Source organism: Marisediminitalea alba, assembly GCF_002993365.1.
Lineage (GTDB): Bacteria > Pseudomonadota > Gammaproteobacteria > Enterobacterales > Alteromonadaceae > Alteromonas > Alteromonas alba.
In genome coordinates, this window is the sequence record NZ_PVNP01000207.1 from 70,584 (window position 1) to 111,739 (window position 41,156).

The 41,156-nt window shown below is 50.0% G+C and carries 33 protein-coding genes and 2 pseudogenes; 12 read left to right on the forward strand and 23 right to left on the reverse strand.

Features of this window, described 5'->3' with window-relative positions:
• Positions 1 to 714: 714 nt before the first annotated feature.
• Entirely contained in the window at positions 715 to 1,623 is a 909-nt protein-coding gene (gene puuE, locus C6Y40_RS22525; protein WP_105936640.1) for an allantoinase PuuE, read from the reverse strand.
• Positions 1,620 to 2,273: a TetR family transcriptional regulator C-terminal domain-containing protein gene (locus tag C6Y40_RS22530; protein ID WP_105936641.1), complete on the reverse strand. Its 654-nt coding sequence runs from the start codon at positions 2,271 to 2,273 to the stop codon at positions 1,620 to 1,622. Before C6Y40_RS22530 ends, puuE begins: the two co-directional genes overlap by 4 nt.
• Positions 2,274 to 2,680: 407 nt before the next feature.
• Here C6Y40_RS22530 and xdhA point away from each other — a divergent pair, with 407 nt between their 5' ends.
• From xdhA to C6Y40_RS22565, 7 genes are read left to right on the forward strand one after another with little or no spacing between them, the layout of a single operon-like run.
• Positions 2,681 to 4,123 carry a xanthine dehydrogenase small subunit gene (gene xdhA, locus C6Y40_RS22535; protein WP_105936642.1) on the forward strand — a complete coding sequence of 481 codons (1,443 nt, stop codon included), beginning with the start codon at positions 2,681 to 2,683 and terminating at the stop codon, positions 4,121 to 4,123.
• Positions 4,116 to 6,452 (forward strand): xanthine dehydrogenase molybdopterin binding subunit, encoded by a 2,337-nt coding sequence (gene xdhB / locus C6Y40_RS22540; protein ID WP_105936643.1) that lies wholly within the window; start codon positions 4,116 to 4,118, stop codon positions 6,450 to 6,452. The genes xdhA and xdhB overlap by 8 nt, the downstream gene beginning before the upstream one ends.
• Position 6,453: 1 nt before the next feature.
• Positions 6,454 to 7,317 carry a xanthine dehydrogenase accessory protein XdhC gene (gene xdhC / locus C6Y40_RS22545; protein WP_164464628.1) on the forward strand — a complete coding sequence of 288 codons (864 nt, stop codon included), beginning with the start codon at positions 6,454 to 6,456 and terminating at the stop codon, positions 7,315 to 7,317.
• Positions 7,304 to 7,828, forward strand: a complete 525-nt coding sequence (gene uraD, locus C6Y40_RS22550; protein ID WP_105936645.1) for a 2-oxo-4-hydroxy-4-carboxy-5-ureidoimidazoline decarboxylase — start codon at positions 7,304 to 7,306, stop codon at positions 7,826 to 7,828. Before xdhC ends, uraD begins: the two co-directional genes overlap by 14 nt.
• Positions 7,828 to 8,151, forward strand: coding sequence for a hydroxyisourate hydrolase (uraH, locus tag C6Y40_RS22555; RefSeq protein WP_105936646.1), 324 nt, complete (start codon positions 7,828 to 7,830; stop codon positions 8,149 to 8,151). The genes uraD and uraH overlap by 1 nt, the downstream gene beginning before the upstream one ends.
• Positions 8,151 to 9,452: a guanine deaminase gene (guaD, locus tag C6Y40_RS22560; protein ID WP_105936647.1), complete on the forward strand. Its 1,302-nt coding sequence runs from the start codon at positions 8,151 to 8,153 to the stop codon at positions 9,450 to 9,452. Before uraH ends, guaD begins: the two co-directional genes overlap by 1 nt.
• A gap of 2 nt (positions 9,453 to 9,454) precedes the next feature.
• Positions 9,455 to 10,675, forward strand: coding sequence for a urate hydroxylase PuuD (locus C6Y40_RS22565; protein ID WP_105936648.1), 1,221 nt, complete (start codon positions 9,455 to 9,457; stop codon positions 10,673 to 10,675).
• A 108-nt stretch (positions 10,676 to 10,783) separates the two neighbouring features.
• Here the strand turns inward: C6Y40_RS22565 and C6Y40_RS22570 are convergent, their stop codons facing one another.
• From C6Y40_RS22570 to C6Y40_RS22580, 3 genes are all read right to left on the reverse strand, one after another.
• Complete coding sequence (locus tag C6Y40_RS22570; RefSeq protein WP_105936649.1) at positions 10,784 to 12,067, reverse strand: diguanylate cyclase; 1,284 nt, start codon at positions 12,065 to 12,067, stop codon at positions 10,784 to 10,786.
• Between the two features lie 65 nt (positions 12,068 to 12,132).
• The gene (locus C6Y40_RS22575) at positions 12,133 to 13,485 is read right to left on the reverse strand and encodes an ATP-binding protein (RefSeq protein ID WP_105936650.1); all 1,353 of its coding nucleotides are present in this window, start codon (positions 13,483 to 13,485) and stop codon (positions 12,133 to 12,135) included.
• Positions 13,486 to 13,493: 8 nt separating this feature from the next.
• Complete coding sequence (locus C6Y40_RS22580; RefSeq protein WP_105936651.1) at positions 13,494 to 14,672, reverse strand: FIST signal transduction protein; 1,179 nt, start codon at positions 14,670 to 14,672, stop codon at positions 13,494 to 13,496.
• Between the two features lie 204 nt (positions 14,673 to 14,876).
• Between C6Y40_RS22580 and C6Y40_RS22585 the strand changes: the two genes are divergently transcribed.
• The gene (locus C6Y40_RS22585; RefSeq protein ID WP_170308562.1) at positions 14,877 to 16,034 is read left to right on the forward strand and encodes an HDOD domain-containing protein; all 1,158 of its coding nucleotides are present in this window, start codon (positions 14,877 to 14,879) and stop codon (positions 16,032 to 16,034) included.
• Here C6Y40_RS22585 and mobA read toward each other — a convergent pair.
• The 14 genes and pseudogenes from mobA to C6Y40_RS22645 form a co-directional block, all read right to left on the reverse strand.
• The gene (gene mobA, locus C6Y40_RS22590; protein ID WP_105936653.1) at positions 16,023 to 16,616 is read right to left on the reverse strand and encodes a molybdenum cofactor guanylyltransferase; all 594 of its coding nucleotides are present in this window, start codon (positions 16,614 to 16,616) and stop codon (positions 16,023 to 16,025) included. The two genes, C6Y40_RS22585 and mobA, sit on opposite strands and share 12 nt — an antisense overlap.
• Before the next feature lie 7 nt (positions 16,617 to 16,623).
• A complete protein-coding gene (locus C6Y40_RS22595; RefSeq protein ID WP_105936654.1) occupies positions 16,624 to 17,838 on the reverse strand; it encodes an alginate export family protein in 1,215 nt (404 codons plus the stop codon).
• Positions 17,839 to 17,919: 81 nt separating this feature from the next.
• The gene (locus C6Y40_RS22600) at positions 17,920 to 18,768 is read right to left on the reverse strand and encodes an ABC transporter ATP-binding protein (RefSeq protein WP_105936655.1); all 849 of its coding nucleotides are present in this window, start codon (positions 18,766 to 18,768) and stop codon (positions 17,920 to 17,922) included.
• A 28-nt stretch (positions 18,769 to 18,796) separates the two neighbouring features.
• On the reverse strand, positions 18,797 to 19,720 hold the full coding sequence (locus tag C6Y40_RS22605; protein ID WP_240622061.1) for an ABC transporter permease: 924 nt from the start codon (positions 19,718 to 19,720) through the stop codon (positions 18,797 to 18,799).
• 108 nt (positions 19,721 to 19,828) lie between these two features.
• Positions 19,829 to 21,220 carry a CmpA/NrtA family ABC transporter substrate-binding protein gene (locus C6Y40_RS22610; RefSeq protein WP_105936657.1) on the reverse strand — a complete coding sequence of 464 codons (1,392 nt, stop codon included), beginning with the start codon at positions 21,218 to 21,220 and terminating at the stop codon, positions 19,829 to 19,831.
• Positions 21,221 to 21,486: 266 nt separating this feature from the next.
• The gene (locus C6Y40_RS22615) at positions 21,487 to 22,485 is read right to left on the reverse strand and encodes a glycosyl transferase family protein (RefSeq protein ID WP_105936658.1); all 999 of its coding nucleotides are present in this window, start codon (positions 22,483 to 22,485) and stop codon (positions 21,487 to 21,489) included.
• Positions 22,466 to 23,362, reverse strand: a complete 897-nt coding sequence (gene cobA / locus C6Y40_RS22620) for a uroporphyrinogen-III C-methyltransferase (RefSeq protein ID WP_105936659.1) — start codon at positions 23,360 to 23,362, stop codon at positions 22,466 to 22,468. The genes C6Y40_RS22615 and cobA overlap by 20 nt, the downstream gene beginning before the upstream one ends.
• On the reverse strand, positions 23,346 to 23,936 hold the full coding sequence (locus tag C6Y40_RS25625; RefSeq protein ID WP_420836952.1) for a (2Fe-2S)-binding protein: 591 nt from the start codon (positions 23,934 to 23,936) through the stop codon (positions 23,346 to 23,348). Before C6Y40_RS25625 ends, cobA begins: the two co-directional genes overlap by 17 nt.
• Positions 23,937 to 23,975: 39 nt before the next feature.
• Positions 23,976 to 24,614, reverse strand: a pseudogene (locus tag C6Y40_RS25630) (molybdopterin oxidoreductase family protein); the annotation flags it as partial.
• Positions 24,615 to 24,620: 6 nt separating this feature from the next.
• Positions 24,621 to 26,096, reverse strand: a pseudogene (locus C6Y40_RS25635) (molybdopterin-dependent oxidoreductase); the annotation flags it as partial.
• Between the two features lie 14 nt (positions 26,097 to 26,110).
• On the reverse strand, positions 26,111 to 26,464 hold the full coding sequence (nirD, locus tag C6Y40_RS22630; protein WP_105936660.1) for a nitrite reductase small subunit NirD: 354 nt from the start codon (positions 26,462 to 26,464) through the stop codon (positions 26,111 to 26,113).
• Between the two features lie 10 nt (positions 26,465 to 26,474).
• Positions 26,475 to 29,021 (reverse strand): nitrite reductase large subunit NirB, encoded by a 2,547-nt coding sequence (gene nirB / locus C6Y40_RS22635; protein ID WP_105936675.1) that lies wholly within the window; start codon positions 29,019 to 29,021, stop codon positions 26,475 to 26,477.
• A gap of 322 nt (positions 29,022 to 29,343) precedes the next feature.
• On the reverse strand, positions 29,344 to 31,062 hold the full coding sequence (locus tag C6Y40_RS22640) for a bifunctional protein-serine/threonine kinase/phosphatase (protein ID WP_105936661.1): 1,719 nt from the start codon (positions 31,060 to 31,062) through the stop codon (positions 29,344 to 29,346).
• Positions 31,063 to 31,068: 6 nt separating this feature from the next.
• A complete protein-coding gene (locus tag C6Y40_RS22645; protein ID WP_105936662.1) occupies positions 31,069 to 31,932 on the reverse strand; it encodes a formate/nitrite transporter family protein in 864 nt (287 codons plus the stop codon).
• Positions 31,933 to 32,412: 480 nt separating this feature from the next.
• On the opposite strand from C6Y40_RS22645, the gene C6Y40_RS22650 reads away from it, so the two are divergent.
• The 3 genes from C6Y40_RS22650 (at position 32,413) to C6Y40_RS22660 (ending at position 35,214) form a co-directional block, all read left to right on the forward strand.
• Positions 32,413 to 33,696: a nitrate- and nitrite sensing domain-containing protein gene (locus tag C6Y40_RS22650; RefSeq protein WP_105936663.1), complete on the forward strand. Its 1,284-nt coding sequence runs from the start codon at positions 32,413 to 32,415 to the stop codon at positions 33,694 to 33,696.
• Between the two features lie 62 nt (positions 33,697 to 33,758).
• Positions 33,759 to 34,208, forward strand: a complete 450-nt coding sequence (locus C6Y40_RS22655; RefSeq protein WP_105936664.1) for an energy transducer TonB — start codon at positions 33,759 to 33,761, stop codon at positions 34,206 to 34,208.
• A 58-nt stretch (positions 34,209 to 34,266) separates the two neighbouring features.
• Positions 34,267 to 35,214 carry a septation protein IspZ gene (locus tag C6Y40_RS22660; RefSeq protein ID WP_105936665.1) on the forward strand — a complete coding sequence of 316 codons (948 nt, stop codon included), beginning with the start codon at positions 34,267 to 34,269 and terminating at the stop codon, positions 35,212 to 35,214.
• Here C6Y40_RS22660 and C6Y40_RS22665 read toward each other — a convergent pair.
• The 4 genes from C6Y40_RS22665 to C6Y40_RS22680 form a co-directional block, all read right to left on the reverse strand.
• A complete protein-coding gene (locus tag C6Y40_RS22665) occupies positions 35,201 to 36,268 on the reverse strand; it encodes a lipocalin-like domain-containing protein (RefSeq protein WP_105936666.1) in 1,068 nt (355 codons plus the stop codon). The two genes, C6Y40_RS22660 and C6Y40_RS22665, sit on opposite strands and share 14 nt — an antisense overlap.
• On the reverse strand, positions 36,265 to 38,550 hold the full coding sequence (locus tag C6Y40_RS22670; RefSeq protein WP_146129632.1) for an ABC transporter permease: 2,286 nt from the start codon (positions 38,548 to 38,550) through the stop codon (positions 36,265 to 36,267). The genes C6Y40_RS22665 and C6Y40_RS22670 overlap by 4 nt, the downstream gene beginning before the upstream one ends.
• 11 nt (positions 38,551 to 38,561) lie before the next feature.
• The gene (locus C6Y40_RS22675) at positions 38,562 to 39,215 is read right to left on the reverse strand and encodes an ABC transporter ATP-binding protein (RefSeq protein WP_105936668.1); all 654 of its coding nucleotides are present in this window, start codon (positions 39,213 to 39,215) and stop codon (positions 38,562 to 38,564) included.
• Positions 39,216 to 39,347: 132 nt separating this feature from the next.
• The gene (locus C6Y40_RS22680) at positions 39,348 to 40,169 is read right to left on the reverse strand and encodes an acyl-CoA thioesterase (protein ID WP_105936669.1); all 822 of its coding nucleotides are present in this window, start codon (positions 40,167 to 40,169) and stop codon (positions 39,348 to 39,350) included.
• A 191-nt stretch (positions 40,170 to 40,360) separates the two neighbouring features.
• Between C6Y40_RS22680 and C6Y40_RS22685 the strand changes: the two genes are divergently transcribed.
• Positions 40,361 to 41,122 (forward strand): IS5 family transposase, encoded by a 762-nt coding sequence (locus C6Y40_RS22685; RefSeq protein ID WP_105932999.1) that lies wholly within the window; start codon positions 40,361 to 40,363, stop codon positions 41,120 to 41,122.
• Positions 41,123 to 41,156: the final 34 nt, after the last annotated feature.

Below are 41,156 nucleotides of genomic sequence, written 5' to 3' on the forward strand. Positions count from 1 at the left end.
TTCAGCCGGTGCGACGAAAAAGACACCGTCATGCCGGAAGCTGCCCTGGCAGCTATCCGGTATCTCCTGAAAAGTTTTGCTCAGTCAACAAGAGTGATATCAACATCTTCGGTAATCTCCACATCCTGTCGGGGTGCCGACTGCACCCAAAGGGGAGATGGCTCCCCTTTGGAAACCTTCCAGTTCTTTAATCGCGAAGGTGCATACTGTCACCGGGCAGGTAAAACCTATCGGTCAGAGAGGGCGTCCTGCCCTCCTGACCGGAGCCATCATCCATGATGCCTCTTCGCTTTTACTTGATCTGCCCGGTGACAGTATTTCGCGATACAAAGAACCAAATAAAAAGCAAAAACACGCTAACGCGCCGAACTCACCTCTACTCGTCATACCGGAAGCGGCTTTAGCCGCTATCCGGTATCTCCAGAAAAGTTTTGCTCACCCAAAAAATACTGTTTCAGGTAGTCAAACTGTTTAAAAGATACCGGCTCGCAGGCCGGTATGACAGATTTATTTGGGCGGTATTACAGTGATTTTTAAGGCTACAATACGATGTTAAGACACCGGCTTTTACCCGTTCGGTTATTGCGAACTATTGGGCCGGTATGACAGTTTTTTCAGCCGGTGCGACGAAAAAGACACCGTCATGCCGGAAGCTGCCCTGGCAGCTATCCGGTATGACGGTGAAGTTTATAATAACTACTCAATGTACAACGGTTATTTTTCGCCGTAAGGAAAGTGCTCGGCCCAGTGCTGAGCGATTTGCTCTCTGGTACAACACCATACCTGATCATGACTCTGCACATACTCAACAAAGCGCTTTAACGCAGCAAACCGGGCCGGACGGCCAATGATACGATTATGCAAACCTATGGATAACATTTTGGGGGCGTCCTGCCCTTCTTCATACAACACATCGAAAGCATCTTTCAGATAAGTGAAAAACTGTTCACCACTGTTAAAGCCCTGTGGTGTGGCAAACCGCATATCATTGGTATCCAAAGTATAAGGTATCATCAGCAACGGCTTACTGTAATGCGTATCATAGTAAGGTAAATCGTCGGCATAGGAGTCGGCGCAATATAGAATATCGTCACGCTCAGCGATTAATGCCAAAGTATTCGGACTGGTGCGGCCGGTATACCAACCTGCGGGGACTTTACCCGTGAGCGCTTTATGGCGCATCACAGACTCTTCAATCTGGGCCCGTTCTTCGTTGATATCCATGTCCTGAAAATGGATCCAGCGTAGTGCATGACTGGCGATTTCCCAGTCGGCATCGAGCATGGCTTTAACCACTTCAGGGTGACGCTCAAGTGCCATGGTCACGCCAAACACTGTGAGCGGAATGTTAGCCTGAGTGAACAGGCGGTGCAGACGCCAGAAGCCAGCACGGGAACCATATTCATAGATTGATTCCATGCTCAGGTGCCGGTCCGGATAGGCTTGTGCACCAATAATCTCGGACAGAAAGATCTCAGAGTGGCTGTCACCGTGCAGCACACAATTTTCACCGCCTTCTTCGTAATTCAGCACAAACTGTACCGCCACTCTGGCATTGCCCGGCCAGCGTGGATGCGGTGGGTTGGCACCGTAGCCAATCAGATCTCTTGGATAATCACTCATTTCGCTGACTCCGCGTATTTTTCAGGCACGGTAAGACCACAGCCTGACAATATCAATTGCACCAGCTGGCGGGTAGCTTCATCAAAGTCTGCCCGTTTCATGGTCTTGCCTCGCAAACTGGTAATTTGTGCCGAAAAATCGGCATAGTGCTGGGTGCAGGCCCAGATGTGAAATAACAGATACAGCGGATCAACGGCGGTCATCCGCCCCTGGGCTATCCAGCTATTCAAAATAGCAACCCGCCCTTCCATCCAGGCCACGTGCTCGTTGCTGAAAAACTTATTGAGATAAGGTGCGCCATTGAGCACTTCCATGGCGAAAATTTTAGACGCCTGGGGATGGGTCCGCGACATGGTCATTTTATCGGCGATATAATCAGCCAGCGACTCTGCCGGATCGTCGTCTTCGGTCACTTGATCGAAGCGTGAATTCCACAGCGACATAATGTCCTGCAACATTGCCACATACAGGCCCTGCTTGGATTTAAAGTAATACAGAATATTGGTTTTCGGTAACTCCGCCTCGTCAGCAATTTGCTGTACCGAAGTGCCCTTAAAACCATAAGTTGCGAAAGCCTTTTCAGCCGCGGCCAGAATTTTCTGTTTGTTCTTAGCCCCGATACTACCGTCCATTTTCGATTTACTCGCCATTAATACTGCGTTCCTTGTTTTTCACTGAAATTGACTGAGCACCTGAATGTCATCAGGCATCGCCCTGTGATAGCGGGCGGATGTCCATTCATGCTACATCTTGTCACTTTCTCGTTGCTTTGTCTCAGTACAGAGTCTGTTTTACAGCAATTTCCTGACCACTTAGTCATTTTTTTGCCGACCAAGTGGTCAGTCCATGTAATTGTCGTTGCAGTAACCTACGCTACACTTTACAGAAAGCAGGCAGAAGCCTGACAAGCCTCCTGTCTGATAACGCCTTGTTAGCATACCGGTTAGGCTGCAGCGCTATTTAAGCACAAAAAACTGACCACTTGGTCTACTTTTTGAATAGTATTTCCGGTATGGTATGCGCTTATTAGCCCGCCATCTCAGGCCCGGAGCACAGGATGATAAAATTTTTACTTAATAATGAATTGGTTACGTTAGAAAATGAGGCTGCAGAAGTGTCTGTACAGCAATACTTGCGTGACCAGAAAGCGCTGACAGGCAGCAAGGAAGGCTGTGCAGCGGGCGATTGTGGTGCATGCACGGTCGTTCTTGGTGAAATTGCCCCTTCCCAAACAGGTATTTATTACCGCAGTGTCAACAGCTGTATTACGCTGATGGCAGCTCTGCATGGTAAACAGCTGATCACAGTGGAACACCTTAGTGACGGCAACACTCTCCACCCGGTACAACAAGCCATGGTCGAACACCATGGCAGCCAGTGTGGTTTTTGTACGCCGGGTTTTGTGATGTCGATGTTTGCACTTTATCATACCGATCACCCCGCCACGCGCGAAACCGTTAACACCGCGCTGTCCGGCAACCTGTGCCGCTGTACCGGTTACCGGCCTATTATTGAGGCCACGCTGGACGCCTGTGCGCACCGCAAAGCCGATAAGTTTACCGGGCAGGAGGGCGAGGTACTGAAACAGTTAGAGGCCATTGCCGCCGAGACATCGACGCCGGTGATGAACAAGGTCTATTTGCCTTCGAGCCGTGAAGCCATGGCAGCCTTACTGCAGGCGCATCCGGATGCCCGTTTTGTCGCCGGTAGCACTGATTTGTCGCTTGAATATACCCAGCAGTTAAAAACACTTCCAACCTTGGTAAGCACTACCCGGGTTAAAGAGTGCCGTGAGCTGGAAGTAGACGAACAGGCTGTTACCGTTGGCGCAGCGTTGCCGCTCAGCGACATAGCACCGGTGCTGCACGAGCATTTTCCGCAGCTTCATGAACTGATTGACCGCTTTGCCTCCCTGCCAATAAGAAATCAGGCCACACTTGGCGGCAATGTGGCCAATGCATCCCCTATCGGCGATATGCCACCGGTACTGCTGGCCCTCAATGCCACTGTCATTCTAGATAACGGCAGCGACTACCGCGAGGTCCCGGCCGATAAATTCTTCACCGGCTATCGCCAAACCGTTTTAGCCGATAAAGAGTGGATAAGCGCTATTCGCTTTAACCGTATGGATGAGCAGACGCAGTTAAGAGCCTACAAAGTCTCCAAACGCCACGAAGATGATATTTCTGCGGTCTGTGCCATTTTCACGGTAACGCTGGAAGACGGCATCGTCAGCGCTATCAGCTCCGGCTTTGGCGGCGTGGCAGCAACCCCGGTTAGCTGCGAAGAGCTGGAACAGCGTTTGCTGGGTAAAAACTGGCGTGAGCAAAGCACCCGCCAACTGGGCATGGAAATCCTGGCTGAGGCGTTTTCCCCGATTGATGATGTGCGGGCCAGTGCCAGTTATCGTAAACAAATTCTCGCCAATTTATGGCAGCGCTTCTGGTTTGAAACACAATCTGAACTATTAGCCACAACCCGGGTGACAGCTTATGCGTAAACTTGTCGATCAACCTTCACATAAGGCCGAACATTCACCGCTGCTGCGCTCTGAAAAACACGAAAGTGCCATCCGCCAGGTCTCGGGCAGCGCAAGGTATGTCGACGATATCCCCGCGCCAGCATCGTTATGCTATGCCAGCGTTGGAGTGACCAATGTCGCCAGTGGCACTTTGACTTCACTGGATCTCAGCGCCGTAAAACACTCTCCCGGTGTTATCGACATCATTACTATCAGTGATATTCCCGGCCATACCGATATAGGCCCGGTGTTTGGTGGCGACCCCATTCTGCTTGATAACGAAGTCAAATTTCATGGCCAGCCGGTCTTCGCCGTACTGGCAGAAACCCAGGAACAAGCGCGGGTTGCCGCCACTAAAGCCACCATGACCTTTGCCGAGGCAGAGGCTATTCTCACCACTCATGAAGCGCTGGCTGCCGATGCCAAGGTGCGCCCTACCCATGAATTTGGTCGTGGTGATGTCAGTAACACCCTGCAAACCGCACCACTTACCGCATCTGGTCATTTATCAGTGGGCGGTCAGGAACATATGTATCTGGAAGGTCAGGTGAGCCTGGCGATCCCTGAAGAAGAAGATCGCATGAGCATTTTTACCTCCAGTCAGCATCCCAGTGAGGTGCAAAAACTGGTGGCCGAAGTGCTGGATGTCAAATTGCACCGCGTGGCAGTGGACATGCGCCGTATGGGTGGTGGTTTTGGTGGTAAAGAATCCCAGGCGGCCCAGTGGGCCTGTCTGGCTGCGGTTTTTGCACTGCGTACCCGGCGCGCGGTAAAAATGCGCCTGCCGCGCATGCTCGATATGCAAGCCACCGGCAAACGTCACCCTTTTGAAAACGACTATGAAATTGCCTTTAATGAAACCGGCAAAATGCTGGGTGCCAAAGTCACCGTATCGGGCAACTGTGGCCACTCACCGGATTTATCAGACGCCATTGTCGACCGCGCCATGTTTCACGTTGATAACGCCTATCAGTTAGGCGATACCCATATCACCGGCCACCGCCTTAAAACCAACATTGTGTCACATACGGCATTCCGGGGGTTTGGCGGCCCACAAGGGCTTATTATGGCCGAGCTGATGATGGACGTGGTAGCCCGAAAAACCGGGCTGGACCCGTTAAGCGTGCGTAAGCTCAACCTTTATGGTGAAGAGAATGGTACGGTTACCCCATACGGGATGCCACTGGAGCAGGATATTCTGGCCGACCTGATTGGCAAACTGGAGGCCAACAGCAATTACTGGCAGCGCCGCGAAGAAGTAAAAGCGTTTAACGCTGCCAGCCCGATAATCAAAAAAGGTCTGGCCCTGACGCCGGTAAAATTTGGTATTTCATTTACCGCCAAACACCTTAATCAGGCTGGTGCACTGCTGCATATCTACACCGATGGCAGTATTCAGGTTAATCACGGTGGTACCGAAATGGGCCAGGGTCTGCACACTAAAATCGGCCAGATTGTGGCCCATGAATTTGGCGTAACGCTGGATAATATCGAGGTAACCGCCACGCGCACTGATAAAGTGCCTAATACCTCGCCCACAGCGGCATCAAGTGGTACCGACCTTAACGGTAAAGCCGCACAAAATGCCTGTATTACTATTAAAGAGCGCCTGGCCGCTTTCTTTGCCGAACAATTTAACGTGCCGGCAGAAGATGTGATCTTTGCGGCGGGTCAGGTAAGCGCCGGCGGTCATCACCTGCCCTTTACCCAGTTAATTCAGAATGCCTACATGGCGCGTATTTCGTTATCGGCTACCGGCTACTACCGCACGCCCAAAATATACTACGATCGCGAAACCGGCTCTGGCCGGCCGTTCTTTTACTTTGCCAACGGCGCGGCTGTTTCTGAAGTCAGTGTGGATACCCTGACCGGCGAATATACCCTCGATAAAGTGGATATCCTCCATGACGTAGGTACCAGCCTTAACCCCGCCATTGACCGCGGCCAGATTGAAGGTGGCTTTATTCAGGGCATGGGCTGGCTCACCACCGAAGATTTACGCTGGGATGACAGCGGCCGGTTAATATCTAATAACATGGCCACCTATAAAATACCGGCAATTGGCGATACGCCTGCACACTTTAACGTCGCGCTGTTTGATCGGCCCAACGCCGAAGACAGTATTTATCACTCCAAAGCCGTAGGGGAGCCACCCTTTATGCTGGCCATCTCCGTGTGGTGCGCAATTAAAGACGCCATTGCCAGTCTGGCCGATTATAAGGTGGATCCTGATCTGCCTGCCCCGGCCACACCAGAAAAAGTCCTGATGGCCATTAACGCCATACAGAATGCCGGTGGAGAGCAGTAATATGCAAAACGAAAAATGGCAGGTACGACGCTGGTTCGAGGCTATTCACTATTGCGAACAACACGCCGAGGGTTATGCGCTTATCACGGTACTTACCACGGCTGGCTCCACGCCCCGTGAACAAGGCACCAAAATGGTCGTCACTGCTGACCGCCAGTTTGACACCATTGGTGGCGGTCACCTGGAGTTTAAAGCCATAGAGCTGGCCCGGCAGGCTCTGGCAGACAGTGTCAACCAGCGCCAGAACCAACAGGCGGTCCACCCTTTTCCGCTGGCCAGTAAACTGGGCCAGTGCTGTGGCGGCGCAGTAAAATTGCTGATAGAAACCCACGTTAGTCACCGCCAGGTACTGGCGCTGTTTGGCGCGGGTCATGTGGCCCAGGCACTGGTGCCTGTCCTCGCGCAGCTACCACTGTCTGTACGCTGGATTGATAACCGCGAGTCACTTACGCCCACCGGCCCCCTGCCGGCGAATGTGGACTATCTGTGTGACGATGAGCCGGTTGGCGAAATTCCATTGTTACCCGGTGGCAGCTGGGTGGTAATTATGACCCACGATCATCAACTGGATTTTGAGCTGGCCGAAAAAGCCCTCAAACACCCGGATTTACCTTACGTAGGTATGATTGGCTCTCAGACCAAAGCGAAACGGTTTGTCCACCGTTTACAAAGTAAAGGGATCAGCGAACAGCAACTCGCGCACTTCGTGACCCCCATTGGCCTTAGTGAAATACCGGGCAAACTGCCCGTGGAAGTGGCTGTATCGGTAAGCGCACAAATTATTCAGCGCTTGCATGGGGTTACTGGCTCAGCAGCATCCGGCACTGTCAACACGAAAAAGGAAGTACTTCATGACACTCAATGAATTAAATCAACTGGACGATAATGCCGCTTACGACTGGTTTGAAGCCAGCTGCGCGGCTGAGCGCTGGGTTAATGCCATGGTCACAGGCCGGCCGTATAAAAGCGCTGCTGATGTATACAGCTACGCGGTAGAAGTGTGGGAATCGCTCACCGAAAGCGATTACCGCCAGGCCTTTGAAGCGCACCCGATGATTGGTGATGTAAACAGTCTCAGGGCCAAATTCGCCAACACCAAAGACACCGCAGCATCAGAACAGCAAGGCACTGCGGTAGCCAGCGAAGAAACACTGCAGGTGCTGCATACGCTTAATCATGAGTACCTTAACAAACACGGCTTTATCTTTATTATCTGTGCCACCGGGCTTAGCGCCGATACCATGCTTCAAGCGCTGCAAAAACGCTTGCCCAACGATACGGTCAGCGAGCTCGAAAACGCCGCTGCCGAACAAATCAAAATCACCCTGCTACGCCTGACCAAAGGGTTAAGCGCACCAACACAGGAAGCTTCATAATGATCAGTTTATCCAGCCATGTGCTAGATACCACTTCAGGTAAACCGGTTGCCGATATGCCGGTCACACTTACCGGCCCGGACGGCAGTCAGGTAACCGCCGTTACCAACAGCGATGGACGTTGTATGGATTGGCCCGATATGACTTTCAGCGCCGGTATTTATGCCATTCGTTTTGAGTGCAAAGACTACCTGATTGCTAACCATGGTCAGTCATTTTATCCCTTCGTTGATATCCATTTTGAGATGACCGAAGACGGTGGCCACTACCATGTGCCACTGCTTATCTCGCCGTTTGGTTTTAGCAGTTACCGGGGTAGCTAGTGGCAACGACACAACTCATTCGCGGTACGCTTTATCATTACCCGCGCTCAACAACACAGTATCACAGCGATCTGCAGAGCTTTAAAGATGGTGCAATGCTGATAAAAGACGGCAAAATTGCCGATCTTGGCGACTTTTCAGCGCTGAAAGCACGCTATGCCGATGTAGACGTTATCGATTACTCAGGCCGGGTTATTATTCCGGGACTTATTGATACCCACCTGCATTTTCCGCAAACCGAGATAATAGCCAGTTACGGTGAACAATTGCTGACCTGGCTGGATAACTTTACCTTTCCGGCGGAGCGACAGTTTGAAGATGCCGACTTTGCCAACACCATGGCCGACGCCTTTTTAACCGAATGCCTGAAAAACGGCACCACTACCGGGCTGGTTTATTCAAGCGTGCATAAGGTCGCTACCGAGGCGCTGTTTGAGGCGGCCAGCCAGCGCAATATGCTCACCGTGGCCGGTAAAGTGTGCATGGACAGGCACTGCCCGGACTGGCTACAGGATACGCCCGAATCAGCTCAGCGCGATAGTGCCGACTTAATCGACCGCTATCATGGCAAGGGGCGCAATTACTATGCCCTCACTCCGCGCTTTGCACCTACCAGCAGTAGCGCACAAATGGCTGCACTGGGAGAGCTCGCGCAGCAATATGAAGACGTTTTTATCCAGACCCACCTATCAGAAAATCACGATGAGATCGCCTGGGTTAAAACGCTGTACCCCGAGTGCGAAGATTACCTGGCGGTGTACGAGAAATACCATATGGTGCGTCCCAGAGCGGTTTATGGCCACTGTATTCATCTGTCTGACAGTGAGTGGCAGCGCATGGCTGACAGCGGCGCCATTGCGGCTTTCTGCCCGACATCTAACTTATTTTTAGGCAGCGGCTTATTTGAACTGAGCAAAGCCGAAAAATTCGGCGTACCGGTCACACTGGCTACCGATGTAGGCGGCGGCACCAGTTTTAACCTGCTCAGAACCCTTGGCGAGGCTTATAAGATTTGCCAGTTACGCAATTACAGCCTGTCGTCGCTACAAGGCTTTTATATGCTCACCCAGGGGGCTGCCGATAGTCTGGGGTTAAGCAATCAAATTGGTAACCTCAATCCGGGCAGTGATGCCGATTTTGTGGTGCTTAATCCCCGCTTTGATGCCCTTACTCAGCTACGCATCGATACAGAAAGTACCTGCGAAGACACCCTTTTTGCCCTGACCATGCTCGGCGACGATCGCGCCACTGTGGCCACCTATGTGGCAGGTCAACCACAATATCAACAACAGGAGCTCTAACCATGGTGTGGCTTGATTGGCTTTCATTATTTGTACGCTGGTTTCACGTAATCGCCGGCATTGCGTGGATTGGTGCCTCGTTTTATTTTATCTGGCTGGATAACAGCCTGGAAACACCGCCGGACTGGAAAAAACAAAAAGGCATTAAAGGCGATTTATGGGCTGTGCACGGCGGCGGTTTTTATGAGGTCGGCAAATATGCTTATGGCCCTGAAGTCATGCCAAAAACCCTGCACTGGTTTAAGTGGGAAGCCTACTCCACCTGGCTAAGCGGCTTCGCGTTGCTGATCATCGTGTATTACTTTGCCGCATCGGCGTATCTTATCGACCCGTCGGTGATGGCGCTTAGCGAAGGTGAAGCAATTGCCCGCGGACTCGGTTTACTGGCCAGCGGTGTTTTGCTTTATGAGCTGGCCTGTCGTTCACCGCTTGCCAACTACCCTAAAGTGTTCGCCATTGCCCTTACCGCGTTGTTAGTTGTGGCCAGTTATCTGGCGACCCATTGGTTCAGTGGCCGCGGCGCTTATATTCACGTAGGCGCCCTAATTGGTTCGATTATGGTCGCCAATGTGTGGCTCAATATTATGCCGGCGCAGCGTAAAATGGTGGATGCTGTCGCCGCAAAACAAGCCGTCGACCCGGCCTGGGGCGCTGGCGCTAAATTACGCTCGGTGCATAACAACTACCTGACGTTACCCATCCTGTTCATCATGATTAGTAATCATTATCCGATGACTTATCAGCACCCGCAAAACTGGTTAGTATTAGTAGCGATCATGGCACTATCTGCGTGGATCAGGCACTTTTTTAATTTGCGTCATGTGGGTAAGTTCAGTCCGGCTGTGTTGGTAAGTGGTATGCTGGGTTTACTTGCAGTAGCGCTGTGGGTGTCCTGGCCAAAACCGCCGCCTGAGGTAAGCGTTGCCCCCACAGCGGCAGTGAGTGAAGGGCAAACCGCTTCGCTGTCGGCGCTGGATAAGCAAGTGCTGGAACTGGTAGAAACCCACTGTGTAGGCTGTCACTCAGCGACCCCTACCGACGACATCTTCAAGGTTGCGCCGCTGGGAGTGAAACTCGATAACTGGGCCGACATTGAGCGTCAGGGCCGTCAGCTGGTGAATCGCACCACCGTTACCCGGGATATGCCGTTTTTAAATAAAACCAATATGACCGATGAGGAAAGAGCCACAATTGCCGCCTGGGGCAAAGAGCAAGGCTATTAGTCTTACACCGGCCCAGCTAACCTTACCTGATTGTGCAACATACACATGAGGGTAAGGCAGCTGTGCGGCCGGACTGGCAAAGATAATTGTTAACTATTAAAAAGGTAGCTAGGATGCCTTATTCCCTTTTACGTGATACATCTGTCTGTCAGCTTCCTCAATCCATTGCTGAACGTTTTCCAGCTCCTGATGCCACTGGGACATGCCAATTGAGCACTGAATCAGGATCTCCTGTGAACGCTCACTCCTGACTATCAAAGGCTCAGCAAAGATACGGTCAATCAGATGCTGGGCTTCATAGTCCCGGGTATCTCTTAACAACAGCAAAAATTCATCGCCCCCATAGCGCCCCACCAGGTCATTTGAGCGCATGGTGGATTTTATCCGTTCGGTGAGGAGCACCAGTGCCTTATCGCCTTTCTGATGACCATACTGGTCGTTGATCTGCTTAAACTTATCAAGATCTAAGAATGCCAGAGTGGACGTGGTACGTTCGCCAATTCGCCGCAGGCGTTTAAATTCGGCATCCAATGCAGCTAAACATTCGCGGCGATTATCTATCCCGGTCAGGCCATCGGTTCTGGACAACACATTTAGCTTTTCATTGGCAGACTTTAATGCTTCATGCATTTGTTTATCGTGAGTAATGTCATCTGCAGTAATCACCAGACTTATCACTTCACCACAGGAAGCGCGGATCACTTCGCCACGTTCTCGAATGTATCGAAGCTCGCCATCATCGCGCATAATACGATATTCAAAGGTCCAGGGGTTAGTAATGGTGTGCCGGTAAAAATCCATTACCCGGGGCCTGTCTGCCACATGGATGTGACCGATAAAGCTTCTTGGATTATCGTAGAGTTCCTTGGCACTGCGCCCCCAGATACGCTGATAACCCTCATTAATGTAAACTAAAGACGTCAGGTCGGGGCTGACGACGCTCACTGCCATGCGATCAGATAACGAACTGATAATAGAACGAAGGGTTTCCTGGGACTCAAAATAATCCTGTTCTATACGTTTCTTCTCATCAATATCCTCCACCACAGAGATGAAAAAAGCCGGCGTCTCATCTTCATTTCGCACCAGCGTAACGGTAAGGTTACCCCACACCATCTTGCCATTTTTATGGATATAGAGTTTTTCCATCTGATAGGAATCGTAGAATCCATCCAGTAACTCCGCCACGCGCTGTAGGTCTTTGTCGAGGTAGTCAGGATGGGTAATATCCTGAAAGTCCAGCTTTACCAGCTCTTCTTTACTGTAGCCAAGAAAGCTACTGAGCGCGGCATTGACGCGAATAAATCCCCCTTCAGGGCTAACATGGGCCAGGCCTATGCCACACTGTTCGAAGGTCGATTCAAATACTTTCGGTGTTGTCTCATTAGCCATTGATTCCTCCACTCTGAACCGGCTGTAAACGTCCTTTTAATTACCCTGCGCTATGCGTGCATCGATTATTTACTGACCCGTGGTAATCGGATCAAAAAGCAGGTGCCTTTAGCACTGCTCGACTCAAGATGTAACTCGCCACCGTACTTTTCAACAATGGCTTTTGAAATGGATAATCCCAGTCCGGTTCCCATTCCCACGGTTTTGGTGGTGAAGAAGGGATCAAAAATTTTAGCCGCCACCGCAGCCGGAATACCCGGCCCGTTATCTGCTATGCGGCAATCCACGCTATTGTTTCCCGCCTGAATAGTGATCGCGATCCTACCTGCTTTATCGGTTATCGCCTGGATTGCATTAGTCACAATGTTGATAAAGACCTGGGCAAGCTGATTAGCGTTAACGTGAATGACAGGCTTTTCTTCGCAACGGGTAAAATCGATATCCACTACCGTTTTTGCCTGGGTTTTGATTATTGTCAGCGCCAGCTCAATAACAGCGTTTAAATCCAGATCAACCCGGGTTTTTTCATCCGGGTGCGAGAAAGACTTAAGATTGGCAATAATATCGCTGGCACGCCGAATGCCTTGCAGCGACTCATCAATCAAATCGTCCGTATCTGTTAAAATATAGTCTATATCCATCTTTTTGTGCAGCGCTTTCATCGCCTCAGACGATTCTGTTGCCTTACTGACAAACTCACTGATATCGCCAATGTAATCCTGCAAACTGGACAAGTTGCTGTTAATAAAACCCAGCGGATTATTCAGTTCGTGGGCAACACCGGCAGCCAATTGTCCCAGCGCGGCCATTTTGTCCTGGTGCATCATCGATTTTTCAATACGGTCGCGTTCCTCAAGCAGGGTTTCGCGCTCGCGGATAAGACTACGTTGTTCAAAATGAGACAAGGTATTCGCGACAAACGCACTAAAAGATACGAAGATATCTTCGTACTGCTTAGAAAATGCACCAATATTTTTATCGGATATCAGCCAGATATATTTTGCCTGGGAGGTACTGATTGGGTGAATGAGCACCGAGTTCGCATCCGGTAACCAATCACCCAGATGGGCTTTCCACCCCGGGATCAAAGCCACATTAAATACGTTCATGGTTTCTTCAAAAACGTTGGTTAAATCGGTGTAGCGCAAGGGTTTAAAGGTTTTCCCTTCTATACTGCTGCAAACCGGAATCACCGTACTTTGCTCTTCATTATGATGGGCAATGAGAATTTGATCGCAAGGCAATATCTCACCAATTACCTCAAATAAACGTGCGAACACCTCACTTCGGTGAGTGGATGTCATGATCGCATCCAGACTATGCAGCATTAACTGATTAATCTGTTTAAAGCGTTGCAACTGGCCGTTTTCGTAACGTAACTTTTGAATTGTTTCGTGGAGTGTTTCTACATCGGTCACGAATTATTTCACCCTATCGCCGTTGCAGAAATCATTAAATTACCGTGACGGCTGATGCCATCTGAGAAACAGCCCTGTTCGCCAAAAGTAAATCCCACAATAAATGGTACATCCTGAGCCAGTACCAATAGCGAACGCTGGATCTCATCAAGATGGTCCTTAACAGCCAGCATACAGCCGCCACAAAAAACAATAATTATTGCCCTGGGACGACATTCATAATTCAGCTCATGGGTTTGCAACACTACTTCTGTCACTTCGGTAGCTCGCCGGATTAGATTATCCGGTTGCCCGCTCATCAGCGTAATCTGTTCGCCGACTTCCAGGCTGGCAAACAGCTCAATGCTGCCATCGTCATTCAGTCGTGCCGGATGACTAAGCAGCGGCACACCGAGGCTCATTGCGCCCTGGTTGCGACTAATCGGAAAATAGGTACTAGCCTGCAATATGTTGCCAGGTTGCAGTGGCGCTTGCTCGAGCAGATTCAGCCAGCGATTGTAGACCGTGCCGGCCGGTTCGCCGTCGAGGGTATAAATTTTTCGACCTTCTCCCGCTGTGACCTGGGCAGACAATTCTGTCGGCTCATAGCCAGAACTAAAATAACAGGACACCGGCTCACTCATATAAAGTACCGCGACCACGATACCGTTATGGTGCAGCTCTTTTCCATCAAACTGCACCCATTTACCTTCGATACTGTTATCGGCACTGCTGCCGCCAAATATCGGCACACTGTCACCAAGCACGCCATGCAGGCCATTGAGCACTTCTTCTTCATTGCCCGGCGCCACAATCAACCAGACCAGCGACGGCATTTCACCCAGCTTGCCCGCGTCCTGCATCGCATTCACCAGTGTCGCCTCGGCGATAGCTCTCTCCTTACCGGGCGCCAGTTCTGCTGAGGCCACGCCCGCACCGCCATCAATATCAGCCACAGAAAGCACATGCAGATAGCTTTCGCCTTTATCAGTGCCTAAATGGCTCATAGCCCCCAGACAACTGGAAGAAGCAATCCATCGCGCACCGTTTCGTTTATTATCAGCCTTATTAGAGCCTGCCAGAGCGGTTACCGCTGCGACATCACCGAAAGCAATATTGATGTCCGCTTTGTCCAGTTCAGATATCACGCACGTTTCGCCAAATGATCCATTCGCATCCAGGGGGAAGCGATTGACACCGATATGCATAGCCAAAACCCTTTAATTGTCACAAATGTCGCAATTTACACAATAATGACTTTGTATTTTAATTTTTACATTGATTTATATAGGTTATGAACAGTAAACTTGCAAAAAAATATCGTATAAATAAGCATAACCACTAATGCCCTATATTTCCATTTAGCCATGTGAAGCAACTCTCGCGGCTATAGGTACAAGATGGCGGGCAGAATGACTTTTGCTATTGAGGCTGGCAGTAAAGCAACGATGACCAATAACTACTATGCAGTGTTTATCGACGACGATGAACTGATGCTCAAGGCAATCAGGCGTACTTCACGGCGCCTGATCCCAAACTGGGATGCCACTTTCATCAATCAGCCGTTAACATGGCAAGAGTCATTGCGAGAGAAAGCCTATCCGGATATTGTATTTTGCGATTACCGAATGCCGGGGATCAACGGCGCAGAGTTACTCCAGCAAGTCGCCCACAAATATCCTTTGTCTATTCGCGTACTGATGACCGGCGATACCCGGGACGAAATCTTGCTTGGCAATAGCGGCAATGCCCACAGCCTGCTCAATAAACCTTTTAGCGACGAACATCTCGGTGAACTGTTAAGCCACGTAGAGAAGCTAAAAGCCCTGCCGGTCACCCACTCCCAACAACAATGCCTGGGTCAGTTAAGCCAGTTGCCGGTATTGCCCGAAATTATCGAAAAGTTACGTACCGCGCTAAATGATGAAAACACAAACGCCAGTCAGATTGCCGATATTATTCTTGAAGAACCGTTGATCGGCGCGCGTATTATGCAGGTTGCCAATTCGGCCTACCTGGGTTTCCAGCGCACCACCGATACCCTGGAAGAAGCCATTAGCAGACTTGGTACACAGTTACTTTACGCCCTGACCATCAGTTTTGTACTGGAGACTGAAACCGCGCATCTCATGCCCGCCGCGCTCCACCAGCAAGTCTGTGAAAGCACCAGTCAAATGGCGGCCTGTGGCAAAGCCCTGGCGGTTGCACTGAATTGTCCGGCCAAATGCAAGGAAAAGGTATTTACCGCAGCGGTATTAAATGGCACTGGCCGACTGGTACTGGCAATGGTCAATGAGAACTCACCGCAACTGGCTGCCCAGCTAAACAAAGTGAGCACGCATCCGGATATTCTTATTACGGTATTTTTACTTACCCTGTGGTGTTTCCCGGAAGAGTTAATCGCGCCGCTACTGGATATTCAGGATGCGCCGCTTGAAGAAGATAAAGCCTGGATCAACATACTCTACTACGCCCACCAATACATTACGGTAAAAGATAAGAGTCAGGATCTGGCAGACTATACCAGTACGTTGCCCGAGGACGTAAAGGAAGCCCTGTTAAAAACTTAACCCGGCCAGTTCTTCAGGGCGATTAATATTTACCAGCTCACCCGCTTTGCCACTAAATGCCACGGGCTGGGCATTCAGGCAGGCCAGTAATTTACGTACCGAAGGTGACGAGTCAGCGGCAATCAACTTCTGCGCAGACGCCTGAGATTGCATGTTGACAGGTATAACCAAGGGTAAATAGTGCGCACTGTAATAAGCGGTTTGTTGGCTACGCCTGGCGTACTCAAGTAAGGTATTGATGCTGAAAACAGAAAGACGGGGCATATCAACCGGCATAAACAAAGCCAGACGCTGACTCCCCTCTGCTGCAGAAAAACGCGCCAGCACATCACAAATAGCACTGGCAGGCCCCTGCCCTGACTGTTGTTCGACTAAATCAGCTAGAGCACCGCCCACCACAAAATGCTGATTCACCGCTGCCGCGCGAAGCACATCAGCCGCGATATCCAGCATGGTTTGCTGACCCACTTTGAGTTGCGCTTTGTCACTCCCCATTCGTCTGGAGCTGCCTCCGGCCAGGATGAATCCCAGGCTGTGATACGGAGGCTGCTGGATCAGCTTATCTATCGCGGCTGCTGTCATGGTCTGATTAAAACTTAGTGGCTATCCATACCCATAGTTTATCAGTATCTACCTTAATGTCGCCTGCTGAATAATTGGCATATTTAGCGCCGAAGCTAAATTTTTCAGCAATTTTGGTGGTGTACTGGATATTGATCTCACTACCCAGGTCGTCAACCGTGCTGCTCGCTTCATCTGCACTGAAGTCATGATACACAAACAACCATTTACCACCGGCAAACTTGGTTGCGGCACTCACGTAGACATCCTGTAAGCCCTGGGCTGGCGTACCTAACCATTGATCAGACCAACCATTAAATTTATGCAGGGTCGCCAGTGGTGTGGCAAAGCCGTACATGCCATCATCAGAGCCCAGTAGCTCATAGCCTAACTTAGCTGTTACGCCTGAAACCACCGCGCCCGCTTCTAACATTGCGTAGGTGGCAGAATAATCAGTCGCTGCCGCTTCGCTTGACTGGGTAGCAAACTCTGCGTTGTAAAGCCATTTAACCGAATCCGTTTTATAAGCTCCGCTATAACTTACACCGTAGGTATCCAGGCTGTTATCAGTGTTGTTATCCACTTCAAGCAAGTAGGCATAAGCGGTTAACTTACCAAAGTCATCTTTGTAACTTACGTTGAGCAAATGGTCTTTTGAATCAATATCCGCGGCTTCACCAAAAATACGGTTACGCTTATTGAGATAGGCATAAAACGCATTCAGTTTATCACTTGCCTTATAGTTTACCGATACCGCATCATAGGTCTGCCAATCCTGACGCCAGCCAACGTGTCCTACAAAACGGTGGCCGTCCAGCGCAATAATCTGGCGGCCGGCTTTTACGGTCAGGCCGTCATTTTTAAACTGCACATAGCCCTGATTCAGTTCGGTGGTTTCCGGGTCGGCAATCACTGAATATTCGCCGAGGTTATACCCAGCCGGGCCAACAGTGTAGTCGCCCTGCCCCATTACGATGGTCACATCTTCCAAATCCGCTTTGAATGAAAAGCCGTTGTACTCACCGGATTCAAAGCTAAGTAAAGTACGCAGCGTCAGTGCGCTGGCATCTTTTACCGCATTATCCTGATTCGCGCCTTCGTAACGCAGGCGAAAACTGGCTGATGCCTTGGAGTCTGATAACGCATCATGCCACTCAGTAGCCGCCTGGGCGGCAGGTAATAAGGCCGCAGAAATAACCGTAGCCAGCAGGCCTCGTTTGAAGAAAGAGCATTGTGTTTTCATGATAAATTCCTAAATTGAGCGTGAGAATACCCGGCCCGGCCTCTACAGGCCGAGCTAACAAATTGTTTTTATTGAGATTACTTAAGCGGCGTCAGACTTCTTTTTGGCGCCGGACTGCTTGCTTTTTTTATGGCCCGAAACGGTTTCCACTTTTTTCTGTTTTTCGTACAGGAAGGTCAGCACTTCATGACGATAGTGGTTATATTCAGGGTTATCAGCCAGTGCCAGACGGTCCCGGGGACGTTCGAGTTTAACGTCGAGAATTTCGCCAATGGTAGCTGCCGGGCCGTTAGTCATCATTACGATGCGGTCAGATAACAACACCGCTTCATCTACATCGTGAGTGATCATGATCACCGTATTACCCAAATCTGCATGGATCTCCATCAGTGAGTCCTGCAAATGAGCCCGGGTCAGCGCATCAAGGGCGCCGAAGGGTTCATCCATTAGCAGCACTTTAGGTTCCATGGCCAGCGCCCGGGCAATGCCCACCCGCTGCTTCATACCACCGGAGATTTCCGATGGCAGCTTGTCCAGTGCATGGGTCATGTGCACCAGTTCCATGTTGTGCATTACCCAGTCACGGATTTCCTGTTTGGATTTACCTTTCTGGGTCTGCTTCACGGCCAGCTCGACGTTTTTGTAGCAGGATAACCAGGGCAGCAGAGAATGGTTCTGGAACACCACTGCCCGCTCAGGGCCAGGCTCTTTCACTTCGGCACCGTCGAGAATAACGCCACCTGTGGTTGCCTGATGCAGACCGGCGACAATATTTAACACGGTAGATTTACCGCAGCCTGAGTGACCAATCAGCGAGATAAATTCCCCTTTCTGAATCTTCAGATTCACATCGGTTAACGCAGTAAACGGCCCTTTAGGCGTAGGAAAGTCAATCCCTACCTGGCTGAGTTCTAAATGTCTGCTTTGCATAATTTATTTCCTCGAATATATTAGCCGCTTAGCGCAGCACTGCGTTTTTGTCCCAGCTTACCAACCGCTGTACCGACAGCATCAGACGGTCGAGCAGGAAACCAATTAAACCAATGGTGATAACCGCTACCATGATGCGTGCCAGTGACTCTGAGCTACCATTCTGGAACTCGTCCCAGACAAACTTACCCAGGCCCGGGTTCTGTGCGAGCATCTCGGCCGCTATCAGCACCATCCAGCCGATGCCCAGTGACAAACGTAAACCGGTAAAAATCATTGGAATAGAGGCTGGCAGAACGATTTTCTGCACATGGCTTAATGGCTTTAACCGCAGTACCTTGCTCACGTTCACCAGATCTGAATCGATGTTAGAAACGCCTACTGCAGTATTTATCAGCGTGGGCCATAAGCAGCACAACGATACGGTGAAAGCCGAGGTAATAAACGATTTGGAAAACATCGGGTCATCACTCACGTACACCGCACTGACCACCATGGTCACCAAAGGTAACCAGGCCAGCGGTGACACCGGTTTAAAAATCTGGATCAGCGGGTTCATGGCCGAGTAAGCGGACTTACTCAGACCACACAGAATTCCCACCGGCACCGCCACGATGCTGGCAATAAAAAAGCCCACCATCACCGTGTATAGACTGGTCCATATCTGATCGAAGAAGGTTGGCGCGCCGGTAAAATCACGGATTTTCGGCACGTAGGTCGGGTCCTGTGCAACACGCTTGGCGTTGCGAACTTCCTGGCGCTCGTAAAATGCGGCGGCTTTCTCTCGCTGCGCGCTGTGTTCATCGATTAACGTAAAGGTTTGTTCCCACACCTGCGCCGGGCCAGGAAACTGCCCCAGCGACGTATCGATGTTTTTGGCTACCACATTCCAAATCGCGAGGAATAATAATATGCCAACAACAGGCATCAATAATTTTGGTACGGTGGACATAATATTCCCTAACACATTTTTACCGCGGATCTGGCCAATATGGCTGACAACTGGTACCGATTTACTCATCGTCTTTACCTTTTATCATCGAGGGTCCGGGAGACACGGTTACAGAACCGTGTCGCCTTTCAGACCAATTGAGAATTTCTCTAAGTATTCATTGGGCTTGCTGCCATCAAACGTAACGTTATCGATAAACTCTGTTTGCGGCGGCTTAAAGCCGGTTTCTGTGTCGAAGTCAGGGAAATCTTTAGGATCTGCCAGACCTTCTTCAATCAGTGCTTTGGCAGCCATGGTGTAGATATCAGGGCGGTATACGCTCTTTGCTGTCTGCATGTACCAGTCGTCAGACTTAGGCTCTGCAATCTGACCCCAACGGCGCATCTGGGTTAAATACCAAATCGCATCGCTATAGTACGGGTAAGTCGCGTTGTGGCGGAAGAAAGTATTAAAGTCTGGCACTTCACGCTTATCGCCTTTTTCGTATTCAAAGGTACCGGTCATGCTGTTGGCAATAACGTCGGCATCGGCACCCACATAGCTGCTCTTGGCCAGAATTTTAACGGCTTCCGGGCGGTTAGCGTTGTTGTTTGCATCTAACCACATGGCGGCGCGGATCATCGCCTTAACCACACGAATGTGCGTATTGGGGTTTTCTTCGGCCCAGGTTTTGCTCACACCGAACACTTTTTCCGGGTTGTTTTTCCAGATTTCGTAGTCGGTGATAACCGGTACACCAATACCTTTAAATACCGCTTGTTGATTCCACGGTTCACCTACGCAGTAACCGAAAATGGTACCGGCTTCCATAGTAGCTGGCATTTGTGGTGGTGGCGTTACCGAAAGCAGCGCCTGAGCATCGATTTGGCCTGAGGTATCGCCTTTGTGCGGTGCATAGTAACCCGGGTGGATACCGCCTGCGGCTAACCAGTAACGCAGTTCATAGTTATGCGTGGAAACCGGAAATACCATGCCCATTTTAAATGGCTTGCCCGCTTGTTTGTAACTCTCAACCACCGGCTTTAAGTAGTCGGCTTTAATTGGATGTACTGGCTTGCCATTTTCAACCGGAATGTGCTTTTCCATCTCAGCCCAGACATCGTTAGAAACGGTGATCCCGTTACCATTTAAGTCCATGCTGAAAGCAGTAATAATGTGCGACTGGGTACCAAAACCAATGGTGGCGCCGAGCGGCTGACCAGCCAGCATGTGCGCGCCATCGAGCTGACCATCAATTACGCGGTCGAGTAACACTTTCCAGTTAGCCTGGGCTTCCAGCGTCACGTACAGACCTTCGTCTTCGAAATAGCCCTTTTCATAAGCAATCGCCAGTGGCGCCATATCGGTAAGCTTGATAAAACCAAACTTCAGTTCTTCTTTTTCTGGCCAGCCAATATCCTCAGCAGACACGGTAGTCACTGAGGCAGTAAATAATGACGCAACCAGTGTCAGCGAACCTGCCACCTGCTTGAACTTGTGTTTTACAGTCTTGTGTAACATGTACTTTCCTTAAGCCAAAAAAAAACCCACCCGTTCGAAATGACATCGTCATTGTGAACGGGTGGGCTTCGTTGCCGTATACCTCGCCTCGTTAGAAGACAGCAAGGTATTAATAAATTGTTTAGGTATAGCGCATACTAGTATTGCTAATTAGATATATACACATTTAGTGCCAACATTTAATAATTATTAATTTCAACAACTTATGGATTTCGGTTATTTGTCGCCGAAATTCAGCGACTCATCGTAGTGCATTTTGTGCACTGTCAGTGCTCACTGTGAAAAGGCAATGCCTGCTTATGGCGCATTTGCCATAGCTCTGTTGCCCGCTGTTGGGCCTCTTGCTGCCTTAATTTTTCCAGTAACATCAGATACACCGCCAGCGAAGCAATCACGGCCTGACGGGCAAAACCGTGTTCCAAATCGCCCCGCCACACCGCTAACATCGTCGCCACTGAGAAATCACGTTCTTTCATTGCCCAGCCATCCGCTTCGGGTAACACCACTTTGGTAGTGGCGCCGCTTCGGGTGTAATACAAATCTGTTGGTCTGTCGCGATTCACCTCAGGGTCGCCGCCGTCGCCACGAAACACCAGTGACTGCTGCGAGCTGAAGGTTTCATTAACTTTGGCATGTCGCTCATCCAGGTGAGTATGGTATACCCCCTGTACTGCAAACGGCGCATTACTGGGGTTTAACAGCCTTGCCAGGGTATTGGCACAGGACCGTAAGCCAAATAATTCGCGCAGTTTAATAATCCTGTCCAGCTCGGGTAGGGCAATGCCTAAATCCAGATAACAGGCATTCATGCTGCCCATGGTTTGCTCGGCATGTTGCACCGACGTTGCCAGTGGCAAACCCAACTCGGCCAGGGCATGGCTGGCATAAAAGCGTTTTGAACCGGGCTCACTGGCACCATGCAGGCACACCCGGTAGCCAACGCTTGCAAGTAACGCCGCGCTCAATAAATACCAGGGTAATTGTCGGCGTTTACCGGCATAACAACCAATATCCACACTGGCTTGCATTGCGCTTAATGCGGCGGGTAACTTGTCGCGACAGGCGGCAATAAAGCCGCATAGCTCTTCAACAGATTCTTCCTGCATGCGCAGCAGCATCAAAAAAGCGCCGGCTTGTTCCGGCGCTACAGATTGGTTGAGTAATTGAGAAAAAGCATCAAAAGCTTCAGCTTGCGTAAGATGCCGGGCGCCCCGCTGGCCTTTGCCGAGGGCTTTGATGTATTCGCTAAATGGCGCGTTGCTCATAGGTATGATGTAACAAATCGGCGGTGATGGGCTGACGGGCAGAAACCACATGACCAATCACGGTAAGTGCCGGTCCTTCGATTGCCGCGTCGAGCACGCGTTGATAAATATCGCTGACGGTGCCAACGATAACCTGCTGTTGATTACAACACGCGTTTTCAATCACTGCAACGGGTAAGTTAGCATCAACACCGGCTTCTGTAAGACGCTGAGATAACAACGCTAAACGCTTCAGCCCCATATAAACCACCGTGGTTTCCCGCGCACTGCTTTGGGCAATGGCCTGCCAGTCTGCCTCTTTGGCCGGGTCCTTAAACTGCGCGGTCATAAATCGCACAGACTGAGCAAAACGGCGGTCGGTTAATGGAATTCCGGTATAGGCCGAAGCACCCGATGCAGCGGTAATACCAGGCACAATAGCAAACGGAATACCCGCCTGATGAAGGGCATCAGTTTCTTCGCTGGTGCGGGCAAAAATCGCCGGATCGCCGCCTTTTAAGCGCACTACCCGCTTACCCTCAAGCCCAAGCTCAACCAGCCTCTGGCAAATCATTTCCTGGGGCACGCTGTGCTTGCCACAACGTTTACCCACAAACTCGCGGGCCACATGACGGGGAATACAATCGAGTACAGACTGATCCACCAGCCAGTCAAATAACACCACGTCGGCTTCCTGTAATAAGCGGTATGCCTTCAGCGTGAGCAGTTCAACATCACCCGGTCCGGCACCAACAATAAACACTTCACCGGGTTGACCATTTCGCCCGGCAGTATTTCTGTCTGCGGGAGTATCATTTTGCTGACCAAACAAGGCCGCGCCCAAACGGGACACTTTTAGCATCAGTGGCATCATCAGTGTATTAAAGCGCATATTCATTGGTCGTTTCCTCTTTAAGATGTGGCTTCGACACGGCCGAAGTCGATTCGATTAAACTGGCTAGCTCTGTTTTACAAGAACCGCAGTTGGTGCCGCATTTAAGCGCTTTACCCAGCCCTGCCACGGTATTATTGCCTTCAGCAATGGCTTGTTTAATGGTGTTTTCTCTAACCCCGAAACAGCTACACACCACTTTGCCCAGTAAAAAGGCATCATCGGGTTGCTGTTCCAGCAGGCCATTAATTTGCTCAGGTGACAGTTCATCACCGTTATAAAGACTATCCAGCCAGTCACGGGGAATATCGGTGGGTTTATCCGCTAACAATATCGCCAGAACCAGCTTATTTTTACGAGTAACCACTATGCTTAACTGATGTGGTCCTTGCAGCGTTGCCCACTGGGCATCTTTTGGCAGGTGTTTTATTACCTCAGCCACCATGCTTTGCGGGTCACGCTGATCGGCTATTTCGATGCAGGCAGCCACCGACGTTAGCGTATTCAGATAGTAATAAGTTGCTGACTGCAAAGCATTAACCAATGTTTCTTCGCCATACACCAGGCCATAGCTTTGCATAGCCACCGGGCTTAGCTTTATCGCCCCGTGTTTTAATTCCGGCTGTCCGGACAGCGCATCGTTCGCGCCATTTAACAACGCGCCAACCCGGGCATGAGAGCCCCAGGTAGCAGACCAGTGGAAAGGCGCAAACATTTCGCCACGACGCTGTTTATCATCTATTTTTACCGGCAGAATGACTTCTATCCCACCACTACAGGCCGCTTCGGCTTTGATCAGATCACCGTCTTTAACGTCAAGTACTTGTGCATCCACTGGATGAATACTTAACCAGGGCCGGTCGATATGTTTGAGTAAGCGCGGCGCGTTACCAGTACGGGTCATGGTGTGCCACTGGTCCCGCACGCGGCCGGTGTTTAATACAAACGGGTATTCGGCGCTGGTTTGCTGCTCAGGTAAACGTGGCGTGATGGCCACAAAATTAGCTTTGCCGTCTGGCGTGTAAAAAGACCCGTCAGCAAACAGCCGGTCTGTCCCAATACGGTGGGTGTTACTCAGGGGCCATTGCTGCGGGCGCAGACTATCGTATTGTGCGATGTTTAAGTCGGCCAACGGGCCCAAATCCAGTGCTCGGCTGCCGTTGTTATTGGCTGCAGTGAGTGCACAATGCTCTGCAAAAATCTCGGCGGGATGCTGATAGGCGAAAGCCTCTTCAAAGCCCATTGCCCGGCCTACCATCGACAGAATTTCCCAGTCGTGTTTGGCTTCACCCATGGGTTCAACCAATCCGCGCTGACGGGAAATTCGTCGCTCAGAATTAGTCACGGTGCCGTTTTTCTCAGACCAGCCCGTTGCTGGCAACGCGATGTGAGCATAGTTAAGGGTATCGGTTTGGGCTGCGGTGTCGGAAACAATGACCAGCTCACAATTTTTGAGCGCCGCTTCCACTAACGCGCGGTTTGGCATACTTGCCACCGGGTTGGTCGCCATGATCCAAAGGCATTTAACTTTACCATCAGCCGCAGCCTGAAACATATCCACGGCCCGTAAACCGGGCTTAGTGATTAGATTCGGTGCCTGCCAGAATGCTTTAACCGTAGCATGGTGCTCCGGATTATCGATATCCATATGCGCAGCCAGCATATTGGATAGACCGCCAACCTCTCGGCCGCCCATGGCATTGGGCTGACCAGTAATCGAAAACGGCCCGCTACCCTCTTTGCCGATTTTGCCTGAGGCTAGGTGGCAGTTGATAATGGCATTGCCTTTATCCACACCACTGGTTGACTGATTAATGCCCATGGAGAAAAACGTAATTGCCCGCGGCAGACTCGCAAACCAATTGAACAACTGCTCTATTACGGCAACCGGTACATCACAGGTTTGGGCAACTTTCGCGACTGTCCACGCTGAAGCTTCGGCCAGCGCTTCGGCAAACCCATTGGTTGAATTTTGAATAAACGTATCGTCAAGGGCATTGTGATGGGCAAGATAATTCAGCAAGCCACAAAACAATACGGCATCGGTGCCTGGCTTAAGCGCCACATGCAAATCGGCCAGTGAACAGCTGTCGGTTTCTCTGGGATCCACTACCACTACTTTCATGTCCGGGTTACGCAGTTTAGCCCGTTCAATGCGCTGGAATAATACCGGGTGCGTCCAGGCCGCGTTGCTGCCGGTCAGGATCAGTAAATCAGTGTGCTCAAGGTCTTCGTAATTACACGGCACAATGTCTTCGCCAAAGGCCCGTTTGTGGGCCACCACCGCAGAAGACATACACAGCCGCGAGTTAGTATCGATATTCGCAGTACCAATAAATCCTTTCATCAGTTTATTGGCTACGTAGTAATCTTCGGTGAGCAACTGTCCAGAACCGTAAATCGCTACAGCATCCGGGCCATGTTGCTCAATAATACTCTTCATTCTGGCCGCGATGATCGACGTGGCTTCATCCCAGCTGGCCGGTTGCCCAAACACCACCGGCTTAAGTAAACGCTTATTGCCATCCAGGGTCTCCAGCAGATGGGTGCCCTTGATACACAGGCGCCCATAGTTGGCCGGATGTTCAGCGGAACCTTTCAGCTCGCTGAGACTGCCAGTCATGCCGCCGCTTTGCACCACATCCACACCACAGCCCACACCGCAGTAGGGACAAGTGGTTTGTACCAGTTTATTGGCTACTTGGTGCTTTGTGTTTACTTGCAACAGCATGGCATTCATCTTATCACCTGTTATTAAAGTTCGATTAATACGCGGTCTTGTTCAACGCGCACCGGATAGGTGTTAACGCTGATGTCATCGCGTTCAAGGCAAGCGCCCGAATCCAAATCGTAGTGCTCTTTGTAAAGCGGTGACGCCACGACAATTTTATCGGTTAACGTTCCTACGATACCTCGATACAGTACATTGGCCTCACCAATGGGATCCCAGTTGTTGATGGCGAAAAGGTTCTCTTCGCCGTCGAGCTGTACACTGAAAATCGCTACCTGTACATCGCCTATCAGCGCACACACACCACTATTGGTGACCAGGTCATCCACATGACACACATCATGCCATTGAGCAATAATATTAGCCTGAGCCTGCATGATAATTCTCCTAAACGAGTTCTACGGGAATGGCTTTACCAGCCGAGAATTTTTCGGCCTTGGTGGCCGGACGAATCTGCTCGCGCTCGGTAACGAACTGGATATTTGAATCCGACTCATCACTGTTAACGAACTGACGAAAACGTTTTAATGCTTCAGGCGATTCAACGGTGGTTTTCCACTCGCACTGATAGGTATCGGCGATATGCTGCATCTGTGCTTCTAGCTCGTCACAAATGCCCAGCGAATCGTCAATCACCACTGATTTGAGATACTCCAGGCCGCCCTCCAGATTTTCCATCCACACCGATGTGCGTTGTAAACGGTCTGCCGTTTTTGTGTAGAACATCAGCACACGGTCGATGTATTTAACCAGCGTGGCATCGTCCAGATCGGTGGCGAATAAATCTGCGTGGCGCGGTTTCATCCCACCGTTACCACAAACGTAGAGGTTCCAGCCGTTTTCGGTGGCGATAACGCCAATGTCTTTGCCCTGCGCTTCAGCGCATTCACGGGTACAGCCTGACACGGCAAATTTAATTTTGTGCGGGGCGCGCAAGCCTTTGTAGCGGTTTTCTAAATCAATGGCCTGGCCAACTGAGTCCTGCACACCATAACGGCACCAGGTACTGCCTACACAGGACTTAACGGTCCGCAACGCCTTGGCATAGGCATGCCCGGTTTCAAACCCGCCTGCCACCAGCTCTTCCCAGATGGCTGGAAGCTGGTCGACACGGGCACCGAATAAATCGATACGCTGACCACCGGTAATCTTGGTATACAAGTTATAGCGCTTGGCCACATCACCTAACAGAATGAGTTTGTCAGGGGTAATTTCCCCGCCTGCTACCCGTGGCACGATGGAATAAGTACCGTCTTTTTGCATATTGCCCAGATAGGTATCATTGGTGTCCTGAAGCGGTTGATGCTGGTTAGCCAGAATGTAGTCATTCCATACTGACGCAAAGATAGACGCTGCTGCAGGTTTACATATGTCACAGCCAAGGCCTTTACCGTGTTTTTCCAGCAGTTCTTCAAAGCTTTGGATTTTACCCACCTGAATCAGGTGATACAGCTCCTGACGTGAATAATCAAAGTGCTCACAAATGGCTTTGGACACTTCTACGCCACGTTTTTCCAGCTCGCTGTCGACCACGTTTTTCAGTAACGCCGCACAACCGCCACAGCCAGTGGCCGCTTTGGTGTTGGATTTTACATCACCTACTGAGCAGCAACCGCTATCGATTGCGCCTACGATGTCACCTTTGGAAACATTGTGGCAAGAACAAATAGTCGCCGTATCGCCCAGTGCATCGGCTCCCAGTTGTGGCTTTTCGCCAGCAGAGGGTAGGATTAACGATTCAGGACTGTCCGGCAAGGCGATACTGTTCAGGGCATACTGCAACAGGGTGTCGTAATCGCTGGTATCACCAATCAGTACCGCGCCCAGCACCAGTGATTTATTGGCATCGACAACCAGCTTTTTATATACCCCTTCCGGCTGGTTATGATAGGTGTAAGACAATGCGCCGGGAGTACGGCCATGGGCATCACCAATAGAGCCCACTTCCACGCCCATCAGCTTCAGTTTGGTACTCATATCAAAGCCGGTAAATTCGCCCTCACCACCGATGATATCGGCAACAGCAGCACGTGCCATGGCATAGCCAGGGGCTACCAGACCATAGATCTTCTTATCCCACAGGGCACACTCGCCAATGGCATAAACATTCTCATCAGAAGTTTTACACTGATTATCGATAACGATGCCGCCACGTTCGCCGATCACCAACCCAAATTGACGCGCCAGTTGATCGCTCGGGCGGATCCCGGCAGAAAACAGCACCAGATCGGTTTCCAGGTGCGTGCCGTCAGAGAACTTCATGCGATAACGACAAGTTTCACCCGCTTCAATACATTCGGTGGCTTTTTGCGTGTGCACCTGCACATCAAGTGCTTCAATTTTGTCTTTGAGCAACTCCCCCCCCATGGGATCGAGCTGCACCGCCATCAGCTGCGGGGCAAATTCCACCACGTGGGTATCCAGCCCGGCCTGCTTGAGCGCATTTGCCGCTTCAAGACCTAACAGACCACCACCCACGACAACACCGACTTTGCTTTGTGCGGCAGAAGCGCTGATAGCTTCCAAATCTTCAATGGTCCGGTACACCAGGCAGTGTTCCTGATCGTTACCCGGAATAGGCGGCACAAAGGGATAAGAACCAGTTGCCAGTACCAGGGTATCGTACTCATACGTCTCGCCTGATTGAGTTGTAACGATCTGCTTTTCACGGTCGATGTCGGTGACCCAAGCGTTGGTGACGGCATTCACGCCCCACTCCTGATAGGTTTGCTCATCGGTCAGCGCCAGGTCGGCAGCGGTTTTACCGGAAAAATAAGAGGAGAGGTAAACACGGTCATAAGCCAGTCGGCTTTCGCCACTTAATACCGTGATATGGCAGTTGTGCTCACTGTTAATCAGTTGCTCAACAAAGTGGTGACCCACCATACCATTACCAATAATAACGATGCGTTGTTGCCGTGATGAAATGTTCATTTCGTCTACCTTTTTTAAAGGCAAAAAAAAACCCACAACCATTCCTGGTTGTGGGCTTCGTTGCCTGTTTAAGCGTTTGCCAATCTGTTTGTGAAGACCCCTGTGTTGCGCTATTGCTTGCTATTGCTTGCTATTGCTTAACAACGAACATGCCACAAGAGTCTTGATGTAATTCTGATACCACTATAGCAATACAAGTTAAGTGCCAACATTTATAATTAATTATTTTCAATCACTTAGCTTTTTTCGCACTTCAATGCACCCTACTGACACGCACCAAAACGAAGCAAAATCCTATTATTGGTGCATCGCTTTGGCGGCTCTACGTGATGTCGAACAGCAGCACCAGCAGCACAATTACCATAATAGCCAGAATGCCAGAGATGCCCTGCCATGCCCTTACCGGGTGCCGCTCCATTAACGGTAGCGTGCGACCATACGCCGGATTAGGATGATGCAGGTCATAAACAAATTCCGACAAACTCTCGTAGCGCTTGTTAGCCTGGGGGTGACAAGCACGCTTTATAGTGGCATCCAGCCACGCTGGCACCGACACATTGCGCTGATTTAAGCTAATGTAACGCAGTTTAAGTAACCCTGAGTAACTGGTCTTTTTGGCCACGCTGGCATCATAGGGGTATTCCCCGGACAACAGGTAATACAGTAATACCGCTAAAGAGAATTGCTCGGCGCGCTCATCCGGCCACAGGCCAACGAAATACTCTGGCGCAGCAAACAGCAAATCGCCTGGAATAAACAACTGCTCGCTGGCCATTAAAAAGTTGTGACCGCAAAAGCTGGCAGCACCATAGTCAATCAGCGTAAGGGTATTGTTGTCGCCAACCAGCACATTCTCCGGACGAATATCCTGATGCAATATCCCCTGCCGGTGCAGTGCGGTTAAAGCGCCGGATAATTGCGTAGCCCAGTCTCTGAGTAACATCAGATCAGGAGCCCCGTTATCATCACGCCACTGCCGTAAACTAACGCCCGCGCTGTACGCAAGCACAATATAAAAGCAGCTACGGGAAAACGTCTCACTGACGCCAGCAAGCAATTGCGGGTGAGCAACCCGCTTAGCCACCCACTCCTCTTTAATCATCTCATCTAAAAAGCCACTGTTATCCTGCATCGACACGGCAGGCACTTTAAGTACCACCTGTTCATTAGTGTGGTTGTGACGGGCAAGGTATACGCTACTGCGATCGGTTGTGCTTAGCTGCTTTTCCACACACCACTCGTCAATAACGCTGCTGGCTGTGATTGGGCTTTGAATAAATGGCAGGTAACCGGCCGACCCATAAGTCACTGGCACCGGCTTGTTAATAGCAGTAACGTTAACCGCAGCAATGGTCAGGTTATCAGTACAACCGAAATCCAGCGCCATATTGGCAACCTGTTCACAGCCCTTAGTTAAGTCGGTGTCAGCTTGTTGCAAAACGGCTAACCAGTCTTCGACGCTAAGTGTTTCGGCGATGCCGTCGGTCATCACCACAAAAATATCGCCGGGCAGAATATCCCTGGCACTAATATCGACATTTAACTCGGGTTTAATACCCAGTGCGTTACTGAGGTAATGATGGCCACCCTCACCTTGCTGACGATGATCTTCGGTACACAACTCGGCCTGGTGCTGACGCACATGATAAATACGGCTGTCGCCGCAGTGCAGTAATATGGCTTTATCGCCATACAGAAGCACGGCACTAAACGTACACACGTAGCCCTTATCCGGATTCTCCCGATAAGGGCTAAGCTGTGACTTGATATACAAGCGGGTATTAATGGTTCGCAGGACCAGCTCAGCGGCACGCGCCGGTGACCATACGTTGGCAGTCATCAGGTAATCGCGAACAAACTCATTAATAGCCAGTTCGCTGGCGTACTGACTTACCTGACTACTGCTGATCCCGTCTGCAACGGCGGCAATAACGCCACGCCGCTGCAAACGCGAAAAATCAGGCACTGTCACTGCGTGACAGTCCTGATTAATGGTTTTTATTCCTTTGCCGGAGAATGCTCCCCAGCGTACTTCAGGCATAAAAGCTTATACTTTATCGTTCACTTTCGCCGCCGGTACTGCTTTGTTAGTACCACCAGTAGCCAGTACACGCTTAGGTGCAGTTTTAACGTGCGTTGAATAAAGCGTCAGGCCAGTGAATGCTAACCCCCCTACCAGGTTACCTAAAGCTGTTGGGATCTCGTTCCAGATGAAATAGTCCATCACAGAGAAGTCACCACCCATGATCAGGCCAAACGGGAACAGGAACATATTAACCACTGAATGTTCAAAACCCATAAAGAAGAACAGCATGATAGGCATCCACATCGCCAGTACCTTACCGCTCACGTGGGTAGAAATCATCGCACCGACTACACCCAGTGATACCATCCAGTTACACAGCATGCCGCGGATAAAAATAGTAAACCAGCCAGCTGCACCGTATTCAGCATAACCCAGAGTACGCGCCTCACCGATACCGGCCACTTTGGTAGCAATAGCGCCGCCATCGGTGTTATAACCCATGGTAAAGATAAACGACATCATAAAAGCAACGGTTAACGCACCGGCAAAGTTACCCAGGAACACCAGTCCCCAGTTACGTAAAATTTGCGGCCAGGTAACCCCGGGCCGTTTAGCCAGCCAGGCCAGCGGCGCCAGTACAAACACACCGGTTAACAGGTCAAAGCCCATCAGATAAAGCATACAGAAACCAACCGGGAACAGGATAGCCCCAATCAGAAACACACCGGTTTTAACGGCGATTGTAATCGCAAATACTGCAGCAAGCGCCAGAATAGCACCAGCCATAAAAGCACGAATTAACGTGTCGCGGGTCGACATGTAAATCTTCGATTCACCCGCATCAACCATTTTGGTTGCAAACTCAGAAGGTAGTAAATACGCCATATTAATCACCTAAATATATTGAACAAAAACACACCCACAAACACTTCATTACAATCGTCAGGCACAAAAAAAGGCGTCCGCACTCACTCCTGAGAAGTAAGTTGCGGACGCCTTTATCCGAATTCTTTTCCAATTGTAAAACCATTACGGTTTGCTGTTTTTAACAAATACAATTTCGATGCCAACTTAAATAAAAATAAATTAGACATATTTATCAATAACTTAAAAACAATCCGCAATTTTTAGAAACGCTTATCCAAAAGTACGGCGCGCCACGATAGCGCAATTTCACCAATAAAGTGCATCCATTAACGGTACAACTTACTATGCTGCGGTTATTATTGCGCGTATTTTAGGCAAACCGTCCATTTACTGTTGATTTAAACCGCAAACAGCGCGCTTTATGACTAAAATATTACATAGGAATAAGAATTGCTTATCTCTCAGGTTTAACAGCCAGCGAATATTTCGGAGCGCCTGATGAGCAAACACAGTGACATTACCAAGCGATTTTTATTGTCAGCCAAGCATCAGGAAATTCAGGCATTACAGCATCTATCGTCAAACTGTCGCACGGTTAAAGCCGTAAAAGATATGATCCATCAGCTCCAGCGCGAACGTGGTTTAAGCAATGTATTCTTAGGTTCTAAGGGCGACCGGTTTGATGAGCAACGTCAGCAGCAAATTACCGCCAGTGAAGTCTGCGAGCAGGATTTACGCAGCCTGCTTAAGTCGCTTTACCTTGGCCAGCACGACAACGGCCAGTCCATGCGATTGCTTAGCAGTATCACCTTTGCCCTGCAGGGTATGGATCACTTACCCGATTTGCGCAATAAAATTGCTGCTCAGCAACTTACCCCGCTGGAATCCACCAACGCCTACTGCCGCTTAATTACCGGTTTACTCGACGTTGTTTTTGAGGCGGCCGATGTGGCCAGCGATCCAACCATGACCCGCCTGCTGGTAGCCCTGTTTAACTTTATGCAGGGTAAAGAATACGCCGGGCAGGAACGCGCCTGGGGCGCGATTGGCTTTGCTGAAAGTCACTTCGACAGTGATCTCGGAGATAGAATAAGCGCTCTCAGTGATTCACAGCAGCACTGTTTTGAAACCTTCGAAAACTTTGCCGATGACGAAGAAATGCAAATGTGGCAGTTACAGCAAACCAGCGACACGGCCACCCAGATCACCCGATTACGCGAAATGATCCAGTCGCTGGCCTCTGGCGGAGAATGCTCGGCTGAACTCAGCGAAATTTGGTACGACATCGCGACGCAGCGTATTGATGCCATGCAGTCAATTGAAGAGCACCTGACCGACCGCCTTACCGATCAGGCTACCCTGCGCATTCAACAGGCCGAAGAAGAGCTGCGTAATCATGAATTACTGATCGCAACACTGAACAGTTCACCACCACTTACTGATACGCCAATTACCATGCTTTACGACAATACGGTAAAGGGCCTCAAGGGGGCCGGAAGAGAAGCGAAAAAGCTGCCCGAGGGCTCTGCCCTGTCGGCGCATAAATCATTTTACGATCTTATCCGCGGCCAGGCTCAGCGCATCGAGGATATGGCAGATGAGCTCGGTGCCGCCAGACAGGCACTTAGTGAGCAAAAAGTGATTGACCGGGCCAAGTTGCTGTTGATGCAGCAGGGCAACTTGTCGGAGCAGCAGGCTTACCGCAAATTACAAAGCTCTGCCATGGAGCAAAATATGCGCCTTTCGGATCTGGCTCAGCGAGTAGTGAGCCGTGTTGGCTAATGACGCACTGCTAAAATTTTGCTATAAATCGCTGCCAACGTAATTAGCTAAAGGACATAGCCATGAAGAAGTACCTTGTTATCAGTCTGATAAGCCTGCTTGCCGGCTGTGCGAGTAACCAACTGACCACAGACTCACAGGCGGTAGACAGCGGGCTCGAACAACCGGCAGATGAGTCTGAGTTCGCATCACTCTGGACCCAGACAAAACGGGTAAATCCACAATATCCGATCAGCGCAGCAAAAGACGGTTTATCAGGTTGTGTGAATTTGTCATTTGTGGTTAACAATGAAGGCAGAGCTACGGAACAACAAGTGACCGACTCATTCCCTAAGGGCGTATTTGAAAAAAAGGCCATTGAGGCTTTAAAGCGGTGGCGCTGGAAACCCACAGCGGCTAACCCGGATAAACAGCCGGCCCGCTCTACCGTGCAGTTGGACTTTATGGTCCAGTACAGCAAAAACATCACCGTAGCAGAACAACGCTGTAGTATAAAGATACCTTCGTTTTAATAAAGATGGTGCGGCGATTAATGGATTCGTCACTTCCTCGCTTTTAAGGAGACCTCAGATGCGATTATGGACCTATCGACGTCCATTCAACTATGACAACAGCAACTATGAAGTCCACTATTCGTTTTCATTTACTACTTATACATCGCGGCTGTATAAAAACGGACACCTGATTGATGAGTTAACCGGTAACTTTATCGACGAGCTAAAAGTACTTACCCATACTGTCCACTCTGATAACGCAGGCAATACGCTAAAAGTGTCGGTGGGCTATATCAACTGGCTGACCGTTGGCATTGAGGTTTACCATAACCATGAGCGCATCTGCGCCAGTCACCCGGATAACGACATTTACTTTGCCGATAAGAAACTAAAAAAACTCGCCGGTACCCACGCACAAGAGACCGAAACACTCAAACAAGAACGCCAGAAACAAAGTGAGCAATGGCGAAAAAACAAACACTCCATTTTCGCCGATATCGGCTTAGGGGCGGCATTTTTTATTGTGTCCAAAACAACCGGCGACTTAACCGTGGCGGCATTTACCAGCATCGCTTTAGGCTTAGCTCTGGTAGTGGTACAGCGCTTTGTTAAAGTGGATTTACTTGGCGGCTTTGCTGTTTTTGGCACGGTTATGCTGTTGATATCCGCATTGTTATCGCTCACTTTCGACAGTGAGTTTTTTGTTCAGCTAAAAGGCACAATAATGGGAGTGCTGGGCGCACTGGTATTGCTAGTCGATGGCGTATTCCGTAAAGGGAGGTACTTCGCCCCTCGTTTTGAGCGTTACCTGAACTCACCGATAAAACATCAGCCATTTGTTATAGGGCTGAGTGTTCTCGGGCTAATGATGGCAGGCATTAATTACGCTGTGGCGACTCTGCTTACCGAAGATCAATGGTTAACCTACACCACGTTTATCGATATGCCCTTGTACCTCATTTTGTTTTTTATGTTGATATCGAAAACAAGCCAAAAAGAAGCGCCCGGAATCAGTAACCGGTAAGCTCCATATAGCCCTTTCCGGCATGACTGCCGCCAAATGAAATCGCTCCTTCGTAATAGGGATAGCGGCTGTCATTCCACTGGTCGGCTTTAAACGCTTCGGTGGTAATGTCGATTTGCTGCTTTGGGATACGAATTTGCCAGGTAACCGGGACTTCCCTGCCTGCCACCTCACTGGAGTTAACTGGTAAAATCTGCAGCTCATCCGGGCCAAGCGTTTGGGGCTCCCCCTGAGCACTGATTAACGTACCGGTGGTATAAGCCTCACTGCCCTCCACATACATGGTAAAGGCCATCAGTTTTCGCCCGTCGTCAAAATGCAGTGAAAACCAGTCCCAGCCCAAGGCGTCTTCATCAGCCAGTTGCGATGTCCATTCGTGATCGTACCAACCCATGCCGCTAACCTGATGGGTTATTCCATCCAGAGTGATCTGGCCGCTGGCGTTGATAAACGGCTGGCTGTAGTAGTAGGAACGATAGCGTCCGTCACCGGTTTTAAAACTCACGCCCTGTTGGCCGTGTTTTACAAAGGGCTTATCGGCAGTCAGGTTAAGTGTAAGCACAGCAGGGCCAGAAGTGGTGTTTAGCTCTGCAGGAAAAAGCGCCGCCTGCTGTTTACTCAGCCACTGCCATTCATCGATATAAAACGCTACGGGCGCGATGCTAAAACTGGCGATCCCCGTCCCCTGCTGAGCAAATTTCTCATCAAAATAATGCTGGGTCTGAGTATGCAACGAAGAATGCCCCATCCAGACCACACCTTCCCCCCAATTCGAAGTCAGTTCGGGGCGGGCAAATTTGAACAACGTAAACTGATAATTAAACGGCTCGCCGTTATCATTCTCCAGCAGCAGTGTAAGATACCACCACTCAATCTGATAGCCCTGATGCGGGGCGTGATCGGCAGGTAAAGACACAGGCTGTGCAATGCTTACCTGCGCCTGATTATCGGCCTTAAAACCGCCAAACAGTGAAGAGCGCTTATCTTGTTGGGATTGCAACGGCGCCGAAAAAGTACAGCCCAATATCAACAGGAAAAGCAATAGCCTGTTCATAGTGCTTCCTGTTGCGAGTAAAACCTGGCCTGTAACCTGCCAAGCGGCAATGCCATAAGTAGCAGTAACAGGCCCAGCCCAATCAGTAGACTTTGCATAATAATCATCGGGTCGAGGATGAGCGGATAGGTCCAGTGAAAGGCAAAGCGATTAACTTTATTCACCAGCAACCAGGCCAGTAACAGCGCAAATGGCAGTGCCAGCAACGCACAACTCACCGCAATAAAACAATACTGCGAAAACAATGACAGCTTGATACGAAACGGGCTGACGCCAACGCTGCGCAGCAGCAACAGTTGTGGCTTAATATCCATCACCAACAGCGTAATCGACACAAAAAACGATAGCGCGGCCACCAGCATAGTGACCAGGTTTAACGTGTCAGTGGTTAAAAATGTGCGGGAGAACACCATCATCGACTGCTCAATCAGAGTGCTTCGCGGGATAAGACGTGCTGACTCACTATGCTCGTTAAGCCAGCTTTCAAGCGCCGCCTCCTCTGAAGACGAAGCAAAAGCGGCATAAGCAGAAATAAGCGCATACTCATTGGAGAGCAGCGCCTCTGGCAGCAACACCTGAGCTTTAGGGTTACCGTAATCCGGATACACGCCCACTATTTCAAAGGCTTGCAGCCCGCTGGTTAAAGGCAAGCTAACAGTGTCGCCGGTACTAAGCCCCTCCCGATACGCAAATTGTTGATTAATGAACACACCACGCTGTGCATGAAAAGCAGACCAGGCCCAGGGCGATTGGTCATCGAGCATTAAATACTGTTGATATTCAATACCATCAGGGAAACTGCGTAACTCAAGGGTTTGCCCGTTAACACGAACGTCTTTGCCATAGCGGGCAAGCAGTGGCACCGGTGCCGCTTCCCCTTTAGATAAATCCCCTTCAAAATCCGTGTAGACATAAAAGGGGGCAAACAGGCGTTGCTCCAGCCATTGCTCCGTGGCCTGGCGAAAACTGTCGACCATCACATTCATGCCAATATTAGCCGCCAGCGCGATAAAAAATGCACAGGCCGCCAGTCTGGTGCGCTGCGAAAGACTCACTGCATTGTGCATACTCCAGTGCAGCAGCGGTTTTGTTGTACTAATCCGCCGTGCAACCAGGCTCATTAACTGCGGCATCAGCAACACAACCGTGGTGCAACCAGCAATCAGCACCAGACCAATATACAAAAGCGCCTGTAGCTGACTGGCTACCAGCCACGCTCCAAGCGCCACTGCCGCTAAGCTCAGTAACAGCCAGAAGTTATAGACCGGTTTAAAACGCTGCTTAAATACCGCCACCAGATAACTGCGCCGGGCCAGACTGTGAGCCAGAAGTTGCCTGATCAACAGCCCCATTATCATCACCGCTATTGCACAAAACACAACGGCCAGCAACATCAGGCGCGGCGTGGAAAACTGACCTCCGCTAAACTGCCCGTCCAGTAAAAACCGGTAAATGTTACTCAGCACCGGCGTGATAGCACTAACCAGAGAAGCCCCGGCAATGACTCCGCCAACCGCGCCAACAAGCGCCAGAATAAACATTTCTAGTTGCAAAACCCGTAGCAATATTGCCTGACTGACGCCCAGTTGGCGCAGTTTAACCAACACCGGCGTACGCGCCGCCAACAGCAGGTTAAAGGCATTAAACACAATAAAGATGCTGACCAGCACCATCAGTGCGCCCATGGCCCACAGGTTGAGGCTGAAACTGTCACTCAGATTGCTGGCTGAGGAAGTCAACGTGAAGGGCGCTAATTGAAGATGTGCAGGCAGTGATTCTTCCAGCAGCTTATACTGCTCGGGAGATAGTGCCCCAACCACCAGCAGGCCGCTTAGGGGATGGGTTTGTAAAGTGACGTCGTCACGGTAAAACTGATTGATATCCTCAATACCATTGAGCGCCGCCTGTTGAGCAATGCTGTTTTGCTGAGACGTTGAGCGATTAGCGGCTGGCAACAGATTAAACAGCGGAACCGTATCAACCGCTAGCCGATCACTGGTTTGAGTGTAAGCCACTAAGGCGTTAAGCCCCTGACGCCGAAGGGCTGCATAATCAGAACGCGTAAGTGGGCTATTTTCACTGCGCGGAATGACATGAAAATTAATCGGTACATCAACCAGCGCAAACTGCTTTAACTGAGAGGATGCGCCGGCATTAATAAGTGCTACGGCTGTGAGGCCGGCGCTGGCAATAAAGATCGCCACGATAATTAGCAATGGCTCCCAAAAACGCTGGCGATAGGTGGCCAGTTGGGTGCCCAGCGCCAGGATAAGAACTCGCATGGCCCGCGACATTACTCTTGCGCTAACCGGCCCTGATGGAGCCGATACTGAGTTTGAGCGCGCCTGGCAACATCCGAGCTGTGGGTTACGACCACCAATGCCGCGCCCTGCTCCTGACAATAATTAAACAGCAACTGGCTCACTATATCGCTGGTTTGCTCATCAAGGTTGCCGGTGGGCTCATCGGCAAGCACCACATCAGGCAGGTGGTTAAGCGCGCGGGCAATGGCAACCCGTTGCTGCTCGCCACCAGAGAGCATACTGACCGGCGCTTTGTGCCGATCCGCCAGTCCCAGATTGTTCAGCAAGGTTTGCTGGCGGGAGGCATTGTAGTTACCTTTTAAGCGAGCGGTAAAGGCCACGTTATCCCAAACATTAAAACAGTCCAGCAGATTAAACTGCTGAAAGATCACCCCAAGGTGATGCATTCTAAACGAATCGGCGGCTTCCTGGGATAAACGCTCTAACGCATGCCCGGCAATCACAATGGTGCCACCAGAGCTTTGTTCAAACCCCGCCAGTAAGGCCAGCAACGTGGATTTACCACAGCCGGATGCGCCCTGAATACTCACCGATTGCCCGGCGATAACATTCAGCGAAAGCTGGTCGATAATGGGGGAAGATGAGTCAGGGTAGTGTTTTAGAAGGTCAGATACTGCGATCATTATTCGATTTTGTTCCTTAATCGACTACACCTTACGAGGCGCTGTATACCTCTAGTTTAACGTAAATTAACCAATTTAAGATTAATTACAAGGTCACCAGATAGGCAGCATCAATGTTTTAGCAAAAAGCTTTTAGTCAAAAACCACCACCGCCTGCCGGCTCAGCGCTACCAATCGTTCCTGTTCATCCCAAATTTTCGCCTCGGTGTGGGCATAGCCATTAGCGGCAAACCGGGTATTCACCTCATACGCAAACCAGGGGTTACCGGCAACGGGAATAAGCGGGTTCACAAACTCCAGATCCCAGCTTACCGTGCTCATCGGTGCCGGGGCTCCAAGTTGCTGCACCAATGCTGGCGGCCATGCATCAATTAACGCTATGAGGTGAGTAAGGCCAAATTGCTCTACCGGCGCGTGGTTGCGCATCCAGCCGAGATAATGACAGTGTGCGCTGCCGGTGAAAGGATGTTGCCCCTCTAACATTGCCAGATCGTAGTGATGAAAAAACCTCGGCAATTTATCTGCATCGGTTCCCATTAAGGTTGCCTTATCTGGTGGTTCAAATTGGTGCGAAGGCAGCTTGTTGATATGCAATTTCGAGGTTAGCTCAACACCATAACAGGCCTGAACACAAACGCTGACTTTGCCTGCCTGATTCAGCTTTACCAGATATTGCGACATATTGCGGCCGGAGCGTAACTGCTCTATGACGATTTCAAAGGGTTCATCAAATACCACCGGGCCAACAAAGTTAGTGTGAAATGTGCGCAAGACGCGATCCGGCGCGACTATCATGCTCAGTGCATAGTACACCATCGCCGCACTTATACCACCAAAGGCCGTACGCCCCTGCCCCCAGTCATCAGGCAAACCTGGGTGAGTTACCCGCCATTGGTTATCGCTTACAGCTGTAACGGCAGACATGCTCGCGAACAATTGATCAATGTGGTGCATCAGACTTTTGCTCCTTTTTACCAGTTATTAGAATGTTAATAGACACTTAACACTAATACTTTATCGGTATCCTGTTGTTTTAATCTAAGTATCAGATAGTTAGGGCGTGTTGATCTTTCGTGAGTAATTTTTAAACAGCATGGTAAAGGGTTATAATTTGCTTCGCCAAAAGTAAAACCATAACCAATACCATGCCAAGAACAATACTAACTGATATTCGATGGGAACTGCTACTTCAAGTTATGAAAAGTACAGGCCGTATTTACGATAAAACTGAACATCGAATGACATTTGAAGGAATACTTTATCGAATGAGAACTGGTATTCCTTGGCGAGATCTGCCCTCTGAATTCGGAGAGTGGAGTACCGTATACAGACGATTTAATCTTTGGTCAAAGAAAGGGATTTTAGATAACCTTTTCAAAAGCTTATCTAGCATGGCTGATTTTGAGTGGGTCTTTCTTGATGGCTCGATAGTTCGAGCACATCAACATAGCACAGGAGCAGCAACTGAAAGCTCAGAGCAAATAGGCAAAAGTCGTGGGGGTAATTCAACCAAAATTCACTTAGCTGTAGATAGTGGAGGATTACCGATTTGTTTCGACTTATCAGAAGGTCAACGCCACGATGTTGTTCATGCGAATAGTTTGGTTGAACAGCTTGATGAAGTGAACACTGTCGTTTGTGATAAAGGCTATGATAGCGAACAATTCCGCTGTTTTGTTCGTGACCACGGTGGAACACCAGTGATTGCTACACGGAATTACGGTCAAGATATTGATAAAAAAAGCATGGATTGGTGCTTATACAAATACCGACATTTGGTTGAAAATGCATTTGCAAGAATTAAGCAATATCGAGCTATTTCAACTAGATACGATAAGTTAGAGCGAAATTATGCCAGCATGGTATCGCTGGCATTTATGTTAATGTGGCTGCCGATGTATTGTTGAGCAAAATATGTACAGAAAAGATCAACACGCCCTA

What these genes read in the sequence shown, in the direction of transcription:
- puuE (WP_105936640.1), bottom strand. Translation starts at nt 1,623, where the DNA reads ATGAGTGATTATCCAAGAGATCTGATTGGCTACGGTGCCAACCCACCG.
- C6Y40_RS22530 (WP_105936641.1), bottom strand. Translation starts at nt 2,273, where the DNA reads ATGGCGAGTAAATCGAAAATGGACGGTAGTATCGGGGCTAAGAACAAA.
- xdhA (WP_105936642.1), top strand. Translation starts at nt 2,681, where the DNA reads ATGATAAAATTTTTACTTAATAATGAATTGGTTACGTTAGAAAATGAG.
- xdhB (WP_105936643.1), top strand. Translation starts at nt 4,116, where the DNA reads ATGCGTAAACTTGTCGATCAACCTTCACATAAGGCCGAACATTCACCG.
- xdhC (WP_164464628.1), top strand. Translation starts at nt 6,454, where the DNA reads ATGCAAAACGAAAAATGGCAGGTACGACGCTGGTTCGAGGCTATTCAC.
- uraD (WP_105936645.1), top strand. Translation starts at nt 7,304, where the DNA reads ATGACACTCAATGAATTAAATCAACTGGACGATAATGCCGCTTACGAC.
- uraH (WP_105936646.1), top strand. Translation starts at nt 7,828, where the DNA reads ATGATCAGTTTATCCAGCCATGTGCTAGATACCACTTCAGGTAAACCG.
- C6Y40_RS22565 (WP_105936648.1), top strand. Translation starts at nt 9,455, where the DNA reads ATGGTGTGGCTTGATTGGCTTTCATTATTTGTACGCTGGTTTCACGTA.
- C6Y40_RS22570 (WP_105936649.1), bottom strand. Translation starts at nt 12,067, where the DNA reads ATGGCTAATGAGACAACACCGAAAGTATTTGAATCGACCTTCGAACAG.
- C6Y40_RS22580 (WP_105936651.1), bottom strand. Translation starts at nt 14,672, where the DNA reads ATGCATATCGGTGTCAATCGCTTCCCCCTGGATGCGAATGGATCATTT.
- C6Y40_RS22585 (WP_170308562.1), top strand. Translation starts at nt 14,877, where the DNA reads ATGACTTTTGCTATTGAGGCTGGCAGTAAAGCAACGATGACCAATAAC.
- mobA (WP_105936653.1), bottom strand. Translation starts at nt 16,616, where the DNA reads ATGACAGCAGCCGCGATAGATAAGCTGATCCAGCAGCCTCCGTATCAC.
- C6Y40_RS22595 (WP_105936654.1), bottom strand. Translation starts at nt 17,838, where the DNA reads ATGAAAACACAATGCTCTTTCTTCAAACGAGGCCTGCTGGCTACGGTT.
- C6Y40_RS22600 (WP_105936655.1), bottom strand. Translation starts at nt 18,768, where the DNA reads ATGCAAAGCAGACATTTAGAACTCAGCCAGGTAGGGATTGACTTTCCT.
- C6Y40_RS22605 (WP_240622061.1), bottom strand. Translation starts at nt 19,720, where the DNA reads ATGTCCACCGTACCAAAATTATTGATGCCTGTTGTTGGCATATTATTA.
- C6Y40_RS22610 (WP_105936657.1), bottom strand. Translation starts at nt 21,220, where the DNA reads ATGTTACACAAGACTGTAAAACACAAGTTCAAGCAGGTGGCAGGTTCG.
- C6Y40_RS22615 (WP_105936658.1), bottom strand. Translation starts at nt 22,485, where the DNA reads ATGAGCAACGCGCCATTTAGCGAATACATCAAAGCCCTCGGCAAAGGC.
- cobA (WP_105936659.1), bottom strand. Translation starts at nt 23,362, where the DNA reads ATGAATATGCGCTTTAATACACTGATGATGCCACTGATGCTAAAAGTG.
- C6Y40_RS25625 (WP_420836952.1), bottom strand. Translation starts at nt 23,936, where the DNA reads ATGCAAAGCTATGGCCTGGTGTATGGCGAAGAAACATTGGTTAATGCT.
- nirD (WP_105936660.1), bottom strand. Translation starts at nt 26,464, where the DNA reads ATGCAGGCTCAGGCTAATATTATTGCTCAATGGCATGATGTGTGTCAT.
- nirB (WP_105936675.1), bottom strand. Translation starts at nt 29,021, where the DNA reads ATGAACATTTCATCACGGCAACAACGCATCGTTATTATTGGTAATGGT.
- C6Y40_RS22640 (WP_105936661.1), bottom strand. Translation starts at nt 31,062, where the DNA reads ATGCCTGAAGTACGCTGGGGAGCATTCTCCGGCAAAGGAATAAAAACC.
- C6Y40_RS22645 (WP_105936662.1), bottom strand. Translation starts at nt 31,932, where the DNA reads ATGGCGTATTTACTACCTTCTGAGTTTGCAACCAAAATGGTTGATGCG.
- C6Y40_RS22650 (WP_105936663.1), top strand. Translation starts at nt 32,413, where the DNA reads ATGAGCAAACACAGTGACATTACCAAGCGATTTTTATTGTCAGCCAAG.
- C6Y40_RS22655 (WP_105936664.1), top strand. Translation starts at nt 33,759, where the DNA reads ATGAAGAAGTACCTTGTTATCAGTCTGATAAGCCTGCTTGCCGGCTGT.
- C6Y40_RS22660 (WP_105936665.1), top strand. Translation starts at nt 34,267, where the DNA reads ATGCGATTATGGACCTATCGACGTCCATTCAACTATGACAACAGCAAC.
- C6Y40_RS22665 (WP_105936666.1), bottom strand. Translation starts at nt 36,268, where the DNA reads ATGAACAGGCTATTGCTTTTCCTGTTGATATTGGGCTGTACTTTTTCG.
- C6Y40_RS22670 (WP_146129632.1), bottom strand. Translation starts at nt 38,550, where the DNA reads ATGCGAGTTCTTATCCTGGCGCTGGGCACCCAACTGGCCACCTATCGC.
- C6Y40_RS22675 (WP_105936668.1), bottom strand. Translation starts at nt 39,215, where the DNA reads ATGATCGCAGTATCTGACCTTCTAAAACACTACCCTGACTCATCTTCC.
- C6Y40_RS22680 (WP_105936669.1), bottom strand. Translation starts at nt 40,169, where the DNA reads ATGCACCACATTGATCAATTGTTCGCGAGCATGTCTGCCGTTACAGCT.
- C6Y40_RS22685 (WP_105932999.1), top strand. Translation starts at nt 40,361, where the DNA reads ATGCCAAGAACAATACTAACTGATATTCGATGGGAACTGCTACTTCAA.